This is a genomic window from Streptomyces sp. NBC_00344 (assembly GCF_036088315.1).
Taxonomy (GTDB): Bacteria; Actinomycetota; Actinomycetes; order Streptomycetales; family Streptomycetaceae; genus Streptomyces.
In genome coordinates this window covers 6175916-6233586 of record NZ_CP107996.1, presented here as the reverse complement: position 1 = coordinate 6233586, position 57671 = coordinate 6175916, and the positions used below count along the sequence as shown (strand labels likewise).

The 57671-nt window shown below is 69.8% G+C and carries 48 protein-coding genes (1 of these 48 cut by a window edge); 25 read left to right on the top strand and 23 right to left on the bottom strand.

Annotation, left to right across the window (positions count from 1 at the left end; genetic code table 11):
• Positions 1 to 90: 90 nt before the first annotated feature.
• Complete coding sequence (locus OHS16_RS28260; protein ID WP_328540065.1) at positions 91 to 2310, bottom strand: NADP-dependent isocitrate dehydrogenase; 2220 nt, start codon at positions 2308 to 2310, stop codon at positions 91 to 93.
• A 171-nt stretch (positions 2311 to 2481) separates the two neighbouring features.
• Positions 2482 to 4104, bottom strand: coding sequence for an FAD-dependent monooxygenase (locus OHS16_RS28255; RefSeq protein ID WP_328540064.1), 1623 nt, complete (start codon positions 4102 to 4104; stop codon positions 2482 to 2484).
• Between the two features lie 505 nt (positions 4105 to 4609).
• Between OHS16_RS28255 and OHS16_RS28250 the strand changes: the two genes are divergently transcribed.
• Genes OHS16_RS28250 through OHS16_RS28225 form a run of 6 tightly spaced genes read left to right on the top strand, consistent with a single transcriptional unit; the run spans position 4610 to position 9973 of the window.
• Positions 4610 to 6052, top strand: a complete 1443-nt coding sequence (locus tag OHS16_RS28250) for an ATP-binding protein (RefSeq protein ID WP_328540063.1) — start codon at positions 4610 to 4612, stop codon at positions 6050 to 6052.
• A complete protein-coding gene (locus OHS16_RS28245) occupies positions 6049 to 6477 on the top strand; it encodes a roadblock/LC7 domain-containing protein (RefSeq protein ID WP_328540062.1) in 429 nt (142 codons plus the stop codon). Before OHS16_RS28250 ends, OHS16_RS28245 begins: the two co-directional genes overlap by 4 nt.
• The gene (locus OHS16_RS28240; protein ID WP_328540061.1) at positions 6474 to 6833 is read left to right on the top strand and encodes a DUF742 domain-containing protein; all 360 of its coding nucleotides are present in this window, start codon (positions 6474 to 6476) and stop codon (positions 6831 to 6833) included. Before OHS16_RS28245 ends, OHS16_RS28240 begins: the two co-directional genes overlap by 4 nt.
• Entirely contained in the window at positions 6808 to 7416 is a 609-nt protein-coding gene (locus tag OHS16_RS28235) for a GTP-binding protein (protein WP_328540060.1), read from the top strand. Before OHS16_RS28240 ends, OHS16_RS28235 begins: the two co-directional genes overlap by 26 nt.
• Positions 7413 to 8825, top strand: a complete 1413-nt coding sequence (locus OHS16_RS28230; RefSeq protein ID WP_328540059.1) for a cytochrome P450 — start codon at positions 7413 to 7415, stop codon at positions 8823 to 8825. Before OHS16_RS28235 ends, OHS16_RS28230 begins: the two co-directional genes overlap by 4 nt.
• Positions 8750 to 9973, top strand: coding sequence for a cytochrome P450 family protein (locus tag OHS16_RS28225; protein ID WP_328540058.1), 1224 nt, complete (start codon positions 8750 to 8752; stop codon positions 9971 to 9973). The genes OHS16_RS28230 and OHS16_RS28225 overlap by 76 nt, the downstream gene beginning before the upstream one ends.
• A 310-nt stretch (positions 9974 to 10283) precedes the next feature.
• Here the strand turns inward: OHS16_RS28225 and OHS16_RS28220 are convergent, their stop codons facing one another.
• The 15 genes from OHS16_RS28220 to OHS16_RS28150 form a co-directional block, all read right to left on the bottom strand.
• Positions 10284 to 10604 (bottom strand): nuclear transport factor 2 family protein, encoded by a 321-nt coding sequence (locus OHS16_RS28220; protein WP_328540057.1) that lies wholly within the window; start codon positions 10602 to 10604, stop codon positions 10284 to 10286.
• A 352-nt stretch (positions 10605 to 10956) separates the two neighbouring features.
• Entirely contained in the window at positions 10957 to 12345 is a 1389-nt protein-coding gene (locus OHS16_RS28215) for a phosphomannomutase/phosphoglucomutase (RefSeq protein ID WP_328540056.1), read from the bottom strand.
• The gene (locus OHS16_RS28210; protein WP_328540055.1) at positions 12329 to 13951 is read right to left on the bottom strand and encodes a glycoside hydrolase family 13 protein; all 1623 of its coding nucleotides are present in this window, start codon (positions 13949 to 13951) and stop codon (positions 12329 to 12331) included. Before OHS16_RS28210 ends, OHS16_RS28215 begins: the two co-directional genes overlap by 17 nt.
• Positions 13948 to 15168, bottom strand: a complete 1221-nt coding sequence (locus OHS16_RS28205) for a Gfo/Idh/MocA family protein (RefSeq protein WP_328540054.1) — start codon at positions 15166 to 15168, stop codon at positions 13948 to 13950. The genes OHS16_RS28210 and OHS16_RS28205 overlap by 4 nt, the downstream gene beginning before the upstream one ends.
• The gene (locus OHS16_RS28200; protein WP_328540053.1) at positions 15165 to 16250 is read right to left on the bottom strand and encodes a glycoside hydrolase family 130 protein; all 1086 of its coding nucleotides are present in this window, start codon (positions 16248 to 16250) and stop codon (positions 15165 to 15167) included. The genes OHS16_RS28205 and OHS16_RS28200 overlap by 4 nt, the downstream gene beginning before the upstream one ends.
• Before the next feature lie 8 nt (positions 16251 to 16258).
• Positions 16259 to 17158 carry a carbohydrate ABC transporter permease gene (locus OHS16_RS28195; protein WP_328540052.1) on the bottom strand — a complete coding sequence of 300 codons (900 nt, stop codon included), beginning with the start codon at positions 17156 to 17158 and terminating at the stop codon, positions 16259 to 16261.
• A gap of 1 nt (position 17159) precedes the next feature.
• Positions 17160 to 18098, bottom strand: coding sequence for a carbohydrate ABC transporter permease (locus OHS16_RS28190; protein WP_328540051.1), 939 nt, complete (start codon positions 18096 to 18098; stop codon positions 17160 to 17162).
• Positions 18095 to 19393, bottom strand: coding sequence for an extracellular solute-binding protein (locus tag OHS16_RS28185; protein ID WP_328540050.1), 1299 nt, complete (start codon positions 19391 to 19393; stop codon positions 18095 to 18097). Before OHS16_RS28185 ends, OHS16_RS28190 begins: the two co-directional genes overlap by 4 nt.
• A gap of 83 nt (positions 19394 to 19476) precedes the next feature.
• On the bottom strand, positions 19477 to 20496 hold the full coding sequence (locus tag OHS16_RS28180; protein ID WP_328540049.1) for a LacI family DNA-binding transcriptional regulator: 1020 nt from the start codon (positions 20494 to 20496) through the stop codon (positions 19477 to 19479).
• Positions 20497 to 20820: 324 nt separating this feature from the next.
• Complete coding sequence (locus OHS16_RS28175) at positions 20821 to 23061, bottom strand: serine/threonine-protein kinase (RefSeq protein ID WP_328540048.1); 2241 nt, start codon at positions 23059 to 23061, stop codon at positions 20821 to 20823.
• Positions 23062 to 23321: 260 nt separating this feature from the next.
• Positions 23322 to 24290, bottom strand: a complete 969-nt coding sequence (locus tag OHS16_RS28170) for a formylglycine-generating enzyme family protein (RefSeq protein ID WP_328540047.1) — start codon at positions 24288 to 24290, stop codon at positions 23322 to 23324.
• A 76-nt stretch (positions 24291 to 24366) separates the two neighbouring features.
• Positions 24367 to 25350 carry an aliphatic sulfonate ABC transporter substrate-binding protein gene (locus tag OHS16_RS28165; protein ID WP_328540046.1) on the bottom strand — a complete coding sequence of 328 codons (984 nt, stop codon included), beginning with the start codon at positions 25348 to 25350 and terminating at the stop codon, positions 24367 to 24369.
• An 88-nt stretch (positions 25351 to 25438) separates the two neighbouring features.
• The gene (locus OHS16_RS28160) at positions 25439 to 26218 is read right to left on the bottom strand and encodes an ABC transporter ATP-binding protein (RefSeq protein WP_328540045.1); all 780 of its coding nucleotides are present in this window, start codon (positions 26216 to 26218) and stop codon (positions 25439 to 25441) included.
• Entirely contained in the window at positions 26215 to 27024 is an 810-nt protein-coding gene (locus tag OHS16_RS28155; RefSeq protein WP_328540044.1) for an ABC transporter permease, read from the bottom strand. Before OHS16_RS28155 ends, OHS16_RS28160 begins: the two co-directional genes overlap by 4 nt.
• A gap of 19 nt (positions 27025 to 27043) precedes the next feature.
• Entirely contained in the window at positions 27044 to 28237 is a 1194-nt protein-coding gene (locus OHS16_RS28150; RefSeq protein ID WP_328540043.1) for an ROK family transcriptional regulator, read from the bottom strand.
• 420 nt (positions 28238 to 28657) lie between these two features.
• On the opposite strand from OHS16_RS28150, the gene OHS16_RS28145 reads away from it, so the two are divergent.
• Positions 28658 to 30145 carry a sulfatase-like hydrolase/transferase gene (locus OHS16_RS28145; RefSeq protein ID WP_443042705.1) on the top strand — a complete coding sequence of 496 codons (1488 nt, stop codon included), beginning with the start codon at positions 28658 to 28660 and terminating at the stop codon, positions 30143 to 30145.
• Positions 30146 to 30197: 52 nt separating this feature from the next.
• The gene (locus tag OHS16_RS28140) at positions 30198 to 31568 is read left to right on the top strand and encodes a family 43 glycosylhydrolase (RefSeq protein WP_328540042.1); all 1371 of its coding nucleotides are present in this window, start codon (positions 30198 to 30200) and stop codon (positions 31566 to 31568) included.
• Between the two features lie 340 nt (positions 31569 to 31908).
• Here the strand turns inward: OHS16_RS28140 and OHS16_RS28135 are convergent, their stop codons facing one another.
• The gene (locus OHS16_RS28135; protein WP_328540041.1) at positions 31909 to 33237 is read right to left on the bottom strand and encodes an aminopeptidase C; all 1329 of its coding nucleotides are present in this window, start codon (positions 33235 to 33237) and stop codon (positions 31909 to 31911) included.
• Between the two features lie 439 nt (positions 33238 to 33676).
• Between OHS16_RS28135 and OHS16_RS28130 the strand changes: the two genes are divergently transcribed.
• Positions 33677 to 34510, top strand: a complete 834-nt coding sequence (locus OHS16_RS28130; RefSeq protein WP_328540040.1) for a PIG-L family deacetylase — start codon at positions 33677 to 33679, stop codon at positions 34508 to 34510.
• Between the two features lie 124 nt (positions 34511 to 34634).
• On the opposite strand, the gene OHS16_RS28125 is transcribed toward OHS16_RS28130, so the two are convergent.
• Positions 34635 to 35069 carry a YjbQ family protein gene (locus tag OHS16_RS28125; RefSeq protein ID WP_443042704.1) on the bottom strand — a complete coding sequence of 145 codons (435 nt, stop codon included), beginning with the start codon at positions 35067 to 35069 and terminating at the stop codon, positions 34635 to 34637.
• Between the two features lie 102 nt (positions 35070 to 35171).
• On the opposite strand from OHS16_RS28125, the gene OHS16_RS28120 reads away from it, so the two are divergent.
• Positions 35172 to 36254, top strand: a complete 1083-nt coding sequence (locus tag OHS16_RS28120; protein WP_328540038.1) for an NAD(P)-binding domain-containing protein — start codon at positions 35172 to 35174, stop codon at positions 36252 to 36254.
• A gap of 69 nt (positions 36255 to 36323) precedes the next feature.
• Here OHS16_RS28120 and OHS16_RS28115 read toward each other — a convergent pair whose 3' ends face one another.
• A complete protein-coding gene (locus OHS16_RS28115; protein WP_328541017.1) occupies positions 36324 to 38126 on the bottom strand; it encodes an ABC transporter ATP-binding protein in 1803 nt (600 codons plus the stop codon).
• A gap of 115 nt (positions 38127 to 38241) precedes the next feature.
• Between OHS16_RS28115 and OHS16_RS28110 the strand changes: the two genes are divergently transcribed.
• From OHS16_RS28110 to OHS16_RS28100, 3 genes are all read left to right on the top strand, one after another.
• Positions 38242 to 38703, top strand: coding sequence for a MarR family winged helix-turn-helix transcriptional regulator (locus OHS16_RS28110; protein WP_328540037.1), 462 nt, complete (start codon positions 38242 to 38244; stop codon positions 38701 to 38703).
• Between the two features lie 93 nt (positions 38704 to 38796).
• Entirely contained in the window at positions 38797 to 40629 is a 1833-nt protein-coding gene (locus tag OHS16_RS28105) for an ABC transporter ATP-binding protein (protein WP_328540036.1), read from the top strand.
• The gene (locus OHS16_RS28100) at positions 40626 to 42407 is read left to right on the top strand and encodes an ABC transporter ATP-binding protein (protein WP_328540035.1); all 1782 of its coding nucleotides are present in this window, start codon (positions 40626 to 40628) and stop codon (positions 42405 to 42407) included. Before OHS16_RS28105 ends, OHS16_RS28100 begins: the two co-directional genes overlap by 4 nt.
• Positions 42408 to 42477: 70 nt before the next feature.
• Here OHS16_RS28100 and OHS16_RS28095 read toward each other — a convergent pair whose 3' ends face one another.
• Positions 42478 to 43272 (bottom strand): metal-dependent hydrolase, encoded by a 795-nt coding sequence (locus tag OHS16_RS28095; RefSeq protein WP_328540034.1) that lies wholly within the window; start codon positions 43270 to 43272, stop codon positions 42478 to 42480.
• 132 nt (positions 43273 to 43404) lie between these two features.
• On the opposite strand from OHS16_RS28095, the gene OHS16_RS28090 reads away from it, so the two are divergent.
• The 4 genes from OHS16_RS28090 to OHS16_RS28075 all read left to right on the top strand — a co-directional run bounded on the left by OHS16_RS28090 (position 43405) and on the right by OHS16_RS28075 (position 49036).
• On the top strand, positions 43405 to 45918 hold the full coding sequence (locus OHS16_RS28090; RefSeq protein ID WP_328540033.1) for a DEAD/DEAH box helicase: 2514 nt from the start codon (positions 43405 to 43407) through the stop codon (positions 45916 to 45918).
• A gap of 55 nt (positions 45919 to 45973) precedes the next feature.
• Positions 45974 to 46846 carry an acyl-CoA thioesterase gene (locus OHS16_RS28085; RefSeq protein WP_328540032.1) on the top strand — a complete coding sequence of 291 codons (873 nt, stop codon included), beginning with the start codon at positions 45974 to 45976 and terminating at the stop codon, positions 46844 to 46846.
• A 223-nt stretch (positions 46847 to 47069) separates the two neighbouring features.
• A complete protein-coding gene (locus OHS16_RS28080; RefSeq protein WP_328540031.1) occupies positions 47070 to 48413 on the top strand; it encodes a chloride channel protein in 1344 nt (447 codons plus the stop codon).
• Between the two features lie 134 nt (positions 48414 to 48547).
• A complete protein-coding gene (locus OHS16_RS28075) occupies positions 48548 to 49036 on the top strand; it encodes a glutathione peroxidase (RefSeq protein WP_328540030.1) in 489 nt (162 codons plus the stop codon).
• 112 nt (positions 49037 to 49148) lie between these two features.
• Here OHS16_RS28075 and OHS16_RS28070 read toward each other — a convergent pair whose 3' ends face one another.
• Positions 49149 to 50378, bottom strand: a complete 1230-nt coding sequence (locus tag OHS16_RS28070; RefSeq protein WP_328540029.1) for an acyl-CoA dehydrogenase family protein — start codon at positions 50376 to 50378, stop codon at positions 49149 to 49151.
• 174 nt (positions 50379 to 50552) lie between these two features.
• On the opposite strand from OHS16_RS28070, the gene OHS16_RS28065 reads away from it, so the two are divergent.
• A complete protein-coding gene (locus tag OHS16_RS28065) occupies positions 50553 to 51197 on the top strand; it encodes a TetR family transcriptional regulator (protein ID WP_328540028.1) in 645 nt (214 codons plus the stop codon).
• Between the two features lie 17 nt (positions 51198 to 51214).
• Here the strand turns inward: OHS16_RS28065 and def are convergent, their stop codons facing one another.
• Positions 51215 to 51745, bottom strand: coding sequence for a peptide deformylase (gene def, locus OHS16_RS28060; RefSeq protein ID WP_328540027.1), 531 nt, complete (start codon positions 51743 to 51745; stop codon positions 51215 to 51217).
• Positions 51746 to 51860: 115 nt separating this feature from the next.
• Here def and OHS16_RS28055 point away from each other — a divergent pair, with 115 nt between their 5' ends.
• The 7 genes from OHS16_RS28055 to OHS16_RS28025 form a co-directional block, all read left to right on the top strand.
• Positions 51861 to 53099, top strand: a complete 1239-nt coding sequence (locus OHS16_RS28055) for a MurT ligase domain-containing protein (RefSeq protein ID WP_328540026.1) — start codon at positions 51861 to 51863, stop codon at positions 53097 to 53099.
• 17 nt (positions 53100 to 53116) lie between these two features.
• Positions 53117 to 53845 (top strand): type 1 glutamine amidotransferase, encoded by a 729-nt coding sequence (locus OHS16_RS28050; RefSeq protein WP_328540025.1) that lies wholly within the window; start codon positions 53117 to 53119, stop codon positions 53843 to 53845.
• Positions 53846 to 53985: 140 nt separating this feature from the next.
• Positions 53986 to 55011, top strand: coding sequence for a 6-phosphofructokinase (locus OHS16_RS28045; RefSeq protein WP_328540024.1), 1026 nt, complete (start codon positions 53986 to 53988; stop codon positions 55009 to 55011).
• Positions 55012 to 55132: 121 nt separating this feature from the next.
• The gene (locus OHS16_RS28040) at positions 55133 to 56086 is read left to right on the top strand and encodes a cytochrome c oxidase assembly protein (RefSeq protein ID WP_328540023.1); all 954 of its coding nucleotides are present in this window, start codon (positions 55133 to 55135) and stop codon (positions 56084 to 56086) included.
• A 54-nt stretch (positions 56087 to 56140) separates the two neighbouring features.
• Positions 56141 to 56302 (top strand): hypothetical protein, encoded by a 162-nt coding sequence (locus tag OHS16_RS28035; protein ID WP_328540022.1) that lies wholly within the window; start codon positions 56141 to 56143, stop codon positions 56300 to 56302.
• A gap of 339 nt (positions 56303 to 56641) precedes the next feature.
• Positions 56642 to 57343 carry a lysophospholipid acyltransferase family protein gene (locus OHS16_RS28030; protein ID WP_328540021.1) on the top strand — a complete coding sequence of 234 codons (702 nt, stop codon included), beginning with the start codon at positions 56642 to 56644 and terminating at the stop codon, positions 57341 to 57343.
• Between the two features lie 64 nt (positions 57344 to 57407).
• A protein-coding gene (locus OHS16_RS28025) for an NAD-dependent epimerase/dehydratase family protein (protein WP_328540020.1) crosses the window boundary here: on the top strand, positions 57408 to 57671 show its start. It continues 789 nt past the right edge of the window; only the first 264 of its 1053 coding nucleotides appear in the window; its start codon is at positions 57408 to 57410; the stop codon falls past the right edge of the window.

Sequence of the window (57671 nt, the reverse complement as noted above, 5' to 3'; positions counted from 1 at the left end):
CCCCGGCAGGAGGATGCCTGCCGGGGCGGGGCTGCGGCGGTCGGCGGGGATCAAGAACCTCGCCGGCACCGCCGCCCTGCGGCTCGCGGGTCAGCCGAGCGACGCGATGGCCTCGTTGAAGGTCACCGACGGGCGCATCACGGCTGTCGCCTTGGCGGCGTCGGGGCGGTAGTAGCTGCCGATGTCGGCCGCCGACCCCTGGACTGCGATCAGCTCGTCGACGATGGTCTGCTCCTGCTCGGTCAGCGCCTTGGCGAGAGCCGCGAACGCCTCGGCGAGCTTGGCGTCGTCGGTCTGCTTCGCCAGCTCCTGCGCCCAGTAGAGCGCCAGGTAGAAGTGGCTGCCGCGGTTGTCGATGCCGCCCAGCTTGCGACTGGGCGACTTGTCCTCGTTGAGGAAGGTGCCTGTCGCACGGTCCAGCGTGTCCGCCAGTACCTGGGCGCGGGCGTTGCCGGTGGTCTGCGCCAGGTGCTCGAAGCTGACCGCGAGCGCGAGGAACTCACCGAGGCTGTCCCAGCGCAGGTAGTTCTCCTTGACGAGCTGCTGCACGTGCTTGGGTGCGGAGCCGCCGGCGCCGGTCTCGAACAGCCCGCCGCCGTTCATCAGCGGGACCACCGAGAGCATCTTGGCGCTGGTGCCCAGCTCGAGGATCGGGAACAGGTCGGTCAGGTAGTCACGCAGCACATTGCCGGTGACCGAAATGGTGTCCTCGCCGCGGCGGATGCGCTCGAGCGAGAACGCGATCGCGTCCTGCGGCGTCATGATCTCGATCTGCAGCCCGTCGGTGTCGTGCTCGGGCAGGTAGGCCCTGACCTTGGCGATCAGGCCGGCGTCGTGCGCGCGACCCTCGTCGAGCCAGAAGACGGCGGGGTCGCCGGTCGCGCGGGCGCGCGTGACGGCGAGCTTGACCCAGTCCTGGATCGGCAGGTCCTTGGTCTGGCAGACCCGGAAGATGTCGCCGGCGCCCACGGTCTGCTCGAGCACGGCATTCCCGGCGCTGTCGACGACCCGCACCGTGCCGGTGGTGGGGATCTCGAAGGTCTTGTCGTGGCTGCCGTACTCCTCGGCCTTCTGCGCCATCAGACCGACGTTCGGCACGGAGCCCATCGTCGACGGGTCGTAGGCACCGTTCGCGCGGCAGTCATCGATGACGACCTGGTAGATGCCGGCGTAGCTGCTGTCGGGGATGACGGCGAGCGTGTCGTGCTCCTGGCCGTCCGGGCCCCACATGTGACCGGAAGTGCGGATCATGGCCGGCATGGAGGCGTCGACGATGACATCGCTCGGGACGTGCAGGTTGGTGATGCCCTTGTCGGAGTCGACCATCGCCAGCTCGGGGCCCTCGGCCAGCTCGGCCTCGAAGGACTCCTGGATCTTCGCGCCGTCGGGGAGCGATTCCAGGCCCTTGAGGATGCCGCCGAGTCCGTCATTGGGGGTCAGGCCGGCTGCGGCGAGCGCCGCACCGTGCTCCGCGAACGTCTTCGGGAAGAAGGCACGCACCACGTGGCCGAAGATGATCGGGTCGGAGACCTTCATCATCGTGGCCTTCAGGTGCACCGAGAACAGCACGCCCTCGGCCTTGGCGCGCGCGACCTGCGCGGTGAAGAACTCACGCAGCGCCGTCACCCGCATCACCGAGGCGTCGACGATCTCGCCGGCCAGTACCGGTACGGACTCGCGCAGCACGGTGGTGCTGCCGTCGTCCCCGACGAGCTCGATGCGCAGGGTGCCGTCCTCCGCGACGACCGCGGACTTCTCGGTGGAGCGGAAGTCGTCCCCGCCCATCGTGGCGACGTTCGTCTTCGAGTCAGCCTTCCAGGCGCCCATACGGTGCGGGTGCGCCTTGGCGTAGTTCTTGACGGACGCGGGAGCGCGGCGGTCGGAGTTGCCCTCACGCAGGACGGGGTTGACGGCGCTGCCCTTGACCTTGTCGTAGCGCGCGCGGACGTCCCTGTCCTCATCGGTCTTCGGGTCGTCCGGGTAGTCGGGCAGCGCGTAGCCCATCTGCTGCAGCTCGGCGATCGCGGACTTCAGCTGCGGAATCGACGCCGAGATGTTCGGAAGCTTGATGATGTTCGCGCCGGGAGTCCTGGCCAGCTCGCCGAGCTCGGCGAGTGCGTCATCCACACGCCGGCTCTCCTCGAGACGCTCGGGGAAGCTGGCGATGATCCGTCCCGACAGGGAGATGTCACGGCTCTCCACCGTCACCCCGGCGGTCGAGGCATAGGCCTCGATCACGGGCAGGAACGAATACGTCGCCAGGGCAGGGGCCTCGTCGGTGTGCGTATAGATGATGGTCGAGTCAGTCACCGGGTGCTCCGCTCCACGTCTGCAACATTGCTTGACATCAAGATATCTCGTGACCGGCCCCGGCTCGACAGGGCCCTGCCACCGCCGGGGGCTGCGGCGGACCGGCACCCGGCGGCGCCGTCCGCGACGGGCGGTCACGGAACCGCGGCCTGCCCGCGCGGTGCGGGACTCTCATGGCCTGAAGATCGCGTTCAGGTGGGCGGTCAGTTCCGGACCACCCACCGGGTCGCCCCGAAATCCCAGATAGCCGTCCGGGCGGATCAGAAAACCCTCTCCGCCGCGTGCACCGTACATCTGCCGGAACTCCCCGAGACTGTCGGTGACCGCGGGAACGGGAGCCGTTTCCGGCGCCACCCCGGGGGCCAGGACAGCCCGGAGAGCGAGCTGTCCGCGGGCCCGCTGCCGCGCGGAACTGGTCAGCTCGTCGCACCGTGCCAGCTGGTCATCCGCGTCCGCGTAGAGCAGCAGAATGTGCTCCCGCCCGCGCAGCAGGTCGAACAGCCGGCCGGGGAACGCCGCCGGCTCACGGACGAGCCCGCCGCAGTCCGGAGCCCGGTCACCCGGGGCGGGGCCCGCGTGCCGGCTGCCTGCGGGCGCCACGATCGGACTGCCGCGGTAGCCGACCAGCAGCTGCGCCTCACGCCGGATCGTCGTCGACGGGTCCTCCGGATCGGCCTGTGGACCGTCTGCCGCGTGCCGGACCGTCCGCTGCACCACTTCCTCGCCCACCGGACGGCGTTCCGCGTGGTAGCTCGCGAGAAGTCCCTCACTCGCATCGCCCTGCACGGCCAGAGCGAGCTTCCACGCCAGGTTGTACGCGTCCTGGATGCCGGTGTTCATCCCCTGGGCACCGGTGGGCGGGTGGATGTGCGCGGCATCTCCCGCCACGAAGACCCGGCCCTCTGCGTAGCGGTTCACCAGACGGTGGCTGATCCGGAAGACCGATGACCACCGGAGGGACGAGGCGGCCGTGGGCCGGGGGGACAGCCGGTCGAGAACGGCCTGAATGTGTTCAAGAGCCGGTACGGGGCCCTCCCCCTCCGCCGGACCGTGCTGCACACCCTCCCCCTCCGGCTGCGGCGACCGGGAGAGTTCCGGCGGGGTGAGCATCGACATCCGGTAGCGGTTGTGGCCGGGCAGCGGGATGCACACCAGAAGATCGTCGACGCGCCCGGCGGTGCGGTGCACGGCCCGGACCCCGTAGCACGGCGGCAGGTCCCAGTCGACCTCCACATCACCCAGCATGTACTCCTCGGGCAGTGCCGCGCCCTCGAAGGCCAGCCCGAGGCCCCTGCGTACGATGCTGTGGGCTCCGTCGCAGCCCAGGAGGTACGCGGCCGACAGGTCCTCCTCCACTCCGGACGGCCCGACGACGCGGACCCTGACCCCGGCCGCGTCCTGCTCGAAGGCCACCAGCTCCGAACCGCGCTCGACCTGCCCTCCCCAGCTCGTCAGCAGTTCTTCGAGGAGCCGTTCCGTCTCGTACTGCGGCAGGGCCGCGAAACCGTACGGCACATCCGGGGGCAGCCTCAGTTCGATCCTGGGCTGTTCCTCACCGTTGACGAAGAGCAGTTGCCCCTTCATCGGGATGGCCGTTTCGAGTGCCTCACGCACCATTCCCATCCGGTCCCAGATCTCCAGCGTCCTGGGTTGGACACCCACCGCTCCGGCGAACGGGCGACGCGCGTGGAGCCTGTCGACGACACGGCACCGGACGCCGCGCCGCTGCAGTTCGCAGGCTGCCGTCAGACCTACCGGGCCCGCTCCCGCAACCAGTACGTCCACGTCGCTCACTGCGGCCTCCCGGAGGAAGTGCGTTCCCTCCAATGCAGCACACCTCGGATCGTCTGTCATGTCGGATCCGGCCGGACCACCGGCAGGAACGGGGGCGTCGAGCCCGCAGCATTGACGTCACTCACCCCCTCCCCCGGCCCTGGGACGCCCGCCGGGGGGCAGCCCTGCGCTGGATACGCGATCCTGCGCTCTCCTTCCGTACGGAATGCCTCTCCTCCTCCGCGCAGCTGGCCCTGCGGCGTACGGGATTCACAACTCTGCTGAACGCAGGGTTTTCTGACTCTTCGTCACTACATATCCCGCTCCACCGCCCCCGCCTCGCACCGGCAACGGGACCGTCATGCCCCTCTCCGGGCCGCCCGGGGCCGAAAGTAGCCCACAGCTTTCACAGTCACCGCACGACAGGCAGCTCACGCCATGTCAACTCGCAGGTAGCATCGCGTGATGATCGGCTGCCACGCCGGCGTGGCAGCCGACCGAAACCTTCCCCCACCCGAGGATTTCGATGACATCCATACCCGAGGCGCTGTTGTGGTGCCTCTGCGCAGGTACGGCCGCCGCCGTGGTTCTGGCGGCGATTGTGGTCCGCGCCCGGATGCGAAGCGCCGAACTGAGACAGCGCCTCACCGCTGCCGAAGGGCAGAACACTGCCTCACTGCACAGCAACACCGAACTGACGGCCCGTCTGCGGGCCACCGAGTCCGAAATCCGGCACCTGGCAGCCGCGCGCCTCCCCGACATGACCCTTGCCCTCGCGCATTCGCACGTACCCGTGCGCGGTCTGCTGGACGCACGGTTCACCGGCAGTGACACGGACTACGCGCTCACCGCCGTGCTGGACCAGGTCGGCGACGCGGTCACCGCGGAGCGGGAACGGGTCGACGCCGCGGCCCAGTCCACACTGCGCGGTGCGACCACCACCATCCAGGCGCTGCTCTACCGGCTGCAGACCTCGCTCCAGCAGATGCAGCACCGTTACGATGCCCCCGACATCGCACAGGATCTGCTGGCTGCCGACTTCCTCAACGAGCAGGCGCTGCGACGTATTCAGGCCACCGGTGTGGTGTGCGGCGCCTGGCCGGGGCTGACCCGCGAGGACTCCTACCTCGCCGAACTCGTGGTCGGAGCCGCCTCACGACTGCGCGGCTACGAGCGGGTCCAGGTCAGCAACCAGCTGCGCGACCCGATCGCCGTCGTCGCCCGCGCCGTCGAGCCGGTCGCGATCACGGTCACCGAGCTGCTGGCCAACGCGCTGCACCACTCGCACCACGAACTGCCGGTCGTCGTCACACTCCAGCAGGGCAACCGCGGCGCCTCGGTCATCATCGACGACTACGGCGTCGGCATGCATCCGGACGAGCTCCGGCACGCGACGGAACTGCTCTCCGGTGACGACCAGTTGCTCTTCACCCAGCTCGGTGACCCGCCCCGCACCGGTTTCGCCGCCGCGGGCCGGCTGGTCCGGCAGTACGGCTACGGCGTCCATGTCGAGCCGTCCCCGTACGGAGGGGTACGCGCGGTGGTGTACATACCCGGCGATCCCCTGCTCACCATTCTCGACGAGAGCCGGCAGCCCATGTCCGTGATGGCTCCGCTGCCGCACCGCTCCGCTGCGCCTGACCGGTCGCCCTCCCCTCTGCCGTCCCGTGTCGCACCGGTCGCAGCGTCCGCCGTGACCGCGCCTGCCGCCGCAGCGCCGGCGCCGAGCGCCCCGAGTTCGCCTGACACCCCGTCCGACAACGCCGGCGAGGGTGAACTCCCGCGCAGGCGCCGCCGCAGGGCAGCGTCGGAACTCGATCAGGACGTCTCGCGTGCCGAACCGGCCCCCGCACGGTCTCCGGAGGAGAACGCCTCGCGCTGGGCCGCGCTCCAGCAGGGCACCGAATCCGGCCGGGCAGCCGTCCAGCCACAGCACCCTCGCGGTCCCGAAGGGAATGCCCATTCATGAACAGCACTACTCGCCGCCGTGTCGCCGAGGACAAGTCCTGGGTGCTGGCACCTCTCCTGGAACTGCCCCATGTCACCCACGCCGCCGTGATCTCCGGTGATGGCTTCATCGAGGGATCCTCACCGGGCCTCCGGCGGGAGTCCGCCGAGGGCGTCGCCGCGATGATGTCCGCGCTGCAGGGTGCCGGGCGTGCGGTCACCGCGGCCTTCACCGGCCAGGACGACGCCACACTGCGGCAGACCGTCATCGAGTCGGACGAGGGCTGGGTGTTCGCGATCCCCGCGGGCCGTAACACCTGCCTCGCCGTGTTCGCGGAACCGGAGGTCAACATGGGAGTCGTCGCGCACCATATGCAGGTCCAGGTGACGACCCTGGGCAACAAGGTCATGAACAGCCCGGCTCGGGATCTCGGCAGCCCGGCATGACCCCGCGCCAGAGCAACAGGCGCCTCGTACCGGCCTATCTGGCGACCGGCGGACGTGCCCGGCCCAGCCGCAACACCTTGGACAGGCTCTCCCTGCTGCACAGCAGCGGCATGCCGATCCCCAGTGATGCACGCCCGGAAGAGCACCGGATCCTGGAGCTTCTCCAGCCCGGGGCGTTGTCTCTGGCCGAGGTCGCGGCCCATCTTCAGCTGCCCGTCAGCGTGCTGAAGGTGCTGGTGGCCGACCTCGTCGATGCCGGGCGGCTGCACGCCCGTGTCCCCATTCCCGAAGCCGAGATATTCGACCGGCAGATCCTGGAGAGGGTTCTCGATGGACTCCGCTCTCTCAAGTCCTAGCGCCGGCGCCATGTACCTCTCCGGCGCTGATCAGACGCTAGTCAAACTCCTCGTCGCCGGACCGTTCGGCGTCGGCAAGACGACGCTCATCCGTACGCTGTCCGAAACCCCGCCGCTGCACACCGAAGAGGTCATGACGCAGAGCGGCGCGAATGTCGACGACCTCGCCGGTGTCCGGGACAAGACCACCACCACGGTCGCCATCGACTTCGGACGTCTGACCCTCCCCGGGGACCTGGTGCTGTATCTGTTCGGCACACCCGGACAGAAGCGTTTCCGGCCCCTGTGGCAGGACATCGCCCGTGGGGCGCTGGGCGCCCTCGTCCTCGCCGACACCCGACGGCTTGCCGACTCCTTCGAGGTGATGGACATCGTCGAGGAGGCCGGGCTGCGCTACGCGGTGGCGGTCAACACCTTCCCCGACGCGCCGCACTACGACGTCGAACAGCTGCGCGACGCCCTCGATCTGCACCCCGACACACCGCTCGTACTGTGCGACGCCCGCGAACGGAATCAATCCGTCGACGCACTGATAGCGCTCGTCGGGCACGTACTGGCCCACACGCCCCTGGAGAATCAGTGACTTCCCCGCACCAGCCGGGTGCCACACCCCCGCCGGGCTGCCCGGCGCACGCCCATGACGGGCCCGACGCGTTCGCCGCGCCGGCGGACGCAGCCGCGCCGGCCGGCCACCCGCTCGACCGGGCCGACCGCGATTCGCTCATCAGGCTCTACGACCCGGAGTTCGCGGCCGACCCGCACCGCTACTACGCACATCTGCGCCAGTACGGAGCCCTCGCGCCCGTAGAGATCGCCCCTGATGTGACGGCCATGCTGGTCACCGACTACCGGGCCGCGCTGGACCTGCTGAACGACGACACCACCTGGTCCAAGGACTCCCGCGACTGGATGCGGACCGTGCCGGCCGACTCGCAGGTCATGCCGATGCTGGGCTGGCGGCCCAACGCCCTCTTCAACGACGGCGAGGTGCACAAGCGCTACCGCCAAGTGATCACCGACAGCTTCCAGCTCGTCGAACCGCACGAACTGCGTGCCCGCGTCCGGCACGCGGCCGACACCCTCATCCAGAACTTCGGGGCCTCGGGGACCGTCGACCTCGTGTCGGAATACGCGCAGCTCCTGCCGGTCCTGATGTTCAACAACCTCTTCGGCATGCCGGACGCCTACGGCCCCCAGCTCATCGCGGCCATCTCCGGGCTGATGGACGGTGCGTCGCCCGAGGAGGCCAACGCGGCCAACGCCGCCTTCGAGGCGTACATCATGGAGATGGTCGGCTCGAAGAAGGCGCAGCGCGGACCGGACCTGACGTCCTGGTTCCTGGACCACCCCAACGGACTGTCGGACGAGGAAGTCATCCCTCAGATCGTCCTGACGATGGCGGCGGGAAACGAACCGCTCGGCAACCTCATCGGCAACGCGCTCTCCCGGATGCTCTCCGACGACCGTTACTACAGCACTCTGTCGGGCGGTGCGCTGACGGCGCAGGACGCCATCAACGAGGTGCTGTGGAACGACCCTCCGATGGCCAACTACTCCGCCCACTACCCGCGCCGTGACGTGTTCTTCCACGGCACCTGGGTGCGCGCCGGACAGCTGGTACTGGTCTCCTACGCGGCGGCCAACACCCAATACGGCAACGTCTCGCTGGAACAGTCCCGCTCCGGCAGCGGCGCCCATCTGTCCTGGGCGTCGGGTCCCCATGCCTGCCCGGTGCAGCGACATGCCCTGGTGATCGTCACCACCGCGATCGAGCGGCTCACCGCCTGGCTCTCCGACATCGAACTCGCGGTGCCGAGCGATGAGCTGACATGGCGCCCGGGTGGTTTCCAAAGGGCTCTCGCAGCCCTTCCGGCCCGCTTCACCCCCATCACCCCCGATCAGGCAGGAGCCACCCCATGGAACAGCAGCCCGTCGCCCTCGACCCGGCCGGAGCAGACGTCCACGCAGAAGCAGCCCGCCTCCGCGAACTAGGCCCTGCCACGCTCGTTCAGCTCCCCGACGGTCCGCAGGCCTGGGCGATCACCACCCACGGTCTGCTCAAGGAGCTGCTGACCGACCCGCGGGTGTCCAAGGACGCGCGTCAGCACTGGCCTGCCTGGCAGCGGGGCGAGTATCAGGAGTCCTGGCTGGCGACCTGGGTCGGCGTCACGAACATGTTCACCGCCTACGGGAGCGACCACCGGCGGCTTCGCAAGCTGATCGCCCCGGCGTTCACCTCCCGCAGGACCGAGGCGATGCTCCCGTCGGTCGAGCGCATCACGGCCAAGCTGCTCGACGAACTGGCCGCCGTTCCGGCAGGCTCCGTCGTCGACCTGCGCGCGGGCTTCACGCATCCGCTCCCGATGCAGGTCATCGGTGAGCTGTTCGGAATTCCCGAGGGCGAGACCCGCAGCGAGCTGGCCCGGCACTCCGAGATCATCATGACCTCGTCCGACCCGGAGGAGGCGGGCGCCACCTTCGTGGCCATCCAGGCGCTGCTGCGCGGCCTGGCCGAGCTCAAGCGGAAGGACCCCGCCGAGGATCTGACCAGTCTCCTGGTCACCTCCCATGACGAGGACGGCGAGAAGATGAGCGAACAGGAGCTGATCGACACGCTCCTCCTCGTTCTCGTCGCCGGCCATGAGACCACCGTCAACCTCATCGGCAACGCCGTCCACGCCCTGCTCACGCATCCCGATCAGCTCAGTGCGGTGCTCGCGGGTGAGGTCTCCTGGAACGACGTCATCGAGGAAACCCTCCGCTGGGCCCCCAGCGTGGCCAACCTGCCGCTCCGCTTCGCGGTCGAGGACATCAGCCTTCCCGGCGGCCCCACCATCCGCAAGGGCGATGCGATCCTGCCGTCGTTCGCGGCCACCGGCCGTGACCCGCAGCAGCACGGCGGCACGGCATCCGACTACGACGTCCGCCGTCCCAGCCCTGAACACCTCAGCTTCGGCCACGGGGTGCACCACTGCGTGGGCGCCCCACTGGCCCGTATGGAGGCCCGGATCGCGCTTCCGGCCCTCTTCGCCCGCTTCCCCGACCTCGAACTGGGCGTCCCGGACGAATCCCTTGAACCCGCGGGCGGGTTCATCGTCGGCGGGCTGCGCAGCCTCCCGATGCGCCTGACCAAGGCCTGATCGGACGGGGCCCATCCGAGCGCCCCTTCCCACGGCCCGCAGGACCCCGGGAATGCGGCCCCGCCACCCACTGCTGGTGGCGGGGCCGTTCGCCGTGGTGCCCGGCCTGCCGTGCGCATCCGGGCGGAACCCGGCGACGGAAGCGCCACGGACGACCGGACGAGCGTCACGGACGGGGCCAGGGCCGGCCGCCGAGCCGCTCGGTGTTGGTGCCGGGGCGTCCGGGTTCCGCCGGTACGGCGCGGCGCTGGGTGCCCGATGACCTGAATGGTTCGGCGGGTCAGGACCGGGCCGGCCTGAGGGGTGTTGCTCAGGCCTGGCCGGTCTCGAAACGGCTGATCTTTCCGCCCTCGACGGTGAAGCGCCAGACGGTGCGCATCTCGCCCCACGTGTCATTGCGGTAGTCGACGATCAGGAAGAGACCGCGGTCGGACTCGGTCCTGACGACCATGTGGCCTCCGGAGGAGAAGATCTCCTTCTCGGCCCACTGTGTGACGTCGCGGTCCGAGCCGTCGTCGGACATGGTCACGTGAGGGGTGAGAACTTCCTGGAAGGCGGCCCGGTCACCCGCGTTGACGGCTCCGACGAAGGCGCGGACGGCGGGGTCGGACAGCTCACTCGGGGCGATCACGGGGCCTCCTGGGCCGGCGTACGGGTGCTGTTGCGTGTCCAGGAAACACCGCGGGCGGGGCCGGGACGCCAACCCTCACCCGTTCGCCGCAGGACCGCGTGTCCTGAGGGCGGCACCGACGCGCCGGGTCTGCCGGCGTTCATGCGGCTCACCGTCTGCTCCGGAAGGTGCGGCGAGACAGTCCGGGATCCCGCCCCACCTCATCGACGGCGGGAACCCGTTCGGCGTCGCGGGCGGCCGCATCAAGGGCATCCGCTCGTACGCGACCCCGGGAAACTCCGTCGCTGGACGACGGGCTGACGCGCGTCTGCGGACCACCCCGGTCCACACACCGCCGTCGCCGTCCCCCACCTCAGGCGCGGACGAGGTCCAGGACTTCGTCGCGCAGCTCTCGCATGGTGTGCGGCTCACGGGCCTCGGCGTTGAGCCGCAGAAGGGGTTCGGTGTTGGACGGGCGGAGGTTGAACCACCATTCCGGGCCGTTCACGGTAAGGCCGTCGAGTTCGTCGATCGTGACGCCGGGCAGGTCGTTCCAGGCCGCGCGGACGGCGGCGAGGCGGCCGGCCGCGTCATCGACCGTTGAGTTGATCTCTCCTGAGGAGGCGTACCGCTCGAAGCGGCGTGTGAGTGACGACAGCGGACCGGCCTGTCGGCCGAGCGCGGCCAGGACGTGGAGCGCTGCGAGCATTCCGGTGTCGGCATTCCAGAAGTCGGCGAAGTAGTAATGCGCGGAGTGCTCGCCGCCGAACACGGCGCCGGTACGGGCCATTTCGGCCTTGATGAAGGAGTGGCCGACGCGGGTGCGCACAGGGGTGCCGCCCGCTTCGCGGATGACCTCCGGCACGGCGCGTGAGGTGATCAGGTTGTGCAGGACTGTGGCACCGGGCCTGCGGCCGAGCTCGCGGGAGGCGACGAGCGCGGTGATCGCGGAGGGCGACACGGGTTCACCGCGCTCGTCGACCACGAAGCAGCGGTCGGCGTCCCCGTCGAAGGCGAGGCCGATATCGGCGTGCTCTGCTCGGACACGGGCCCGGAGGTCCACGATGTTCGACGGGTCGAGCGGATTGGCCTCGTGGTTCGGGAAGTTGCCGTCCAGCTCGAAGTACATCGGTACGACGTCGAGCGGGAGGCCGGCGAAGACCGTGGGCACGGTGTGGCCGCCCATGCCGTTGCCTGCGTCCACGACGACCTTGAGCCTGCGGACTCCGGTCAGGTCGACGAGCGTGCGCAGGTGGCCCGCGTACTCCCGCAGGGTGTCCCGGTGGGTGGCCGTCCCGGTGCGATGGGCGGGCGGCGGCGGTCCGCCCGCGTCGGTCCACCGCTCCACGAGCGTGCGGATCTCCGCGAGTCCGCTGTCCTGGCCGACGGGTGCGGCGCCGGCCCGGCACAGTTTGATGCCGTTGTAGCGGGCCGGATTGTGCGAGGCGGTGAACATGGCGCCGGGCAGGTCGAATGCGCCGGAGGCGTAGTACAGCTGGTCCGTCGAGCACAGGCCGGTCTCGGTGACGTCCGCGCCCTGCGCGACGGCTCCTCGCGCGAAGGCCCGTGCGAGGCCCGGCGACGACGCCCGCATGTCGTGTCCGGTCAGGAGCGCACGCGCCCCCGTGACCTGTACGAACGCGGTGCCGAACAGGGCGGCCGTCCGCTCGTCCCACTGATCGGGTACGACGCCGCGCACGTCGTATGCCTTGACGAGTGCGGACAGACCGGTGCGCGGCGCGGGGTCAGCGGGCACAGCCATGGCCGTCTCCTTCACGGGGGTGCGGAACGTCGGTGTCGAGGAGCCACAGGGCGGTGTCGGGTGACAGCGTCTCGCCTTCGATGGGGCCGCTGGCCAGTACCGGGCGGCCCGGTACACCGAGCGCGGCCCAGGACAGCGACCGGGTACCGAGGTTGACGACGCAGGCCAGTGTGCCGCGCCGGAAAGCGAGGTACGGATCGCCCGGTGCCGAGTACCAGTGGGGCGGGGCCGCCGGGTCGGGGGCCGGATGAGCGCGGCGCAGCCGCAGGGCGGTGCGGTAGAGGGCGAGCGTCGAGGCGGGGTCCTGTTCCTGGGCGGCCACGGTGTACCGGGCCCAGTCGTCCGGCTGCGGCAGCCAGGTGTGTCCGGGGCCGGCGGCGGTGAAGCCGTACGGGGCCCGGTCGCCGGACCAGGGCAGCGGTACGCGGGAGCCGTCGCGGCCCCGGTCCGTGTGTCCGGAGCGTTCCCACAGCGGGTCGCGGATGCGGTCGTCGGGGACGACCGCCTGCGGCAGGCCGAGTTCCTCGCCCTGGTAGAGATAGGCGGAGCCGGGCAGCGCCAGCATGAGCAGGGCCGCCGCTCGGGCGCGGTCGGCGGAACCGAAACGGGTCACCGGGCGGACCGCGTCATGGCTGGAGAGCAGCCAGGTGACCGATCCGCCACCAGGGGCGGACAGCGAGGCGTCGATGACGCGGCGCAGCTGCACAGGGTCCCAGTCGGCTTCCAGGAAGGCGAAGTTGAAGGCCTGGTGCATCTCGCCGGGCCTGATGTAGCGGGCCAGCCTGGACGGATCGAACACGGCGGACTCGGCGACCATCACCCGGTGGTGCGGCGGTACCGCGCCCGGCGGCGCCGGGTGGGTGTCCAGCAGGGCACGCCACTCGCGGTACAGCGGGTGCAGTTCCTCCTGGTCGTAGTACGGCAGGAGGTGGTTGCGCCGTGGGTCCTGATGCTGTCCGGGCCCGGCGTCAGGAAGGCCCTCGGCCTTGAACAAGGCGTGCGCGACGTCGACGCGGAAGCCGTCCACACCTCGGTCCAGCCAGTACCTCAGGATGTCGGCGAAGGCGGAACGCACCACCGGATCGCGCCAATTGAGGTCGGGCTGTTCGGGGGCGTGCAGGTGGCAGTACCACTCGCCGTCGGCCACCCTGGTCCACGCGGGGCCGCCGAAGGCCGACTGCCAGTCGTTGGGCGGGAGCGCGCCGCACGGGCCGCGTCCGGCGCGGAACAGGTAGCGTCCGCGTGCGGCGGAACCAGGTCCTGCTGCCAGCGCCTCCTGGAACCAGGAGTGCTGGTCGGAGGTGTGGTTCGGTACGAGGTCGACGATGAGCTTCAGGCCCAGTTCGTGGGCGCGGGCGATGAGGCGGCCGAAGTCGTCGGATGTGCCGAGGTCCGCGGCGACGCCGGTGTGGTCGGCGATGTCGTATCCGCCGTCGGCGAGCGGCGACGGGTAGAACGGCGTGATCCACACAGCGTCCGCCCCCAGTTCGGCGATGTGGCCCAGCCGGGCGGCCGCCCCGGCGAGATCGCCGATCCCGTCGTCGTCCGAGTCGGCGAAGGCGCGCGGGTACACCTCGTAGCAGACGGTGTCCTGCCACCAGCTCATGAGCGCTCCTGGATGTGCGGCGCGGGACCGGGCACGTGTTGTTCGGTGCCGGTGTCGGCGGCCAGCGTCGCGCTCTCCGCGACGAGGACGGCGCTGAGACCGGCGAGCGCGTCGGCGACCGGGGTGCCGCCGCCGTGGGCGACGCGGACCAGATCGGCGACGGCGGCGCGAACGCTTTCGCTGTAGACGTGCGGCTTTCGTGCCTCGCCGCCGAGGTCGAGCACGGCGCGGACATGGTGCGGTACGACGCGTTGCTCTCCGCGCCCGCGCGCGGGCGCACCGGCGCCCGCATCGCGTTCGACCGCGACGGATACCCGCTCGCCGCCGTGCGGGCGGAACCCCTCCACGTGCAGCAGCGCGGCTGCCCGCGCGGGCAGCCGCTCCCAGGCCCTGGCCCCCTCCTCGTCGGTCCACGCAGAGATCTCGGCGCGCACCGGGATCCATCCGTCGATCCTGGTTTCGGCGAACCCGTGGTCCAGACGCATGAGCTGGCGCTCGCAGCGGTGTGCGTGAGTGAAGGAGTGCAGGTGGGAGGCGAGGACGCCGCCCGGGTGGAGGACGTCGGCGCTGACCATGTCGACGGGTCCGCCGGGCCGCCGTACGGCGGTCGCGCGCACGCTGAGCGGCTCGGAGCCCAGCAGGGCACGTGCGGCGTCAAAGAAGTGCACGCCGTGCTCGACGAAGATGCCGCCGCTGTGCGAGCGGTCCCAGAACCAGTGATCGGGGCCGAGGTCCTGGTCGGATGCGTCGTTCTCGAACAGGAACCGGCGCGGGGGCGCGAGCAGTCCCTGGTCGGTGAGCCGTTCCACGGCCCGCAGCAGCGGGTTGTAGCGCAGCACGTGGTCGACGACGAGGGCCAGCCCCGAACGCTCGGCCTCGCGCGCGACAGCTCCGGCGTCCCGCCCCGTGGTGGCGAGTGGTTTTTCGCAGAACACGTGCCGGCCGGCACGCAGCGCGGCCGTGGCCATGGCTGCGTGTGCGGCCGGCGGTGTGGCGATGGCGACGGCCGCCACGTCCTCGCGCTCCAGCAGTTCCTCCAGGGAGGCGAGCGCGGGCACGCCGTGGCGTTCGCCGAGGGAACTCGCCCGTACGGAGTCGGGGTCCGCGACGGCGACCGGGACCAGCCCGGCCAGGTCGGCCACGGCGTCCAGGACGTACGCCCCGAAGCCGCCGCAGCCGACCAGTCCGAGGCCCAGCGGGGCCGGAGCGGAGGTCATGCGGTGCGCTCCAGCAGGGCGACGCCGATGTGCGCGTCGGCCATGCCGTAGAACACGTAACTCTTCCCGTCGATCTCCTCGATGGCGGTCGGGAAGACGACGTTGGGGACCGTGCCGGCCCGCTCCTCTTCGGTCTCGGGTGCCATGAGCGGCTCCTCGGAGCGGGCGAGGACCCTCGCGGGGTCGGCCGGGTCGAGGATCATGGCGCCGGCCGCATAGGAAACACTCTGGTTCTGCGCGAAGGGGTCCTCGATGTGGCCGGAGACGCCGTGGTGGATGAGCAGCCACCCCTCGGGCACCCGGACAGGGGCGGGGCCGCCACCGATCTTCAGGTCCTCCCAGGGATATGCGGACAGCGCGACGAGGCGGTGGTCGCGCGGGCGGGCCAGGGCACGGATGTCGGCTTCGACCTCGGCGACGGGCACGTACGAGATCCAGATGCCGGGCCGTTCGTCGGTGATCCCGGCAGGCAGATGGACACCCTCCCCGGGCCGGAACCAGCCGAGGTCCCACATCGGACGGTGCAGCATCGCGTAGGCGGGTTCCCCGTCGGGGCCGGGCACCGGCTCCGGGAAGTGGACGACGTCCTTGTTCGGGAAGAGGTTCAGGTCGGTGTCGAGGTCCGGCTGGTAGGCGAACTGGACCGGGCCGAGCCGGGTCCATTCGGTCAGGTCGTCGGACACGGCGATGGCCGGCTTCGGCCCGAGCGGACCGTAGGCGACGTAGGACATGACGTGCTTGCCGAGCGAGGGTATCCAGGTGACACGCGGGTCCTCGACACCGGCGTTGTGCTTTCCGCGCTCCCAGCCCTCGTCGGGCGCGAGGACGACGCCGCGCCGTTCGACGCCGCTGGGAACGCCGTCGGTGAACGTGACCTCGGCGAGGCCGACGCGGGAGACGTTGCCCTCGGCGACGAGGCGCGGCAGCAGATGCAGGCGCCCGTCGGGAGTGCGTCCGGACGCCGGATTGAGGACTCCTTCGGCCTCATCGGCCTCGCCTGGCAGCGGCGACATGACCAGGCCCTTGCGTACCAGGCGATAGGGAATGCGTGAAGTGGTGCTGGTGGTGCTGGTGGTGCTCATGGAGGGAATCAGCCCTTTACTCCGGAGTCGATGTCGGTCGAGGTGAAGTGGCGCTGGAACAGCAGGAACAGGGCCACTGCGGGAGCGGCCAGCACACAGGCGCCGGCCAGCAGGGCTCCGGTCGGGTTGGCGACCGTGCCCTGGAGGTTGGAGAGGAAACTGGCAAGCGAGACGGCCAGCGGCTGCTTGTCGGCGTCCTTGGTGACAAGGAACGGCCAGAGGAACTCGTTCCACGGGCCGATGAAGGTCAGCAGCATGGCGGTGAGCACGGCGGGCCGGGCCATCGGCAGCGCGATCTTCCACAGGATGCGCAGTTCACCCGCTCCGTCGATGCGGGCGGCCTCGAAGAGGGACTGCGGCATCTGGAGGAAGAACTGCCGGAACAGGAAGACGGCCGTCGAGTTGATCGCGAACGGCAGAATCATCCCGATGTAGTTGTCCCCCAGCCCGTAGTCGCGGACCACGAGAACGTAGAGCGGAAGTGTCAGCAGCTGGAAGGGCACCATCTGCACGAGCAGCAGTGAGGCGAACACGCTGCCGCGGCCGCGGAACTGCAGCCGGGCCAGCGCGTATCCGGCGAGCACTCCGAAGACGAGTGTGCACAGCAGGACACCGACGGTCATGATCCCGGAGTTGAGCAGCGAACGGCCCAGCGAGATGGCGCCGTTGACCGCTGTGTAGTTGCCGGCGGTGAGCCCGCTGGGCACGGCGGATGACACGTCACCGGTCGTCGTGTTCCGCAGGGAGCCGACGATCATGTAGTAGAAGGGGAAGAGGAACGCGACCGCGCCGAGCGCGAGAAGGAGGTACCTGGCGGCAGTTCCCCAGGAACGGCGGATGCCGGCGGGCCGGGTCTGCTCCGCGGTGTCCGTGATCGCGTCGTCCGCGGCCGGAGTGGAGGCGATCATGTCAGTTGCCCTTCTCGGTGAGCTTGCGGGCGGCCAGCGAGATGACGAGGACGAAGCACACCAGCACCACACCGAGCGCTGCCGCGAAGTCCGGGTGGCCCTGCTCGATGCCCTTCTGGTACATGAGCAGGACGGGCGAGGTGGAGGCGTGGTCGGGTCCGCCGCCGCCGGTCAGCAGATAGGGCTCGCTGAACAGGTTGGCGCCGGTGATGATCGCGTAGATGACGACGAGAGTCGTCGCGGGCCGCACCCCGGGCACGGTGACCGACAGGAACTGCCGTACGCGGCCGGCTCCGTCGACGGAGGCCGCCTCGTACAGCTCCTTGCCGACGTTCTGGAGCGCGGCAAGGTAGAGCATCACGAAGAAGCCGAGCTGCTTCCAGGTGACGAAGAAGGCGATCATCGGCATCGCGAGGTGCGAGTTGACCAGCCACGAGGGGTCCGGCGCGTGCGAGCCGAGGAGGTTGTTGACGAACCCGTCCGCACCGAACAGGAACTGCCACACCGCGACCAGGGCGACGCTCGCCGTGATGTACGGCAGGTAGTAGGCGGCGCGGAAGAAGGCGCGGAAACGTATCTTCGCGTTGAGCACGGAGGCCAGGACGAGCGCGAGTACCACCGTGAGAGGCACGTTGATCACGAGGAAGACCGCGATGTTCAAAAAGGCGCGGCCCACCACCGGGTCGGTGAACACGTCCTTGTAGTTGGACAGCCCCACCCACGGCGAGTCGGCGTGCGTGCCGGGGGCGGTGAAGTAGAAGCGGTGGACGGAGATCCACAGCGTGTACACCAGCGGAACCGCGAACACGACCAGGAGGAACAGCACGTACGGGGTCACGAACAGCGCACCGGTCCGTGAGCGGGCGCGTCCGTGGCGGGAGGCCGCGTCCTTGCGAGGCGGGTGACTTCCGGTGGTGGCGGTGATACCGGGGTGGGTCATGACGGGTCTCCGTACTCGTCGAGCAGCCTGCTGATCTTGTCGGAGGCCCTGCGCAGCGCGGCATCGGTGGATCCGTCTCCGAAGACGACGGACTTGGTCCACTCGTCGCGGAAGGCCTGCCAGATATCCACGGAGCCCGGTACGTTGGGGACCTCGACGACATGCTCGGCCTGCCGGGCGAACACCTTGTACAAGGGCTTCTTCGCGAAGAAGGCCGGATAGCGCGCGGTCAGGTCCTCGCGCATCGGCATCTGTCCGGTGGCGTCGAGGAACTTCCCGTCCTGCTGGGCCGAGGTGGCGAACTTCAGCAGGTCCCAGGCCGTGGCCCTGTTGTGGCAGGCGCTGAACATCGCGGCGGACTTCTCGTCGCTGAAGGAGTACGTGTCCTTCGGCGACTTCCCGGCGGCGGTGGGTACCGGGGCCACCCCGATGTCGACACTGTCCTTGTAGGCGGAGACCGCCCATGGGCCGACGGTGGCCATGGCGGCCTTCCCGTCGTTCACGGCGTCCCCGGGGTAGGCCTCCTGCGGAGCGAGCTTCTCGGCGTACAGCGTGCGCCAGAACGCGGCGGCCCGGCGGCCGGCCGGTGAGTCGAACTGCGGTTTGCCGTGCTGGATGAGCTGCTCACCACTGCTCTCCGCGGCGAACGCGGGGTAGAAGTCGTACCAGGACTGGAAGAACTCGCTGCTGGGCGCCGGCCAGATCGCGGCCTTGGCGGCGCCGCTGTGCACGAGGGTGCGGGAGGTCTTCAGAAACTGGCTGTAGGTCGCCAGCCGGGGGTGCTCCGGGTCGAGCCCGGCCTTCTTGAAGATCTTCTTGTTGTAGAGGATCATCACCGGGTTGCTCTTCCACGGCAGTTGATAGAACTTGCCGTCCTGCGACTTGTACTGCTCGGTGAGGGCGCCGCCTCGCTTCTGGACGTACGCGTCACCGTCCGGGAAGTCACTGAGCGGCACGAGACCGTTCTGCTTCTCGAAGGTCGGCACCGAGGCAGGCGCGGTGTTGAAGACCAGACAGGCGCTGGTGCCCGCGATGATCGAGGCGCTGATGGCCTCTTCGGATGTCTTGCCCGCCGGGATCTGCTGGGCCGTGGCGTGCTGGCCCGGATGACTCCTGTTCCAGGCGGCGATCATGTTCTTGCCCCAGGCCACTTCCTGGGCGTTGTTCGACAGCCAGACCTTGACGGGACCGCGGGCGTTCTCCGCGTCCTCCGGGTCGGGGGCCGGCCGGCCACAGGCGGTCGCGGCACCCGCGAGAGCGAGCACCAGCAGCGCGTACGCCGTTCTCCTCAGCATGAAGACTCTCCGAACTGTTCACGCCCGGCCTCGTCGCCGGACGGGAATTTTTTGCCGCGCCTCGATGGCCCGGCGACCCGTCGTCAGGGACGGGGAGCCGGCCCTATCGAGGCGCGGGGGATGAACTCGGCGGGCGGCAGCACGACGTGTGCCACCTGCTCACCCGCGAGCACCCGGTCCAGGGCCCGGGCCGCCGCCTCCCCCCAGCCACGCGCATCAGCACGGGCGGAGGACAACGGGGGGTGGGTGTATCGGGTGAGCGGCGTGTCGTCGTAGCCGACCACCGAGAGGCGTTCCGGTACCGGAACGCCGAGTTCCTGGGCCACGGACAGCCCGGCCGTCGCGGCCAGGTCGTTCCCGTAGACGATCGCGGTGGGCGGCTCGGCCAGCAACAGCAGTTCGCGCGTGGCCCGCGCGCCGCCCTCCGCCGTGAAACCGCCCGGCAGCACAGGGCTTTCGGGCAGTCCGAGGTCACGCAGTGTCTCCTCCCAGGCCGACCTGCGCCGGTGCGCGTGGCGGAACTCCTGCGGGCCCTCGACGTGCGCGATACGGCGGTGGCCGAGCTCGGCGAGGCGCCGAACCGCGTCGACGTAAGCGGGTCGGTCGTCGAGGCTCACCGAGGCCAGTCCGTCGCTCCACTCGCTCTGGCCGACCACCACGGCAGGCAGGCCGAGCCGGTGGGTCAGAGCGGGACGCGGGTCGTCGTGCCGCAGGTCGGTGAGGAGCACACCGTCCACCCGGCGGTCGGCAGCGAGCCGCTCGTACACGGACCGCTCCCGCTCCGGAGTGGTGAGGTGCACCATCAGCCCGTCGCCCCGCTCGCCGAGGACCACTTCGACACCCGCTATGAACGCGGGGAAGAACAGGTCGGCTCCGATCAGCTCGGGTTCGCGGGCGAGCACCAGTCCGAAGGCGCCGGCCTTGCCGAGGGACAGGGCCCGGGCCGGGCGGCTCGGGGTCCAGCCGAGTTCCGCCGCGGCGGTCAGGATGCGCTCCTTGGTCTCCTCGGCGATCCCCGGCCGGTCGTTCAGGGCGAACGAGACGGAGGTGCGTGAGACACCCGCACGTCGTGCGACGTCGGCGATGGTGGGCCTGTGAGCCATGGCGCCTTCCGCTCTCTGCGTTTGTTTCCTGGAAAACCGGTCAACCAGCGTTCAAACCGGTTCAGCGGCCGATCGGCGTCCACTAAACCGGTTTGCCACGGGGGGCGTCAATGGGTCGGAGCGTGTATTGCGGATCACGTCCGCCGGGAGGTGCGCCGTGTACGGATGTCAGGAGCTCCCGGGGCGGGGCGGGTGCCGTCCCGGGCGCGGCGTCACGCTGCGCGGGGGCCCGGCCCGTCTCCGGAGAGGTCTCGCACGTCTGGGTGCCGGGCCCCCTGCACCGGAGCTGAGCACGGCGGGGAAGGGTGGCCGGCCACGCGGGGGTCAGCCCGCCTTCGGCGGCTTCTGCGCGTCGAAGGCGAAGAGAGTGTTCTTGGCCGCGGCCACGATCACCGCACGCCCCGCAACGGTCACGCGCGGACTTGCGCCCTGCTCGCCCGTCAGACCGTCGGCCTGCGGGTTCGTCGTCCACAGGGGTTTGCCGTTGTACGGCGACAGCGCGACCACCCGGCCGGTGGCCGAGCTGAGATACAGCGCGCCGGCCCCCGCAACGGGACCCGACGCGCCCTCCACGTCCGTCTGCCGCGACCACTTCTTCCGGCCGGTCGCGGGGTCGAGCGCTGTGACGAGACCGGTCTGCCCGCTCACGTAGACGGTGCCGTCCGCCATGCCGGGCGTCCCCGCGTACGTGGTGGCCAGGCCGGAGTACGTGACCTTCCGCGAGGCCGGGTCGACCCGCGCCACCCCGTCGTAGCCGGCCAGCGCCGTTCCCTCCATGCGTCCCTGCAAAAGTACGAGTCTGCCGTTGGCGACACCCATCGGCACGGCGGGGCCGTTGACCGCGATGGGCCTGCCCAGTGTCCCCGATGCGCGATCGACCGCGTACAGGGTGGAGTGGCGCACCTCTGAGGAATCCACCTCCGCATCCGTCGCGCACATCGCGAAGAGCCGTGGGCCAACCGGGACGGGTGCGCACTGCGTACCCGCCGGGAACGGCGTCGTCCAGGTGATGTCACCGCTGTGCGCCTCGCGGGCCTCGAAGCGGGAGTTGGAAGCGTTGACCGTCACGACGGCGGAGCCGACCACAAGGGCGTCCTGAGTCCGGCCCGTGACGGCCATCGACTGGGCGCCGGACGGCACGGACCACAACTCCCGGCCGGTGTTCGCGTCGATGGCCACCACCTCGCTGGGAGGGTTCTGCGGGGCGTTCTGGGCTGCGAAGCGGTAACCGAGCACCGTGTCGTCGGTGGCGCCCACCATGTGCATGCCCTGGACGGGGACGCCCGGGCTCTTCGCCGTCCACACCCGCGAGCCGTCCCGGGCCCTGATGCGGGTCGCGACAACACCGCCGCCCCCGCAGAACAGCGCGTCGCCGTGGGCGACGCATCGCAGCTCGTCGGGAATGTCCTGGCGGCCGCCCTGCACGGTCTTGCGCCATGGGTGGAAGCCGTCCGGAAGTGCGGCACCCGACGCCGCAACGCCGTTGCCCTTGTCGCCGCCGCTGTTCCCCCCGAAGTCGCCTGCCTGCAGTGCGGTGACTCCCCCGCCGATCGCTGCCACCGCGACCCCGGCCGCGAGCACAGGACGCCATCGGCGACGCAGACGGCCGATGGGAGTGCCGGTGCTCCCTGGATCGGGACCGGCCGGGAAGGTGGTCGGAGCAGCCGGCGCCGGGGTGGCCCGCGTCGGGAAGTGATGCTGGGTGATCATGTCGCGGGTGCGGCTCGCGCCCGCCCCGTTCGCCTCGGTCCCACCGAGGTCGGCCGGCAGGTCCCGCAGCAGCACGAGGAGTTCGTCCGCCGAGGGGCGCGCCTCGGGCTCCTTGTCCAGGCACGACTCGACGACGGCGCGCAAGGCCACCGGTACGGCACCCAGCAACGGCTCCTCGTGCACCACCTGATACGCCGTCATGTAGGGGCTGTCCGCGTCGAAGGGCCCGTGGCCCGTCGCTGAGTACACCAGCAGCGTCCCCAGCGAGAAGACATCGGACCGCGGACCCACACCACGCGGAGCCTGCAACTGCTCCGGCGACATGAAGGGCGGCGTACCGATGACCCGCCCTGTCATCGTCAGCGTCTGCTGGTCCGCGGCGCGCGAGATGCCGAAGTCGATGACGCGCGGGCCCTCGGGCGAGAGCACGACGTTCGAGGGCTTCAGGTCACGGTGGACGACCCCCACCCGGTGGATGTCGCGCAGCGCCTCCGTCAGCCCGATGGCGAGCCTCTTGAGCTCCGCTCCGTTCAGCGGGCCCTTCGCGGCGACGTGCTGGGCGAGCGTGTGCCCCTCGATATAGGTCGTCGCCATCCACGGCTGCTCGGCCTCAGGGGCAGCGTCGACCACGGCGGCGGTGAACGCGCCGCTCACCCGCCTCGCCGCCGCCACCTCCTGCCGGAAACGGATGCGGAACTCGTCGTCCGCCGCGAACTGCTGGTGGATCAGTTTGATCGCGACAGGTCGCCCCGAGCTCGTACGGGCCAGAAAGACGGTGCCCATGCCACCCGAGCCGAGCCGCGCCTCAAGCGGATAGCCGCCGATCTCGGCTGGATCACCTTCGCGCAGCGACACTCTTCCCGACCTCCCGTCCCCCGTGCACCTCTGCCACCACGGGCCTGCGTACCTGTCCTGCACACAAACTAGCCGCAGGGCAGTACGGCAGAGCGAAGCGGGTGACGAACAGGCAGCCCAGGGCTGCTCTGCTCCCCGTGCCGCACACGACGAAGCCCCGCCACGAACGGTGGGCGACCGCTCGGCAGTCTCCTGCCCCGAGACTGACACGACGCGCGGGCACGGCCGTTGATCCTGGGAGCCGTGTCGCTCGCTCGGTGTCAGCCGGCGTCCCAGGCCATACGGAACCCGAGGTTGCCCGCCGAGCTGTCGACGGTGTTCGCGGTCCGGGCGGCGACGCGATACCGGTTGCAGTACGAGTCGTGGCAGAGGTAGGAGCCGCCCCGCATGGCGCGGCGTTCGGGATCTTCGTCTTGCCAGGGGTCGGCGGACCACTCCCAGACATTTCCCGCAACGTTGTAGAGGCCGAACCCGTTGGGGGCGAAGGCGTGCACGGGAGCGGTACCGGCGAAGCCATCGGCTTGGGTATTGCGGAAAGGGAAGGTGCCCTGCCAGATGTTGCAGCGATGCTCCCCGTCCGGCGTGAGTTCGTCGCCCCAGGGGTATCGCGCCTGTTCCAGGCCCCCGCGTGCGGCGTACTCCCATTCCCCCTCGGTGGGCAGCCGCCCCCCGGCCCACCGGCAGAAGGCGGTCGCGTCCCGCCACGTCACGTGGATCACGGGGTGGTCCCAGCGGCCGTCCAGTCGGCTGTCCGGCCCTTCCGGCCTGTTCCAGGCGGCGCCTTGGACACCGCACCACCAGGGGGTTGCCGGAGGGCGTGGTGACGTCTTGCGCAGGGAACCCGGCAGGAACTTCGCGAAGACGTAGCTCCAGCCGAACCCCTCCGCTTCGGTGCGGTAGCCGGTCTCCTCGACGAAGGCGGCGAAGCGGGCGTTCGTGACCGCGTAGGCGTCCATGGCGAAGGGCGCGACCGATACGCCGCGTACGGGCCCTTCGCCATCACCGGGGTTTGCGTCCGCGTCCTCGCCGCCCATGCGGAAGGTTCCCCCGGGAAGGGTCAACCGGTCGGCGTATTCGGCGGGAGGGCGCAGCGCAGCCGTGGCGGAACGATCCCCATTTCGGGGTGGGTCCGGGATATCGCGTGCCTGCGGCTTCGGCCCGGAGGGGGCGCAGCAGCTCATCTTGCCCGGCTGCGTGCCGCGCCCCGCGGTGTCGGCGGTGCTGCTCATGGCTGTCCTGCGGATGTCGTCAATTGCTGGGGGGAGGCTTGTGTCACGCAAGGGAAGATCGTTTCGTCATCAAAGGCTACTTACCGTAGGCCTGCCCGTAGAGATCGCCGTCGTAGTAGTCACTGGGGTCCGGGTTGTGGTCCAGCTGCTTGTTGCGGACGAAGAACTCGCCCAACTTCTTCAGCCATTCGTTCACCTCGCCGCCCTTGGTCTTCGCGGCCAGGTCTGCGGTGGACAGTGTCTCGACATGAGAGGCGTCGGCCTTGGCCTGGGCTTCGGTGACCTGGAGCATCCTGGCGGTGAGTGCGATGGTCTCTTCGGGGTGTTGCTTGCGCCAGTCGTTGGCCTGCTGCAGCACCTTGATCACTTTGCTGTTCTTCGCGCCGGGCACCTTGTTGCCCGCGACGAACGCGGTGGGGAAGGCGTCCCCGGTGTCCTTGGTACTGGCTATCTCCTCAAGGCCCGGAACCTTCTTCTTGATGGTGTCGATGGCGGGGTAGAAGAAGCCGGCGCCGTCGATCTTTCCGGAGGAGAAGGCGGAGACGATGGTGGACGGGTCCATGTTGACCTTGTCGATGTCGTTCACGGTCATCCCGGCCTTCTCCAGAGCGATGTTGAGGACCATGTCGCCGGAGGTGCCCTCGGGTACGCCGACCCGCTTGCCCTTGAGGTCCTTCATGGATGTCATGCCGGGCCGGCCGATGACCCGGTCCGCGTACGTGAGCGTGTCGATGGCGATGATCTTGGCCTTGCCCGAGGCGGGCAGCCACATCGCGCCGGGACCGATGTAGCCGTAGTCGAGGTCACCGGCGCTGAGGGCCTGGACCTGCACGGGACCGTTGTTGAACGCCTTCACCTGTGCGGTCAGTCCCGCCTTCTTCCACAGCCCCTGTTTGTCGGCGATCGCCAGCAGGCCGGCCCCGTTGTAGTCGCCGATATAGCCGAACCGGACCGTGCTGTCGTCCTCGGAAGCGCTGCCGGAGCAGGCGCTGAGGGACAGCGAAAGCAGGAACGCGAGGGGCAGCGCCGTGACGGCGTGCCTGATCGACTTTCTGGGCATGCTGGAATTTCCTCTCGCGGTTGTGCGCGGGTTGATGCTGCGAAGTTCTTGTACGAGGCCCAGTGCGAGGGCCCCGGGAGATGACGGGTCAGGCCGCCCGGGGCGGGGCTTCCTGGTGGTACACGGAGGTCCACACTTTGTTGCGGACGTGGAGGAACTCGGGCGAGAGCCGGATTTCCTCGGTCCGGGGGTAGGGCAGATCCACGTCGATGACGCGGTGGATGCGGCCGGGCCGGGCGGCCATGACGACGACCCGGCTGGCGAGGTAGACGGCTTCGTCCACGTCGTGGGTGATGAACAGCACGGTGCGCTTCTCCTGGCTCCAGGTCTGCAGCAGCTGATCCTGCAGCTGCACCCGGGTCAGGGCGTCAAGCGCCCCGAAGGGCTCGTCCATCAGCAGCACTTGGGGATCGACCGCGTACGCACGGGCGATGGCGCAACGCTGTTTCATTCCTCCCGAGAGGGTCTTGGGCAGGGCCTCGGCGAACTCGTTCAGGCCGACGAGGCTGATGGCCTGCTCGGTGCGCCGGTGTCGCTCGGCGGCTGGTACGGAGGCGATCCTGAGCCCGAACTCCACGTTCTGCCGCACGGTCAGCCAGGGGAAGAGGGCGTACTGCTGGAAGATCACCCCCCGGTCGGGGCCGGGTCCTGACACCGGTGTTCCGTCGACCAGGACACTGCCCGAGTCGGGTGCCTGCAGCCCTGCGGCCATGCTCATGAGGGTGGACTTGCCGCAGCCGGACGGACCCACAACGGTGACGAACTCCTGGTCCGCGATGTCCAGGCTCACCCCGCCGAGCGCGGTGAAGGACGAGCCCTTCAGCGGGAACGTCTTTACCACGTCACGGAAAGTGATCTTGCTGTTCATCGTCGCTCCTGCCAGCCGGTGAGGCGTCGTTCGGCCAGCAGCAGCAGCCGGTCCATGACGAGCCCGAGCACGCCGATGGTTATCAGGGACACGAAGATCGCGTCCATGTCGAACCAGGTGGACGCCTTCTGCATCCGATAGCCCAACCCCTCCTGTGCGCCGATGAGTTCGGCGGCGACCACGGTGGCCCAGGACGCACCGAGGCCGATCCGCATGCCGACGAGGATGAACGGCGTGGAGGCCGGGACGACCACCTTGGCAAAGATGGTGCGGTCCGAGGCGCCGAGCACCCGGGCCGCGTTGATGAGTGTCCTGTCGACGTCGATGACGCCCTGGAAGGAGGAGAGGACACAGGACATGAACGAGGCCAGGAAGATCACGGCGATCTTCGGTACCTCGCCGATCCCCAGCAGTACGACCGCAAGTGGAATGAGCGCGAGCGGCGGGATGGTGCGGAAGAACTGGATGTACGGCTCGATCAGGGCGCGCACGGTGGGGTACCAGCCCATGAGGAAGCCGACCGGGACGGCCGCAACCACGCCGAGGGCGTAGCCGAGGAAGACCCGGCGCAGGCTGGCGAACGTATCGGACGCCAGGGTGCCGTCGGAGATCATGTCCCCGGCCCTCTTCGCCACCGCCGTCGGCGCGGGCAGGTTCTCGACCAGATGCAGGGCGGCCACGACGCCCCAGACGGCGATGCCTGCCGCCACTGCGACAGCGTTGAGAAGCAGGGGCCGGTGCCGGGAACGGCGCGGTTGCCGCTGCCCTTCGGCGGCGGTTTTCTCGGCAGGAGCGATCACAGCCATGGATTCCTCGCTGGTGGCTTCACGCGTTCTCCTCGGGGACGGGCTGCGGGTAGTGGGAGAGCAGAGGGGATTCATGGAGAACGAGGGCGATGCCGCCCAGCGCGCTTCCGGCATCGCCGAGCGTCGCGCGCCGTACGTCCACGTGTGGGCGGGCCATCGGCATCAGGTGCTGCCGCAGGGCCCGTTCGACCGGCTCGAGCAGCGCCGGGCCGGCTTCCGCCAGCTCACCGCCGATGACGATGACGCCCGGGCCGACGGCATGACAGACCGCGGCAAGCACCCCGCCGACGTCGTTGCCGACGCGCTCCAGCACCTTCAGGGCGGTCGGTTCGCCGGCGTCGGCCGCGTCGAGGAATCCGGCGAGGCCATCGGCCCTGCCGCCGGTTTCGCGGTAGCGGTGCAACACCGCGTCGAGCGAGGCACGGGTCTCCAGACAGCCGGTCCCGCCGCAGTCGCACGGCCTGCCGGCCGGGTCCACGGTGATGTGCCCGAACTCGCCGGACAGGCCGTTGCGGCCGCGGTGCAGCGCGCCGCCCACGACCAGGCCGCCACCGACGCCGTGCGACAGCCGCAGGTAGAGCACGTCGCTGCTGTCCGCCGCCGCACCCCACACCGCCTCGGCGAGCGCGGCGAGCCGGGTGTTGTTGTCCAGGAGTACCGGCACACCGAACTGCTTGCGCAGCAGGTCCGGCAGGCCCTCGATGCCCTGCGCACGGGCGTTCTCGCCGCCGGGGTCGGTGATCGGTCCGACCACACCGACGCCGATCGCGCTGAGCGCGTCGAGTTGGACGGTGGCCGACGAGGCGAGAAGACGTCCGGCGATGTCGATCCGCTCGGGCCAGGACAGGTCCGCGGCATGTGCCTCGCTCGCCGAACCGATCACCTCATGGGCGAAGTTGACGGCTGCGACATGCACGGCGCGGCGCGCGAAGTCGATGCCGACCGCCTCGCCGGCGGCAGGGTTGAGGCTGAGCTTCTCCACCGGCCGGCCGCGCTTGCGTACCTCGACATGCGGTGTGCCGGGGACCACGGAGCCATTGCCCACCAGCCCGGCGACGATGTCGTGGAGCGTGGTGCGGGACAGCCCGCTGCGGTCGCCCAACTCGCCGCGGCTCAGCGGGCCGTGCCTGCGGAGCAGTTCAAGAACCGCTTGCTCATGGCTGCGGCGGAGGCGCGTCAGCGGACCGTCGTGTTCATGCATGCAGGACAGCATGTGAGCGCCGAGTATTTTCGTCAATGACTCGAAACAAATTATTCATATGAACGCCGCGTGTCACTGGCTCTTGCATCGGCACCGCCCTGACCTGCTGACGTGTACGGCGCAGGCGCGCCTGGCACCCCGCCCCGCGACTCTTCAGCACCGAGGAACGGTGGCTGCGCGCCTTGGTGGAGTACCTCCGCACGATTTGAGTCCACACTCTTGACTTAAATCATCGCCGGGCCGGAGCATGCGTCGCACGGCACCGTCGAGCACGCACCAGAAGCCGCACCGGCCCTGCCGAAGCGGCTCCTGTCGAGGCGTCATGACGGCGTGCCCGAAATACCGACGTCCGGTGCGTCCGCCCGCCCCGGCCCGACGTGCGAGCCGGACCGACCCGAAAGGCCCTCCGTGCGCCGCAACATGCTCTTCCTGATGACCGACCAGCACCGGGTGGACACCCTGGGCGCGTACGGCAATCCGCACACGCACACCCCGAACCTCGACCGGCTCGCGGACGAGGGAACCAGGTTCGACAGCTTCTACACCCCTACCGCGATCTGCACCCCGGCGCGCGCCAGCCTGCTCACCGGGGCGGCTCCGTTCCGGCACAGGCTGCTTGCCAACTACGAGCGCAACGTCGGCTATCTCGAGGACCTCTCCGACGGCCAGTTCACCTTCTCCGAGCAACTGCGCTCCGAGGGCTACAACCTGGGCCTGCTCGGCAAGTGGCACGGCGGGGTACGGCGCACCGCCGCCGACTACGGCTTCGAGGGCCCCGACCTGGTCGGCTGGCACAACCCCGTGGACCACCCCGACTACCTCGCCTACCTGGCGGAGAACAGCCTGCCCCCGTACCGCATCACGGATCCGGTGCGGGGCACCACGCCCAACGGCAGCCCAGGGAACCTGCTTGCCGCCCGCCTCCACCAGCCGGTCGAAGCCACCTTCGAGTACTACCTCGCCACGCGCACCATCGAGATGCTCCATCGCTTCGCCGCGCAGGAGGACCACGGTGACGGGGCGCCGTTCTTCCTGGCCACCCACTTCTTCGGTCCGCACCTGCCGTACATCCTCCCGGACGCGTACTACGACATGTACGACCCCGGGCTGGTCGAACTGCCCGCCTCCGTGAGCGAGACCTTCGCGGCGAAACCGACCGTCCAGCAGAACTACAGCAAGCTATGGGCCTTCGACACCATGGAGCTGGAGGAGTCGCGGAAGCTGATCGCCGTCTACTGGGGCTACGTCACGCTCGTCGACGAGCAGATCGGCCGCATCCTCGGCGCCATGCGTGAACTGGGGCTCGATGACCGGACGGCGGTCTTCTTCACCGCCGATCACGGCGAGTTCACCGGTGCCCACCGGCTGCACGACAAGGGGCCGGCGATGTACGAGGACATCTACCGCATCCCTGGGCTGCTGAAGGTCCCGGGCGCCCCGCAGGGCCAGGTGCGTGAGGAGTTCGTCTCCCTCACCGACTGCACCGCCACCATCCTCGATCTGGCGGGCAGCGAGACGGAGCCGGCCGTGGACAGCCGCAGCCTGCTGCCCCTCGTACGCGGTGAGCACCCGCAGTGGGACGAGCACCATCTCGCCGAGTTCCATGGTCACCACTTCCCGTACCCGCAGCGGATGCTGCGCACCAGAACCCACAAGCTGGTGATCAACCCCGAGTCCTGCAACGAGCTGTACGACCTCGATGCCGATCCCGACGAGCTGCACAACCGCTACGGCCACCCGGAACTGCTCGGCGTACGCACGGCACTGACCCGGCGGCTGTACGACCTGCTCCGCGAGCGTGGCGACAACTTCTACCACTGGATGACGCCGATGTACGACGTGGAGACGGACTACGACACCACACTCTCCGCCTTCGAGTCCGACGGGCCCGAAGCGCCCTCCGAGGCCGGACGACCATGAACCGCATGCCGACAGCACGCCACATCCCCTTGACCACGAAGGAGACAGACGGATGACGAGATCCGAGAACGGAACGCACCTCGGCCGCCGGTCCATGCTGGCCGGCATAGCCGGATCCATGGGAGTGGCCGCCCTGCCCACGGCCACTGCCACTGCCACTGCCCAGGCGCTGCCCGCGCACGCGCAGCCGCACCCGACGGCTCACCCGACCACGCACTACCCGTCGAACTGGTCCGAGCCCGAGTCTTACGGACTCGCGGACGCCCGCCGGGACTTGTGGCCGCGCGAGGACAACTCCTTCGTCCTCCCCCTCGAACTCCGTTCCCGGGACAAGGAGTCGGGCCGCGTCTGGATGCGCGACACCTACGTCAACTGCTTCGTCGTCGACGGCCGCCCGCTCTACGTCGCCACCGGCACCACCCGCGTGCCCGGCCTCGCAGTGGCCGGCCCCTGGAACGACGGCATCTTCGTGTGGACGGCACGGTCTCTGCACGGCCCTTGGCAACTGGCCGACACCACCGGCATCCGGCCAGGCGCCGAGCACGGAAAGGTGTGGTCACCCGAGTTCGTCGGGGAGAACCGCCCCGGCCGCACGGTCGTCGCCCCGTGGCAGGAGTACTGGTACGACGACCAGTTCGGCAAGCGCGGCGAGGCGTGGGCCCCCGAACTGCACTACTTCCGCGGCACGTGGTACATCGTCGCGTGCATGGGCGACCACTCCCAGAAGGTCGGCTCGTTCCTGCTGGTGAGCGAGGGCGGGGTCGCGGGCCCGTACCGCCTCGCCGAGGGAAACCTCGAAAAGCCCTTCGGTGACTCGTTCATCGGCGGACCCTCGTTCATCAAGCCCGGCGCGTACCACCACATCGACGGCGGCCTCTTCTCGGAGGGAGCCGACGCGTGGCTGGTGCTGCACAACAACCTCTACGCCAAGTTCCGCGACGACATGGAGGACATCGTCCCGACGACCGGCCTGCCGGCGTTCCAGCAGACGCCGTACACGCCGGAGCCGTACCTCGAGGGGGCGTACGTCTTCAAGCACGGCGGCAAGTACTACCTGGTGCACGCCGCGTGGGACCGTACTTCGATCGATGCCTACGGCAGCCCGCGCTACGCCTACGAAGCGGCGGGCACTGGCCGGACGCAGTACCAGTACGACGCGGTCGTCGCCGTCGCGGACCATTTCGAAGGGCCGTACTCCGCGCGCTGGACCGCGGGCGTGGGCGCCGGGCACAACAACTTCTTCACGGACCGCGACGGAGCCCTGTGGGCGACCTTCTTCCGCAACCCGGCCTCCGGTTACTGGGCCGACCCGTCCCGCACAGGTGACGCCGCGGTGGCCGGCGTCGTACGCCTGGAGTGGACTGGCCCGAAGGGCAACCGTCTGTACGTGCGGCGCCAGAGCCAGAGACGACGGACGCAGTGAGGAGCGTGGTCGGCCACCATGCAGGTCAGTGGGGCCGGCCCCGCATGGTGGCCGACCCCGTCGGCGTTGACGTGTGGAATGACCGGGTTGCTCATGGGGTCACCCGGTCGCCTGCGTCGGTGCCTCCGCCCCCCTGGCCACGGCAGGATTGACTCTTCGCGCCAGGAGTGGAGGACGCGTCGTCATGCAGAACCTGGTCCGCCGCACCCACCCCCGACTGCGCCAGCCGTGGCAGGCCATCAGTGAGCGGCTGGCCCAGCGCGTGGACTGAACCCTGCCCACCACCCCGCTGGACCCCATGGGCCACGAGTCGGTCGGCCACCCGCGCGCAGGCGAGGTCTCACCGTGCGAGCGCACCCATGGGGTCCCAGGCCGGCAGGACGATCGGCGGCTCGCCGAGGACGGCTGCCAGCTCCGGCGGCAGCGCCGAACGCCGCACCGCGACCTCGAAGACATGCTCGCCGAACCACGAGTCGTTCATCGTCCAGAAGCCCTTGTCGGCCTTCTCGTCACCCCAGCTGTTCTCGACCCGCCAGCGGCGCGGAGCGCCGTCCACCACGTCCACGCCGGTGAACAGCATGGCGTGCGTCATCTGGGTCTCGTGGTGGACGAGCCGGGCCGCCTTGTCCATCTCGAACGACGCGTCGTACACCGCCTCGTAGTCGTAGAGGGCGGCGTCCCAGAGCCCGACGTCCGCACGCATCATCCGGCCGACGTCGCAGCCGAACCAGACGGCCTCGCCGCCCACGAGGGAGTCCATGCTGAGACGCTTGAGCAGGTCCATCTCCACATTGAGGTAGACCACCGGCGGAGCCTCGACGACATTGCCCAAATACTCGACGGTGAAGGTCCGGCCGGCCGGACTCGACTCCCTCGGGTCGTGGACGAGACACACGTACTCGTCGAGGGGTATCTGCACGTACGAGGCGGCGAACTCGGTAGGCGTCATCCAGCCGTCGCGGTGGAACTCCTGGTCCTTGTCACGCCACTGCCACAGGAACCGCTGCGGCGGGGTGCCGAGGTGAATGCTGAGCACCCGGTGAACGGCGGCCAGCACCTCCCCCTTGTGCACGCGCTGTGCCTCGACGCCCTCGGACGCCATGCGGCGCAGGTCGCGGGCGCCCCGGCGAAGCAGACTCTTCAGGGCGCGGTTCATCGGCCCCGTCGCCGACGAGCTGTCCGTCTCCGGCATCGCCGACTTCGGCACGAGGCCGTGTTTGGCGACCAGCGCCACGAACATGTTCCACTGGCCGCCGTCGCTGATGGGGTCCCCGAGCAGGTGCGCCACCGTCCGGTCGTCGACGTCACGGCCGGAGGTCTCGACGATGCTCTCCAGGAAGTGGTTCGCCCGCTCGAACTTGTCCCACCAGAGCACATAGTTCTGCGAGAACTCGAAATCCTTGACACCGAGCTTCCGTGCGGCACCGGCGCGCAGCAGGTTCAGTCCGGCGAACATCCAACAGCGGCCGCTCTTCTTCTGGTTGGTGACCTTCCAGGCGTCCAGGTGATGGGAGACCGAGTGGTCGGCAGCGGTCACGATCCGCCGGTCCAGGGCGATGTCGTCCACGGGCGTCTGGGTCACGGCGTTCTGCATCAGCCGGTTCGCCGGCCGGGAGGCGAACTCCTTGTCGAATACGTCGAGTTGCGCGGAGGTGAGACTGCGGTCCATGGACTGAGGCGAGTGAGCGTTTCCGAGCGTCACAGTGATCCGGTTCCAGTTCTCGAGGCGGGCCGTGATCGCGCGGGCCCGGGGCAGGCAGGAGGGGCAACGCGGTCTCACCGTCGCACGGCCGCTCAGCCGCGGTCAACGGAGCCGGCGACGCGGACGACGCAGTGACCTCCCACTTCCGGGCCGCCGCGCTGCCCGCGCGTTTACGGCAGCTCGGACCACCCGCTCCACTCGGTCCCCCAGCCGGGCGCTCCCTCGCTCAGTACGCACACGGCTACCCTCGGCGAGCAGCCGCGGGAACAGCTGTCGGACCGAAGATGTTGCACCGGCCGAGGGACCGGGACCGGCGCTGCGCGGGCGCGGCGTGATCCGGGCCCCGGGTTCGCGCTACGCCCGCTGCGGACTCGTATCCAGGCCTTTTCCCACAGGAGGACGTTTCATGAAGGACGGGACCTTGACGCTCATGGCGGTCCACGCCCACCCCGACGATGAGGCAACGGGAACGGGAGGCGTCCTCGCGCGGTACGCGGCGGAGGGCATCCGCACAGTCCTTGTGACGTGTACGGACGGCAGCTGCGGCGACGGCCCGGGGGGCGTCAAACCAGGCCATCCCGGGCACGACCCGGCAGCCGTCGCCGCGATGCGGCGTCGAGAACTCGAGGCGAGCTGCGACGTCCTGAAGGTCAGCGATCTGGAGACGCTGGACTACGCCGACTCCGGGATGATGGGCTGGCCGAGCAACGACGCCCCCGGGGCGTTCTGGCAGACCCCGGTGAAGGAAGGCGCTGCACGGCTCGCGGAACTCATGCGGCGCTACCGACCCGATGTGGTCGTGACATACGACGAGAACGGCTTCTACGGCCACCCCGACCACATCCAGGCCAACCGCATCACCATGGCAGCGCTGGAGATGACCACGCTGACGCCGAAGGTGTACTGGACCACGGCGCCCCGCTCGATGATGCAGCGGTTCGGGGAGGTCCTGCGCGAGTTCGGGGAGGACTTCCCGGAGCCGGATCCTGCCGAGGCCGAAGCGATGGCCGAGATCGGACTCCCCGATGAGGAGATCACCACCTGGGTGGACACCGCCACGTTCGGCGGCCAGAAGTTCGATGCGCTGGCCGCACACGCCAGCCAGGGCGAGAACATCTTCTTCCTCAAGATGGGCCAGGAGAGGTTCACCGACTTGATGGGCGTCGAGACCTTCGTGCGGGTCCAGGACACCACCGGCGCGGCCGTACCCGAGAACGATCTCTTCGCCGGCCTGCGCTGACCCCCGCACGCCACCACCCGACGGCCGCGTCGAGGCGCGCTCGGCGACCACAGCATGATGTGGGCGCCGAGCAGCCGCGGGAACCGGCCGGCATGGTCGAACAGGTGCAAGCGCCGGCCCAGGCTCACCCCAGGAAGCTCAACCGCACCTGACGGTTGGCGTTGTCGATGTTGGTGTCCACCAGGCACACCGACTGCCAGGTACCCAGTTCGAGCCTGCCGCCGATCACCGGCAGCGTGGCGTGCGGCGCCACGAAGGCGGGCAGGACGTGGTCCCTGCCGTGCCCGGGGCTGCCGTGCCGGTGCTGCCAGCGGTCGTCGGCGGGCAGCAGCCCGTGGAGTGCGGCCAGCAGATCTTCGTCGCTGCCGGCGCCGGTCTCGATGATGGCGATACCGGCTGTGGCGTGCGGGACGAAGATATTGAGCAGCCCGTCGCCGCCTGCTGCCGCCTCCCGGAGAAACTGTTCGCAGTCGCCGGTCAGGTCCCTCACGCTTTCGGCGGAGCCGGTCTCGATGTGAAGGATGCGGGTGGTGAAGCTGTCATCGGGCATGCGTCCCATCCTCTCTCCCGTTCGGTGGTTCTGCCTGCCCGCCCGCCTGCCCATCGTTCCGCGGGGTACCGGCCCGGGAAGACCCGGACCGGCGCAGCTGTTGGGTGAATCGTGAACGATTTCGGGCAGCGGGAAGTGGACGTGGTGGTCATCGGCGCCGGGCAGGCGGGACTGTCGGGTGCCTACCATCTGCGGCGAGCAGGGCTGGTGCCCGACCAGGACTTCGTCGTGCTCGACCACGCACCGCGGCCGGGCGGCGCCTGGCAGTTCCGCTGGCCGTCGCTGACCTACGGCAAGGTCCACGGGATGCACTCGCTGCCGGGCCGTGAGCTCACCGGTACCGACGGCACCCGTCCGTCGTCGGAGGTGATCTCCGAGTATTTCGCGGCCTACGAGGAGGCCTTCGGCTTGCGGGTGCGCCGGCCGGTCGGGGTGACCGAGGTGCGTGACGGGGGTGACCGGCGACTGCTGGTGACGACCACGGACGGGGTGCTGTCCACCCGCGCGCTGATCAATGCGACCGGCACCTGGGACCGGCCGTTCTGGCCCCGCTATCCGGGGCAGGAGACCTTCGCCGGGCGGCAGTTGCACACCGCGGACTATCCAGGTCCTGAGGCGTTCGCCGGACGGCACGTCGTGGTGGTGGGCGGCGGGGCTTCGGGCACCCAGCACCTGCTGGAGATCGCCGAAGTGGCCGCCGGTACGACGTGGGTGACGCGACGCCCCCCGGTGTTCAGGGACGAGCCGTTCAACGAGGAGTGGGGGCGGGCCGCTGTCGCCGCGGTGGAGGAGCGGGTGAGCCGGGGGCTGCCTCCGCAGAGCGTGGTCTCGGTGACGGGGCTCCCGGTGAACGATGCGATCCGGGCCGCCCGGGCGAACGGCACCCTCGACCGGCTGCCGATGTTCGACCGGATCACACCGGGCGGAGTGGCGTGGGACGACGGGCGCACCGCAGCGGCGGACATCATTCTCTGGGCGACCGGTTTCCGAGCGGCCATCGACCACCTCTCACCGCTCAGGCTCCGCGAAACGGGCGGCGGCATCCGGATGGACGGCACCCGTGCCGTGCGGGACGAGCGGGTCCACCTGGTCGGTTACGGCCCATCGGCCTCGACCATCGGCGCCAACCGGGCGGGACGGAGCGCAGTCCGCGACATCGAGCAGCTGCTCGCACGCACCCCGGTGACCGTCTGACGCCCGGACATCGCCGCGGCCGGCTTTCCGGCAGCACGGAGCTGCCGCGGCGCGGCACGCCGTGCGCACTCACGCGGTCGGTGTCAGCTCACCGTCACGGCGCACGAGCGCGGCGTACCGTCCGTCCAGGGCGAGCAGCTCCTCGTGTGTGCCCCGCTCCGCGACCTCTCCGGCGTCCAGCACGACGATCTGATCGGCATCCCTGACCGTGGAGAGCCGGTGCGCGATCGTGATGGTGGTCCGGCCGGCAGAAAGGCCGTCGATGGCCTGCTGGACCGCGTGTTCGGTACGGGTGTCCAGGGCACTCGTCGCCTCGTCCAGAATCAGGACCGGCGGGTCGCGCAGGATCGTACGTGCGATGGCCAGCCGCTGCTTCTCACCGCCGGAGAAGCGGTAACCGCGCTCACCGACCAGGGTGTCGTATCCGTCGGGCAGCGAGGCGATGTGGTCATGGATCTGTGCCGCCCTCGTGGCCTGTTCCAGCTCCGCGTCCGTGGCCTCCGGCCTGGCGAAGCGAAGATTTTCGGCGACCGATGCGTGGAAGAGGTAGGTCTCCTGCGATACGACCCCCACGGCGCTCGCCAGCGTGGCGAAGTCGAGGTCGCGCACATCGACCCCGTCGAGGGTGACCCGGCCGCCCGTCACGTCGTAGAGCCGGGGCACCAGACAGCTGAGTGTGGACTTGCCCGAGCCGGTGGGGCCGACGACCGCCAGGCTGCCGCCGGCTGGCACCGTGACGTCGATGCCCCGGAGGGTGCGGCCGGCCTTCTCGTCGTAGGCGAACTCGACTCCCTCGAAGCGCACTTCACCGCGGACCTTCGGGAGAGGCACCGGCTGCCCGGGCTCGGTGATGTCCACCGGAAGGTCCAGGTACTCGAAGATCCGCTGGAACAGGGCCAGCGACGTCTGCATCTGCACACCGGTCGACAGCAGACTGACCGCCGGTCTGAAGAGGCTCTGCTGGAGCGAGACGAACGCGACGAGGGTGCCGATCGAGACGGCGGGACCGCCCGCTCGGAGGGACAGACCCGCCGCCCAGTAGATGACGGCCGGCATGGCCGCCATGACGATCCCGATGGTCGACATGCGCCAGCGTCCGGCCATGCTGGAGCGGACTTCGAGATCGACCAGCTGTTCGGACTCCTCGGCGAAGCTCCGGGTGAGCGAGTCGGCGCGGCCCATGGTGCGGCCGAGCAGGATGCCGCTGACGGACAGTGATTCGGTGACGGTGGCCGCCATCGCCGCCATCTGCTTCTGACGCTGTGTCGTGATCTTCTTGCGTTCGCGGCCGACCCTGCGGCTGATCCAGACGAAGACCGGGAGCAGCAGCAGCGAGACGACGGTGAGCCGCCAGTCGAGGGCGAGCATCGCGACGATCGTGGCGACCACCGCGGTGAGGTTGGAGACCAGGGACGTCGCGGTGGAGGTGACCGTCGCCTGCATACCGCCGATGTCGTTCGCGATCCGGGACTGGACCTCACCGGTGCGTGTCTTGGTGAAGAACGCCAGCGGCATCCGCTGGAGCTGGCGGTAGACGGCCGTGCGCAGGTCATGCATGACGCGCTGGCCGACCGTGGTCGAGATGAGAGTCTGCAGGACACCGAAGACACTGTTGACGACCGCGGTGGCGATCATGCCCAGGGCGAGCAGACTCAGCAGGCCGGTGCGCCCCTGCGGAATGGCGGTGTCGAGGATCGCCCGCAACAGGAAGGGTGAGGCGACCGAGACCAGCGACGATGCGCCGACGAGCAGCCCGACGACTGCCAGGCGGGCGCGGTAGGGGTGGAAGAGCCGGACGATGCGCCGCAGCTCGGCGGGCGGCTGACCGGCTTCACGGGGCGGGGGTGTCCAGCTGATGCGTTCGGGGTTCATGAGCTCCTTCGACGGGGATTCGGCGGACTTTGTCCTGGTGCTGAGCCAAGTCTGGTGGAGCATAGCTCACTGTTACCTTGACTCACAATGAACTAGGTCCTGATATTGTTCCGGCATGCCCCCCCGTTCCGGAGCGTCCGACGCCGACGGCCTGCTCGCCGAGCAGCTCTTCCGGCTGACCCGGCGGCTCTTCCGTATCCACAAGCAGCATCTGGTACCGGTCGGCATCACCCCCGCCCAGTCCCGTCTGCTGCGCACCGTGTCCCACTGCGCGGAGCCGCCCCGGATGGCCGACCTCGCCGAGCGCCTGGAAGTGGTGCCGCGCGCCGTGACCAGCCTGGTGGACGCCCTCGAGGAGAGCGACAGCGTCCGCAGGGTCCCTGATCCGACCAACCGCCGGGTGGTACGGATCGAGCTCACCGACAACGGCCGGGCCACTCTCAGGGCGCTTCGCGACGCACGCCGAGTGGCCGCCGAGGAGATCCTGGCCCCGCTCTCCGCCGACCAGCGCGAGGTGCTCGGCGAACTGCTGGCCACCCTGATGGACGGCGCGCCGCGGCGGTGCGCAGACGGCTGAATGGCGGCGCCCGGCACATAAATCGATTGCCCCGGGGAGTGGCGAAGCGCGAACCTTGCACGGATTTCGCCAACCACCGATTCCTGGGACGCCATGCAGATCCGCGATCTTCCCTACCCAGATCCAGGCGAGCCCGACGTCCGGTCAGGTCCGCGTTTCCTCTTCTGGCTCGGCCGCAATCAGCTCCCCGGGCAGCTCAAGTCCCTTGCCTGGGGGCTGCTGCACCAGTGCGGAATCGCCGGGCTCCCCCTGGCCGTCGGCTTCGCCGTGCAGGCCGTCATCGACCGCTCCGGCAGCCGGCTCGCGCTCTCCGGCGCTCTGATGGTGCTGCTCGGCGCGGTCATCGCGGCCGGCGACACGATGCTGCACCGCACCGCCGTCACCAACTGGATCACCGCTGCGGCACGCGTCCAGCAGCTGCTGGCGCGCAAGACCGCCGAGCTGGGCTCGGCGCTGACCCGTCAGGTCGCGGCGGGCGAGGTGGTCGCGGTATCCACCGGCGATGTCGAGAAGATCGGCTGGTTCGTCGAGGCGGTCTCCCGCTTCACCGCCGCAGCGACCGCGCTGCTCATCATCTGCACCGGCCTGGTGCTGTATCTGCCCTCGCTGGGCATGGTGGTGGCCCTCGCCATGCCCGTACTGGCCCTGTCCGTACTGCCGCTGCTCTCCCGGGCCACCGCACGCGCCGACATCCAGCGTGAAAAGGCCGGCCGGGCCACCGAGCTGGCATCGGACACCGTCGCGGGGCTGCGGGTCCTGCGCGGTATCGGGGGCGAGGAGCTCTTCCTCGGACGCTATCGGCGCGCCTCCCAGGAGGTCCGTGAGGCAGCTGTGCGCAGCGCCCGGATGTGGTCCCTGATCTCGGGGATTCAGGTGCTGTTGCCGGGACTGCTGCTGATCGGCGTGGTCTGTTACGGCGCGAGGCTGGCGGCCGACGGCCGTATCGGGGTCGGTCAGCTGGTCACCGTCTACAGCGCGGTAGCGATGCTGCTCTACCCGCTGCGGCACTTCGAGGAGATCGCGATGGCGTACTCCTTCTCCCGGCCCTCCGCGAAGCGGGCGGCCCGCGTGCTGGCGCTCGAGCGGACCTCGTACGAGATCACGGCGGGCGGCACACCGAGCGGTGACCTCTTCGACCCGGCCAGCGGACTGCTGGCCCCCGCGGGCCTTCTCACCGCTGTGGTGTGCGGGGACCCGGACGCGGCGGGCAGGCTGGCCGAGCGGCTGGGCGGGCATCCCGCGACCGAGGACAGGACACCGTCGGTCCTGCTCGGCGGAGTGGCGCTCGACGAGCTTCCGCTGGACACCGCCCGGACCGCGGTGCTCGTCCAGGACAAGGACCCGGTGCTGCTCTCGGGCACCCTGCGCCAGTTGCTGGACGTGCCGTCCTCCGGCACGGTGTCCGCCGGAGCCGCGCTGGCCGCCGCCGAGTGTGCCGACGTGCTGCAGGCACTGGCCCAGGCGTCCGTCGAGACGGGTGCGGACCCGATGGACACGCGGATCACCGAACGCGGGCGTTCGCTGTCCGGCGGGCAGCGTCAGCGCCTGGCGCTGGCCCGCTCGCTGGTGACCGACCCGGAGGCGCTGGTCCTCGACGAGCCGACGTCGGCCGTGGACTCGCACACCGAGGCCAGCATCGCGCAGGGCGTCAAGCGGCTGCGTGAGGGCCGCACGACGGTGGTTCTCACCTCGTCGCCGCTGCTGCTCGACCATGCGGACCGCGTGGTGTTCGTGCACGAGGGAGCGGTGGCGGCCGTCGGACCGCACCGGGAACTTCTGCATCACGACCCGCTCTACCGCGCCGTCGTCACCCGTGAGACCGAGGACGCACCGGCCCTCGTGCAGCCCTCCGGGGCACCACCCGCCGGCGCGGAACCCACCGAGGATGCCCGGCGGGCATTCGCAGAGATCGAGGAGTCAGCATGATCGGCGTCGCGCCGCCGGCGTACGACCCGGCGGCACCGCAAACGGCGGCCACTCTGCCCGTCGGCACACCCACGACCGTACGGTCCTACGTCCGCCGGCTGCTGAAGCGGCACCGCCGCGCGTTCGCCGCGCTCGTCGGGGCCAACGCGATCGCGGTCATCGCGTCCCTGGTCGGCCCGTATCTGCTGGGCGGCCTGGTGGAGGACCTCTCCGGCGGCGCCCGGCAGCTCCATCTGGAGAGCACCGCCGTGCTGTTCGGCGTCGCGCTGATCATCCAGACGGTGTTCGTGCGGATCATGGGCCTGCGCGGCGCCATGCTCGGTGAGCAGATGCTCGCCGATCTGCGCGAGGACTTCCTCGTGCGGTCGGTCGCGCTGCCGCCCGGCGTACTGGAGCGGGCAGGCACCGGCGATCTGCTCTCCCGCATCACCACGGACGTCGACCGGCTGGCCAACGCGATGCGGGAGGCCGTGCCCCAGCTGGCGATCGGTGTCGTGTGGACCGGGCTGCTGATCGGTGCGCTCACCGTCACCGCTCCTCCGCTGGCACTCGCCGTGCTGGTGGCACTGCCGGTCCTGGTCACTGGCTGCCGCTGGTACTTCCGGCGGGCACCGTCCGCCTACCGCTCGGAGGCCGCCGGTTACGCGGCGGTCGCCGCGATGCTCACCGAGACGGTGGACGCCGGACGGACCATCGAGGCGCACCGTCTCGGCCCGCGCCGGGTGGCGCTGTCCGACCGCCGGGTGAAGGAGTGGACCTCGTGGGAGCGGTACACGCTCTGGCTGCGTTCGGTCCTCTTCCCCGTCATCAATGTCACGTATGTGACGATTCTGGGCGCGGTGCTGATGCTCGGCGGGACGTTCGTTCTGCAGGGGTGGATCAGCGTCGGCCAGCTCACCACGGGGGCGCTGCTGGCCCAGATGATGGTCGATCCCGTCGGGCTGATCCTGCGGTGGTACGACGAACTCCAGGTCGCTCAGGTGTCGCTGGCCAGGCTCGTCGGCGTACGGGAGATCGAGCCCGGAGCGGGCGACGACCGGGTGAGGCCCGAAGGGCGCGACGTACGCACCGAGGACGTGCACTTCGGCTACCGCGACGGTGTCGACGTACTGCACCGGGTGACCCTCGAGGTCCCGCCCGGCACCCGGATGGCGCTGGTCGGCCCCTCCGGTGCGGGCAAATCGACGCTGGGCCGGCTGCTCGCCGGGATCTACGCGCCGCGGACGGGCCAGGTCACGCTCGGCGGCGCCGAGCTGTCCAGGATGCCCGCCGAGCAGGTGCGGAAGCATGTCGCGCTGGTCAACCAGGAACACCATGTCTTCGTGGGCTCGCTGCGTGACAACCTGCTGCTGGCCCGGACGGACGCGGACGACGCCCAGTTGTGGGCGGCGCTCGGCGCGGTCGACGCGGTCGGCTGGGCGCGGGCCCTCGACGGGGCGCTGGACACCGAGGTGGGTTCCGGCGGTCTCGCGCTCACCCCGGCTCAGGCGCAGCAGGTGGCACTGGCCCGTCTGGTGCTCGCCGACCCGCACACTCTGGTGCTCGACGAAGCGACATCGCTGCTCGATCCGCGCGCGGCCCGGCACCTGGAGAGGTCACTGGCGCGGGTGCTCGACGGGCGGACGGTCGTGGCGATCGCCCATCGTCTGCACACGGCGCACGACGCGGATGTGATCGCGGTGGTGGAGGAGGGCCGGATCAGCGAGCTGGGCAGCCATGACGAGCTGGTGGCGGCGGGCGGAGCCTATGCGGCGCTGTGGAGGTCGTGGCACGGGTAGCCCTGAGCGCCGCTCTTCCGCCTGCCACGGGCCGCGGCCCGGGGCAGGCGGACGGATGCCCCCGTGGGTCCTAGATGACCCCCATCGCGGCCGCCGCCCCCAGGCCGCCCGCCACCATGAACAGCGGCATCAGAACCTTGATCTCCACCCAGCTGCCCGCCCTGAAGCGCATGAACTTCGGCGGGCCCACGGGGTACCAGTGCTTGCGCCCCAGCGGGATCGGCCAGAGGATCGGGCAGCCCGACACCGTCAGCGCGTCCCCGATGTCGTGGACCAGCGCGCCGAGCACGATCGGCAGGCCCAGCCACACGTACGCCTGGCCGGGGTCGGTGAAGAGCCAGTCCGATCCGTTGCCGGGCTTGTCCAGGATGCCTGCCAGGATCCATGCGCCTGCCGCGCCCAGCAGCCACACCAGCACATCACTGCTGGTGCCGCGAGCGGCGCGCCACAGCAGCCCCTCGATCGCGAGCACCAGGTGCACGAAGAGAATGGCGAGCACCGCCCACCGGCCGCCGAAGACTGCCGCTGCCGAGGCGCCGGCACCGAGCAGGACCGCCCACAGCCAGGTGTGCGTCAGCGTGCGGTGTCCGCCCGTCCTGCGCGGGTCTCCCTTACCGCGGGTCGCCTTGTATACGGCGCCGGCGATCGTGTCGACGATCGCGCACATCCCGTGCGACAGCGGGCCGAACGCCGTAGAGATCGTCGCGGCCTTGTGATCGAGGTCCGGCGCAAGTGCCGCACCGGCGCTTATCAGCGCGCCGACGACAAGAACCGGCCAGGGCATGGGGTGCCCGTACGCCGCGGCCGCCGCCCCCACCCCCAGCCAGGCTGCTGCCCCTGACAGTGAGTGTGCCGGTCCCATCATGGTCGTTCCCGCCCCGTTTGCCGTTGTGCCGAAGCCCAGTTGAGGCCCGGTCGCGTGGGCAGCGTATCTCCCGTGATCTTCGTACGGGCAGCCGGTTCCCCTCCGGGGGCGGAAGGCAGGCAAGATGGGGGCGTGACCCTTATCGATCAGCTCCCGACGACCGCCGACCCCGATGCCCTCTTCGAAGCCTTCTCGTCGTGGGCCGAGGACCAGGGCATCACGCTCTACCCGGCTCAGGAGGAAGCGCTGATCGAGGTGGTCTCCGGCGCGAACGTGATCCTCTCGACCCCCACCGGATCGGGAAAGAGTCTGGTCGCCGCGGGCGCGCACTTCACCGCGCTCGCCCAGGACAAGGTCACCTTCTACACCGCTCCGATCAAGGCACTGGTCTCGGAGAAGTTCTTCGACCTGTGCAAACTCTTCGGCACCGAGAACGTCGGCATGCTCACCGGCGACGCCTCGGTGAACGCCGACGCCCCGGTGATCTGCTGCACCGCCGAAGTGCTGGCGTCCATCGCGCTGCGCGACGGGAAGTACGCGGACATCGGCCAGGTCGTGATGGACGAGTTCCATTTCTACGCCGAGCCCGACCGAGGATGGGCCTGGCAGATCCCGATCCTCGAGCTGCCCCAGGCGCAGTTCGTCCTGATGTCCGCGACCCTCGGCGACGTGTCCCGCTTCGAGGAGGACCTGACCCGGCGCACGGGGGTGCCCACCTCCGTGGTCAGGTCGGCCACCCGGCCCGTGCCGCTCTCGTACGAGTACCGCCGGACCCCGATCACCGAGACGCTGACCGAGCTGCTGGAGACCAAGCAGTCCCCCGTCTACATCGTGCACTTCACCCAGGCCGCGGCAGTGGAACGGGCGCAGTCGCTGATGAGCATCAACATGTGCACCCGTGAGGAGAAGGACAGGATCGCCGATCTCATCGGCAACTTCCGCTTCACCACGAAGTTCGGTCAGAATCTCTCGCGTTACGTGCGCCACGGCATCGGGGTGCACCACGCCGGCATGCTTCCCAAGTACCGCCGGCTGGTCGAGAAACTGGCGCAGGCGGGCCTGTTGAAGGTGATCTGCGGTACGGACACACTCGGCGTCGGGGTCAACGTACCCATCCGCACCGTGCTGTTCACCGCGCTGACCAAGTACGACGGGACCCGGGTCCGGACGCTCCGGGCCAGGGAGTTCCACCAGATCGCCGGGCGTGCGGGGCGAGCGGGCTTCGACACCGCGGGCTTCGTCGTCGCGCAGGCGCCCGAGCATGTGGTGGAGAACGAGAAGGCACTCGCCAAGGCGGGCGACGACCCGAAGAAGCGCAGGAAAGTGGTCCGCAAGAAGGCCCCCGAAGGCTTCATCGCCTGGAGCGACACCACCTTCGAGAAGCTGATCGGCTCCGATCCCGAGCCGCTGACCTCGCGTTTCAGGGTCACGCACACCATGCTGCTGTCGGTGATCGCCCGTCCTGGCAACGCGTTCAACGCGATGCGCCACCTGCTCGAGGACAATCACGAACCGCGCAAGGCACAGCTGCGCCACATCAGGCGCGCCATCGCGATCTACCGCTCGCTGCTCGACGGCGGGGTGGTGGAGCAGCTGGACACCCCGGACGCGGAGGGCCGGATCATCCGGCTCACCGTCGACCTCCAGCAGGATTTCGCACTGAACCAGCCGCTGTCGACCTTCGCCCTGGCCTCGTTCGACCTGCTGGACGCCGAATCGCCTTCGTACGCACTGGACATGGTCTCCGTCGTGGAGTCGACGCTGGACGACCCGCGGCAGATCCTGGCCGCACAGCAGAACAAGGCGCGCGGCGAGGCGATCGGCCGGATGAAGGCCGACGGCGTGGAGTACGAGGAGCGGATGGAACTGCTCCAGGAGGTCACCTACCCCAAGCCCATGGAGGAGCTGCTGGTGCACGCGTACAACGTGTACCGCACCAGCCATCCGTGGGTTGGCGACCATCCCGTCTCGCCGAAGTCCGTCATCCGTGACATGTACGAACGCGCCATGACCTTCACCGAGTTCACCTCGCACTATGAGCTCGCGCGCACGGAAGGCATCGTGCTCCGCTATCTCGCCGGCGCCTACAAGGCGCTCGATCACACCATCCCCGACGATCTGAAGTCGGAGGACCTCCAGGATCTGATCGCCTGGCTCGGCGAGCTGGTGCGCCAGGTCGACTCCAGTCTGCTCGACGAGTGGGAACAGCTCGCCAACCCCGAGGTGGAGACCGCGGAGCAGGCCGCCGAGCGCGCCGACCAGGTCAAGCCGGTGACCGCCAACGCCCGTGCCTTCCGGGTCCTGGTGCGCAACGCGATGTTCCGCCGCGTCGAGCTGGCCGCCCTCGACAATGTCGCCGCGCTGGGCGAACTGGACGGCGAAGCCGGCTGGGACGAGGACGCCTGGGGCGACGCCATGGACGCGTACTGGGACGAGTACGACAGCCTCGGCACCGGACCCGACGCCCGCGGCCCCAAACTGCTGATCATCGAAGAGGACACCGAGCACGGGCTGTGGCGCGTCCGGCAGATCTTCGCCGACCCCAACGGCGACCACGACTGGGGCATCAGCGCCGAGGTGGATCTCGCGGCATCCGACGAAGAGGGCCGTGCGGTCCTCCGCACGACCGCGGTCGGTCAGTTGTGAGCACCGTGACCGCCGAGAACCGCGACAACCCCGCCGTGAACCGGGAGAGCACCGCATGACGAACCCTGCCGAACGGCTCATCGATCTGCTCGATCTGGAGCAGATCGAGGTCGATATCTTCCGCGGCCGCAGCCCCCAGGAGTCCCTGCAGAGGGTCTTCGGCGGGCAGGTCGCCGGCCAGGCCCTGGTCGCCGCCGGCCGTACGACCGACAGGGAGCGGCCGGTCCACTCGCTGCATGCGTACTTCCTGCGCCCCGGACGGCCCGGTGTGCCGATCGTCTACCAGGTCGAGCGGGTCAGGGACGGACGCTCCTTCACCACCCGGCGGGTCTCCGCGGTCCAGCAGGGCCGCACCATCTTCAATCTCACGGCGTCCTTCCACCTGCCGGAGGAGGCCAGCTTCGAGCACCAGCTGGCGCCGTCCCGCGACGTGCCGGATCCGGAGACGCTGCCGACGGTGACCGAGGAGATCCGCGAGCACCTGGGCACCATGCCGGAGGCGCTGCAGCGGATGGCCCGGCGGCAGCCCTTCGACATCCGTTACGTGGACCGGCTGCGCTGGACCACCGAAGAGGTCAAGGGAGCGGACCCGCGCAGCGCGGTGTGGATGCGGGCGGTCGGGCCGCTCGGCGACGACCCGCTCATCCATACCTGCGCGCTCACCTACGCCAGCGACATGACACTCCTGGACGCCGTCCGGATCCCTGTCGAGCCGCTCTGGGGGCCGCGCGGATTCGACATGGCTTCACTGGATCACGCCATGTGGTTCCACCGCCCGTTCCGCACGGACGAATGGTTCCTCTACGACCAGGAGTCCCCCGTCGCGACGGGCGGCCGCGGCCTGGCACGCGGCCGGATCTACGATCGCGCGGGGCAGTTGCTGGTGTCCGTGGTGCAGGAGGGGCTCTTCCGCCGCCTCGGCGGCTGACACACCCGCGGGTTCGGCGGTGTCCTGCGGCGAGTCCCCACCCGGCGCGCGGCGCCGGGACGCCTGCCTGCGCCGGCGGTAGCCGGGGTGGCCGGTCCCGCTCCTTGCGAGCCGTCCCGGCAGCGGGTGTATCAGGGCTGTGGTGCGGCATCGTGGTATGACCGTGAGAACCCGGCGAAGTGGGACATTCCGGCCGGGTCCCGACGGCGAGGGGACCACGAACATGACGGCCGAGCAGGTCGGAGTATCCACAGAGCCGCCGGACCCCGTCGCCGTGGTGCGCACCCGTGGCTACACGGCGCTCCTGATCATGGTGGCGATCCTCGGAGTTCCCATCTCGGCGACGGCGTTCGGCTTCCTGGCCCTCGTGCACGAACTCCAGTCGCTGACGTACAAGGATCTGCCCGCGGCACTCGGCTTCGACGGCACACCGACATGGTGGCCGGTGCCGTTGCTCGCCGTGGCCGGCCTGCTGACGGGGCTGGCCATCCGTCGCTTACCTGGAGAGGGCGGCCACCGGCCGGCCGAGGGAATGGCGCTCACCGGCCCGCCGCCGGCATCGGACCTCCCCGGTATCGCGATCGCCGCGCTGGCCTGCCTCGGCCTCGGCGCGGTCCTGGGTCCCGAGGCGCCGCTCATCGCACTCGGCGGCGGTCTCGCCGTGTGCGCGGCGCGGCTGGTCAAGCCGGACATCGAGCCGCGCGCGACCGCTCTGGTCGCAGCCGCGGGAAGCTTCGCCGCCGTCAGCGCCCTGCTGGGGTCCCCGCTGCTCGGCGCGTTCCTGCTGATGGAGGCCTCCGGCCTCGCCGGGATGACGCTCGGTCTGGTCCTGGTGCCGGGGCTGCTCGCCGCCGGCATCGGGGCACTGCTCTTCACCGGCCTGGGCTCCTGGAGCGGACTGGGTACGTACTCCCTGACGCTTCACCAGGTGCCGCACGCCGGCCGGCCCACCGTCGCCGAGTTCGGCTGGGCGGTCGCCCTCGGCCTGGCGGCGGCCCTGGCGGGCTCGGGAATCAACCGGCTGTCCCTGTTCCTCCAGGCGCGGACCGATCGCCGGACGGTGCTGCCCACCGTGCTGATGGGTCTCATCGTCGGGGTCCTCGCGCTGGTGTACGCCGAGAGTACGGGCAAGGGCGCGTCCCAGGTGCTCTACTCGGGGCAGGACGCGCTGGGGCCGCTGCTCGCCGGCAGCACCGGGAACTCGACCGGCACCCTTCTGGCGCTCCTGGCCTGCAAAACACTCGCGTACTGCGCGTCGTTGAGCAGTTTCCGGGGCGGTCCCATCTTTCCGGCGATGTTCGTGGGAGCGGCGGGCGGCATGGCACTGTCCCAGCTGCCCGGGCTCGATCTGCCGGCGGGTTTCGCCATGGGCATCGGGGCCATGTGCGTGGCCATGCTGAAACTCCCGATGACCTCGGTGCTGCTGGCCACCCTGCTGCTGGGGTCCGTGGGCCTCACCGTCATGCCGCTGGTGATCGTCTCGGTCGTGGTCTCCTACGCCGTCACTCTCCGGCTGGCTCCCGCACCGGGCGCCGTGGCGGCTTCGCCCGCAGCTCCCGCACCGTGACCGGCGCCGCCGGGCCGTCCGCCGAGGGGCGACCGCCGCTCCGGGACGACCGGGCGCGGCGGGCCCCGTCCGGGGCCGGCGCACCAGCGGGCGTCACAATGAACAGCGACGCCACGCTATCGAGGAGACTTCCGATGACACTGCACGACATCTCGCTCCGCACCCTCACCGGAGAGCCGACCACGCTGGGGGCCTTCGCCGGGAAATCGGTCCTGCTGGTGAACGTCGCCTCCAAGTGCGGACTCACTCCGCAGTACGCGGGCCTGGAGCGGCTGCAGAAGGAATACGGGGACCGGGGCTTCACGGTCCTCGGGGTGCCCTGCAACCAGTTCGCGGGTCAGGAGCCGGGCAGCGCGGAAGAAATCCAAACCTTCTGCTCGACGACGTACGGGGTCAGCTTCCCGCTCCTGGAGAAGCTTGATGTGAACGGCGACGACCGCCACCCGCTCTACACCGAGCTCACCAAGCTCGCGGACGCCGAGGGCGCTGCCGGTGACGTCCAGTGGAACTTCGAGAAGTTCCTCATCTCCCCGGCCGGTGAGCCGGTTGCCCGGATCCGTCCCCGTACCGAGCCGGAGGACCCGGAGGTCGTCGCGGCGATCGAGGCCCAGCTTCCCGCCTGAGGCCGACCGGAACCGGGACCCCGGCCAGGCCGAGAGCCCGCCCGGCGGCCCCGGGGCGGTGCCTGTGCCGTGGCGGGCAGTGTTCGCCGGGCGAACACTGCCCGTAACGGCCCTAGCGGATAGGCATGCCCGACAGCGTCCGGGCGATCACCAGGCGCTGGATCTCGCTGGTGCCCTCGAAGATGGTGTAGATCGCGGCATCGCGGTGCATGCGCTCCACCGGGTACTCGCGGGTGTAGCCATTGCCGCCGAGGATCTGGATGGCCTGGGCCGTGACCTTCTTGGCCGTCTCACTCGCGTACAGCTTGGACATCGAGCCCTCGGCCGACGTGAACTGCTTGCCCGTGGTCGCCATCCAGGATGCGCGCCAGACCAGCAGCCGCGCGGCGTCGATTTGGGTACGCATATCGGCGAGCTGGAAGGCCACCCCCTGGTTGTCGATGATCGGGCGGCCGAACTGGCTGCGGGTCTTCGCGTAGTCGAGAGCGACTTCGTAGGCCGCACGTGCGGTGCCCACCGCCATGGCACCGACCGCCGGGCGCGAGGCCTCGAAGGTGGCCATGGCGGCGTTCTTCACCCGCTCGCCGCCACCCTGAGCGGCTCGCTCGCGCGCACGGGCCAGCCGTTCGTCGAGCTTCTCCTTGCCGCCGAGCAGACAGGCGCCCGGAATCCGGACGTCCTCGAGGACCACCTCGGCCGTGTGCGAGGCGCGGATGCCGTGCTTCTTGAACTTCTGGCCCTGCGTGAGGCCGGCCGTGTGCGGCGGGACGATGAAGGACGCGTGCCCCTTCGACCCCAGCTCCGGGTCGACCACGGCCACCACGACGTGGACGTTGGCGATGCCGCCGTTGGTCGCCCAGGTCTTGGTGCCGTTGAGCACCCACTCGTCCTTGGCCCCGTCGTACACGGCGCGGGTGCGCATCGCGGCGACATCGGATCCGGCGTCGGGCTCCGACGAGCAGAAGGCGGCGAGCTTGACGTCGTCCGGGTCGCCGTACATCTGCGGGATCCAGGTGCCGATCTGCTCCTCGGTGCCGTTGGAGAGCACACCGACCGCGGCAAGCCCGGTGCCCACGATCGACAGGGCGATACCGGCGTCGCCCCAGAACAGCTCCTCCATGGCCATCGGAATGCCGAGACCCGTCGGGTCGAAGAACTGCTGGGCGTAGAAGTCGAGTGAGTAGATGCCGACCTTGGCTGCCTCCTGGATCACCGGCCAGGGCGTCTCCTCACGCTCGTCCCATTCGGCGGCGGCGGGGCGGATGACATCCGCTGCGAACCCGTGGATCCAGTCGCGGACCTGCTTCTGGTCGTCGTTGAGCTCGAGCGTGAACTCGGCCATGTCCCCTCCAGCACTGCGTTCATTCGTTCCATGGGCATGTTACTTGCGGTAACTTCAGTCTGTTACTCGCAAGTAGCCCTGTCAACCACACGAACCTCCGACAGCACCGGTATCGAACAGGGTGTTACGTTTCGCGGAGGGGGGTAACGAATCGTACGGGCGGGGAGAGGCACCATGGGGACCACACAAGCCACAGATCAGCAGTCGGCGGCACGACGACGACGCAGAGAACTGCTGGAGGCCGCCGACCGTGTCGTGCTCCGGGACGGACCGCAGGCCTCGATGAACGCCATCGCCGCCGAGGCCGGCATCACCAAGCCCATCCTCTACCGGCACTTCGGCGACAAGGGCGGTCTCTACCGGGCCCTCGCCAAGCGCCACACCGACGCGCTGCTCGACGCGCTGCGGGCAGCCCTGGACGCCCCCGCCGACCGGCGTGAGCGGGTCGAGGCGACCCTCGACACCTATCTCGCGGCCATCGAGGCCCGCCCCCAGGTCTACCGGTTCCTGATGCACCCGGCCGACGACGCCCAGCAGCCCGAGCAGCCCTTCGACGTGGGGCTGCACTCGGCACCACTGCTGCGCAGGCTCGGCGAGGAGCTCGCCAAGGTGATCGCCGAACGGGTCGACCTCGGGCCGGACAGCGATCAGCTCGCCCGGGTCTGGGGCCATGGGATCGTCGGCATGATGCACGCGGCCGGTGACTGGTGGCTGGGCGAACGCCCCTGCTCCCGCGCCCAGTTGGTCAGCAGCCTCGCCGATCTGCTGTGGGGCAGGCTGGCCGGGTCGGCCGACCGCGCGGGCGGCCCGGGCTTCTGAGCGCGCCCCGAGTCTGCCTACGACCCCTGTCCGGCCTTGCGCAGCGCCCTGCGCCGGCGGCGGGCGGAGAGCCGGTCCGTGTATACCAGGCCCTCCAGGTGGTCGCACTCGTGCTGCAGACAACGGGCGAAGAAACCGGTGCCGGCGACTCTGACCGGCTCGCCGGTCACCGAGACACCCTCCACGACCGCATGGTCGAATCGCGGGGTGCCCGCCTCGACACCCGGCAGCGAGAGGCACCCCTCCGCCCCGCGCACGACGACCCCGTCAGCTTCGACCAGGCGCGGATTGACCAGATGGCCCACATGACGGACCTCTTCGTCGTCCGGGCAGTCGTACACGAACACCCGCAGGCCTGCGCCGACCTGGTTGGCGGCGAGACCGACGCCGTCGGCCGCGTACATCGTCGCGAACATGTCCTCGACGAGCCGCGCGAGCGGGGCGCCGAATTCGGCCACGTCCGCGCAACGGGCGTGCAGGACCGGGTCGCCGAACCGGCTCATCGGCCGCACACGTCCGGAACTGCCGGGGATCAGGCGGTTTCGCATGGCCGCAAGCGTACGTTCCACCGGTTCCGTACCGTCCCCGGTGGTGCCGAGGTCGGGCACGCAGCCGGATCTCGATAGGCTGAGCCCCGCGCCGATGCAAGGAGGATCCAGAACGATGGCAGGCAACACGGAGCCGCTGTCGCCGCGGGCCAAACTGGCCGTGACGGCAGGCAAGGCCGCAGCAGCGGTATCGCGCGCCGCGGGGCGCGGCAGCGGGTCGGTGATCGGCGGCAAGGTCGCGCTGAGGCTCGACCCCGACCTGCTGGGGCGGCTGGCCCAGCACCTGGACGTGATCCTGGTGTCGGCCACGAACGGCAAGACCACCACGACCCGTCTGATCGCCGAGGCACTGCGGGCCAGCGGACCGGTCGTCTCGAACGCCCTGGGCGCCAACATGCCGGCGGGGATCACCTCCGCGCTGGCGGGCGGATCCGACGCGCGCTACGGCGTGATCGAGGTCGACGAGAAGTATCTGGCCGGAGTGGCGCGCGACACCACGCCCAAGGCGATCGCCCTGCTGAATCTCTCCCGGGACCAGCTCGACCGGGCGGGCGAGACCCGCATGCTGGCCGAGAAATGGCGTGAGGGCCTGGCCGGCACCAAGGCCGTGGTGATCGCCAACGCCGACGACCCGCTGGTCGTCTGGGCCGCTTCCTCGTCCCCCACCGTGGTGTGGGTGGCCGCGGGACAGGAATGGCGGGACGACGCCTGGTCGTGCCCCTCCTGCGGCGGGGTGCTCCAGTGGCCGAACGACGAATGGTTCTGCGCCGACTGCGGTTTCCGCCGCCCCGCGCCCAGCTGGGCGCTGTCCGGCGACCATGTGCTGGATCCGCACGGCTCCGCCTGGCCGATCCATCTCCAGCTGCCCGGCCGGGCGAACAAGGCCAACGCGACCACGTCCGCGGCCGTCGCCGCCACCTTCGGGGTCCCCCCGCAGGTCGCTCTCGAGCGGATGTACTCGGTGCAGGCCGTCGCCGGCCGGTACGACGTGGTGTCGTACCTGGGACGCGAGCTGCGTCTGCTGCTCGCCAAGAACCCGGCGGGCTGGCTCGAGACGTTCTCCCTGATCGACCCGCCGCCCACCCCGGTCATCCTGGCCGTCAACGCCCGCGGCGCCGACGGCACGGACACCTCCTGGCTGTGGGACGTCGACTACACCCGTCTCGCCGGGCACCCGATTTTCGTGATCGGCGACCGGAAGCTGGACCTCGCGGTCCGTCTCGAAGTGGCCAATCAGCAGTTCCGGGTGTGCGAGACCGTGGACGAAGCGATCCAGTACGCACCGCAGGGCCGGATCGAACTGATCGGCAACTACACGGCGTTCCAGGACGTGCGCCGGCGCGTCGGCAACTGACCTCAGAGGAAACCATGATGAGCGACAACAGCCTGCGCCTGGTGTGGGTCTACCCGGACCTGCTGAGCACGTACGGCGACCAGGGCAATGCCCTGGTCGTGGAGCGCCGGGCCCGTCAGCGCGGCCTCGACGTGTCACGTATCGACGTACGCAGCGACCAGCCGGTACCGACATCCGGCGACATCTACCTGATCGGCGGCGGTGAGGACCGCCCGCAGCGGCTCGCATCCGAGCGGCTGCGCCGCGACGGCGGTCTCAGCCGTGCGGCCTCCAACGGCGCGATCATCTTCTCGGTCTGCGCCGGCTACCAGATCCTCGGCCACGAGTTCATCAACGACCTCGGTGAACGCGAGCCAGGGCTCGGTCTGCTCGACGTGGTCTCCACGCGCGGCGAGGGCGCCCGGTGCGTCGGCGACGTGTACGGCGACATCGACCAGCGCCTCGGTCTGCCGCCGCTGACCGGCTTCGAGAACCACCAGGGCATCACCCATCTCGGACCCACCGCGCGCCCGTTCGCGCGGGTGTCGCTCGGACGGGGCAACGGCACCGGGGACGGCACCGAGGGCGCGTACAACGACACCGTCTTCGGCACGTACATGCACGGACCGGTGCTGGCCCGCAACCCGCAGATCGCTGACCTGCTGCTGAAGCTGGCGCTTGATGTCAACGCGCTGCCCCCGACCGACGACCGGTGGTACGAGGCACTGCGTGCCGAACGCGTCGCCGCAGCTACGCAGCCCGCATGAGGCCCTCTGCGTACATGTGAGCGGTGTCCAGCAGTCGGACGCCAGATGCGGTCCGGCCGCTCCGCGCCGGTATGGTGACGGGGATCCAACCGGACGACGTGGTCCGGTCCTCGGCCCACGTTGCAAAGGTTTTTCGGGCAATGCGAATTGGTGTGCTCACCTCCGGCGGGGACTGCCCCGGCCTGAACGCCGTCATCCGCTCGGTAGTTCACCGTGCCGTCGTCGATCACGGTGACGAGGTGATCGGCTTCCACGACGGGTGGAAGGGGCTGCTCGAGTGCGACTACCGCAAGCTCGACCTCGACGCGGTGGGTGGCATCCTGGCCCGCGGCGGGACGATCCTCGGCTCCTCCCGGGTACAGCCCGCCCACCTGCGTGACGGCGTGGAGCGCGCCAAGGGCCATGTCGCCGACCTCGGCCTCGACGCGATCATCCCGATCGGCGGCGAGGGCACCCTCAAGGCGGCCAGCCTGCTCTCCGACGCGGGACTGCCGATCGTCGGCGTACCGAAGACCATCGACAACGACATCGCGTCGACGGACGTGACGTTCGGTTTCGACACGGCCGTCGGCGTCGCGACCGACGCCCTCGACCGCCTCAAGACCACAGCCGAATCGCACCAGCGGGTGCTGATCGTCGAGGTCATGGGGCGCCACACCGGCTGGATCGCACTGCACTCGGGCATGGCCGCCGGTGCGCACGCCATCGTGGTCCCCGAGCGCCCCTTCGACATCGACGAGCTCACCGAGCTGGTCGGCAGGCGTTTCTCGGCCGGCAAGAAGTTCGCCATCGTGGTGGTCGCGGAGGGCGCCAAGCCCCGCGAGGGCTCGATGAGCTTCGATGTGGGTGCCAAGGACATGTACGGCCATGAGCGCTTCGCCGGTGTGGCCAGGCAGCTCTCCGTCGAGCTCGAGCAGCGACTGGGCAAGGAGGCCCGCCCGGTGATACTCGGCCATGTCCAGCGCGGCGGCACCCCCACGGCCTATGACCGCGTCCTGGCGACCCGGTTCGGCTGGCACGCGGTGGAAGCCGCGCACCGCGGGGCTTTCGGGATGCTCACGGCGCTGCGTGGCACGGAGATCGTCATGGTGCCGCTGGCCGAGGCGGTGGAGACCCTGAAGACCGTCCCGGCCGAACGCTACGCCGAAGCCGAGTGCGTCCTCTGACGGCTCCTCCTCCGAGGACAGCGCATTCGTCCGATACGGCACGAACTGCCCCCGGTCGCGATTGCGGCCGGGGGCAGTTCTAGTCTGGTGCGGACATCAGGCACGGATCAGGAGTGAGTGGATGGATCACGGCGGGCACGGCATGACCATGGATCTGCCGCCGTTCACGCTGGGCCGGGGGCTGGCTTTCTCCGCGGACCCGTTTTTCCTGATCGGCTGCCTGCTGGGGCTGGCACTCTACGGCTGGGGCGCATTGCGGCTGCGCCGGCGCGGCGACAGCTGGCCGGTGCACCGGATCGTGTTCTTCACCATTGGTGTGCTGACCGTGGCCCTGACCATGTGCACCAAGCTCAACGACTACGGCATGGTCATGTTCAGTGTGCACATGGTGCAGCACATGATCATCTCCATGCTCTCGCCCATTCTCCTGCTGCTCGGCGCACCGGTCACGCTGGCGCTGCGCGCCCTGCCGGTGTCCGGCCGGGACAGCCGCAAGGGTCCGCGGGAACTTCTGCTCGCGCTGCTGCAGAGCCGCTACATGCGGATCATCACGCACCCCGCGTTCACGATTCCGCTGTTCATCGCAAGCCTCTACGGGCTGTACTTCACTCCGCTCTTCGACACGCTCATGGGGTCGAAGACCGGACACATCGCGATGATGGTGCACTTCCTCTTCGTCGGTCTGGTCTTCTTCTGGCCGATCATGGGTGTGGACCCGGGGCCGCACCGGCCCGGTTACCTCATGCGCATGCTGGAGCTCTTCGCCGGCATGCCGTTCCACGCCTTCTTCGGCATCGCGCTGATGATGGCGACCGAGCCGATGGTGCAGGCGTACACGCACCCGCCGCTTTCGCTGGGCATCGACGCGCTCTCCGACCAGGAGGCCGCGGGCGGGATCGCCTGGGCGTTCAGCGAGGTCCCGTCGGTGCTGGTGCTGATCGCGCTGGTCTTCCAGTGGTACCGGTCTGAACAGCGGGTCGCCCGGCGCTCCGACCGGGCCGCCGACCGTGACGGTGACAAGGAGCTGGCCGCGTACAACGCCTATCTCGCGTCACTGCAGACACGCGGCCAGTAGCGGGGATGCCCCCTCTCGGGCGACGATGGTGCTCCAGCCCGGAGGAGGAGCGGCATGCCCGGTTCCACGAAAGCGATGGGTGTCACGACCATCGGTGCTCTGGTCACGGTCACGGGGTACACGGCGGTGCTCGGCAGTAACGGCTGGCTGTGGTTCGGCTGGGTTGTCCTGGGGCTGGTGACCCTCGGGATGATCGCCTCGCGCGGCAGCGACTGAGCCGGGGCGCGGACCCGACGCCCCGCCGGACGGCATCGGTGCGCTCCGCCGCCCTGCCGGCCCGGTCGCGGTGCCGTTCCGGCCAGACCGTGACCGGGAGCGACAGCCCGCGCCGGACCGGCGCATCCGCTCCGGCCGGCCTCCGGGCGCCCCGGCACGCCGCCACACCCGGACGGCGAGGGTGAAAGGCGCCCACCGGGCCGGTCGCGGTGATCGCCGCTGTTGGCGACGCGGTGGTTACACGAAGCAACCCCTGCATTTAGACTGACCGCCCCGGGACAAGCAGTGACCTGGCCGGACACACCACTGGGGCGCGTCCGGCGGAGCGAAAGGATCCGGGTGTTCTACTACATCCTGAAATACGCCATTCTGGGACCTCTGCTCCGACTGTTGTTCCGGCCCACGACCGTGGGGCTCAAGCACATCCCGGAAGATGGCGCGGCGATCGTCGCGGGGAACCATCTGTCATTCTCCGATCATTTCCTGATGCCGACTGTCCTCCGGCGGCGTATCACCTTCCTCGCCAAGCAGGAGTACTTCACCGGCCCCGGGCTCAAGGGACGTCTGACCGCGGCGTTCTTCCGGAGCGCCGGGCAGATCCCGGTCGACAGATCGGGCAAGGAGGCGGGAAAGGCCGCGGTTCGCGAGGGCCTGGGTGTGCTGGGCAGAGGTGAGCTGCTCGGGATCTATCCGGAGGGCACCCGCTCGCACGACGGGAAGCTGTACAAGGGCAAGGTGGGTGTCGCGGTGATGGCCATCAGGGGCCAGGTCCCCGTGGTGCCATGCGCCATGGTCGGCACCTTCGAGATCCAGCCGCCGGGGCAGAAGGTGCCGAAGATCAAGCGGGTGACGATCCGCTTCGGCGAACCCCTCGACTTCTCCCGCTATGCCGGCATGGAGAACCAGAAGGCGGCGCTGCGCGCGGTGACCGACGAGATCATGTACGCGATCCTCGGCCTCTCGGGTCAGGAGTACGTCGACCAGTACGCCGCGGACGTGAAGGCCGCACACGCCAAGAAGTTCCCCAGAAAGCTGCGTTGAGGGCGCATTAGCCCTGAGCAGAAGACCCTGGCCCGGGTGGCACAGCGGTACCTAGCGTGGAGACATGACAACGGGAAGCGCTTTCGTACTGGGAGCAACAGGACAGATGGGCCGCGCCGTTGTGCGCACTCTCGCGGCGGACGGCTGGGAGGTACGGGCGGGCTCCCGGGGAGCCGGCCGTGACGACCACTGGCCGGACGGCGTCCGCAGTGTGCGGCTCGACCGGGACGATGAGGGGGCGCTCGCCTCGGCTCTCGGGGACGGCTGCGATGTGCTGGTCGACATGGTCGCCTACGACCGGTCCCACGCAGGGCAACTGACCGGCCTG

Coding starts and splice junctions, on each gene's coding strand:
- OHS16_RS28065 (WP_328540028.1), top strand. CDS start 50,553: ATGGGGACCACACAAGCCACAGATCAGCAGTCGGCGGCACGACGACGA.
- OHS16_RS28240 (WP_328540061.1), top strand. CDS start 6,474: ATGACCCCGCGCCAGAGCAACAGGCGCCTCGTACCGGCCTATCTGGCG.
- OHS16_RS28150 (WP_328540043.1), bottom strand. CDS start 28,237: ATGCTGTCCTGCATGCATGAACACGACGGTCCGCTGACGCGCCTCCGC.
- OHS16_RS28040 (WP_328540023.1), top strand. CDS start 55,133: ATGGATCACGGCGGGCACGGCATGACCATGGATCTGCCGCCGTTCACG.
- OHS16_RS28165 (WP_328540046.1), bottom strand. CDS start 25,350: ATGCCCAGAAAGTCGATCAGGCACGCCGTCACGGCGCTGCCCCTCGCG.
- def (WP_328540027.1), bottom strand. CDS start 51,745: ATGCGAAACCGCCTGATCCCCGGCAGTTCCGGACGTGTGCGGCCGATG.
- OHS16_RS28180 (WP_328540049.1), bottom strand. CDS start 20,496: ATGGCTCACAGGCCCACCATCGCCGACGTCGCACGACGTGCGGGTGTC.
- OHS16_RS28195 (WP_328540052.1), bottom strand. CDS start 17,158: ATGATCGCCTCCACTCCGGCCGCGGACGACGCGATCACGGACACCGCG.
- OHS16_RS28075 (WP_328540030.1), top strand. CDS start 48,548: ATGACACTGCACGACATCTCGCTCCGCACCCTCACCGGAGAGCCGACC.
- OHS16_RS28125 (WP_443042704.1), bottom strand. CDS start 35,069: ATGGGACGCATGCCCGATGACAGCTTCACCACCCGCATCCTTCACATC.
- OHS16_RS28105 (WP_328540036.1), top strand. CDS start 38,797: ATGCAGATCCGCGATCTTCCCTACCCAGATCCAGGCGAGCCCGACGTC.
- OHS16_RS28250 (WP_328540063.1), top strand. CDS start 4,610: ATGACATCCATACCCGAGGCGCTGTTGTGGTGCCTCTGCGCAGGTACG.
- OHS16_RS28185 (WP_328540050.1), bottom strand. CDS start 19,393: ATGCTGAGGAGAACGGCGTACGCGCTGCTGGTGCTCGCTCTCGCGGGT.
- OHS16_RS28080 (WP_328540031.1), top strand. CDS start 47,070: ATGACGGCCGAGCAGGTCGGAGTATCCACAGAGCCGCCGGACCCCGTC.
- OHS16_RS28245 (WP_328540062.1), top strand. CDS start 6,049: ATGAACAGCACTACTCGCCGCCGTGTCGCCGAGGACAAGTCCTGGGTG.
- OHS16_RS28130 (WP_328540040.1), top strand. CDS start 33,677: ATGAAGGACGGGACCTTGACGCTCATGGCGGTCCACGCCCACCCCGAC.
- OHS16_RS28210 (WP_328540055.1), bottom strand. CDS start 13,951: ATGAGCTGGTGGCAGGACACCGTCTGCTACGAGGTGTACCCGCGCGCC.
- OHS16_RS28035 (WP_328540022.1), top strand. CDS start 56,141: ATGCCCGGTTCCACGAAAGCGATGGGTGTCACGACCATCGGTGCTCTG.
- OHS16_RS28110 (WP_328540037.1), top strand. CDS start 38,242: ATGCCCCCCCGTTCCGGAGCGTCCGACGCCGACGGCCTGCTCGCCGAG.
- OHS16_RS28135 (WP_328540041.1), bottom strand. CDS start 33,237: ATGGACCGCAGTCTCACCTCCGCGCAACTCGACGTATTCGACAAGGAG.
- OHS16_RS28155 (WP_328540044.1), bottom strand. CDS start 27,024: ATGGCTGTGATCGCTCCTGCCGAGAAAACCGCCGCCGAAGGGCAGCGG.
- OHS16_RS28170 (WP_328540047.1), bottom strand. CDS start 24,290: ATGAGCAGCACCGCCGACACCGCGGGGCGCGGCACGCAGCCGGGCAAG.
- OHS16_RS28100 (WP_328540035.1), top strand. CDS start 40,626: ATGATCGGCGTCGCGCCGCCGGCGTACGACCCGGCGGCACCGCAAACG.
- OHS16_RS28140 (WP_328540042.1), top strand. CDS start 30,198: ATGACGAGATCCGAGAACGGAACGCACCTCGGCCGCCGGTCCATGCTG.
- OHS16_RS28085 (WP_328540032.1), top strand. CDS start 45,974: ATGACGAACCCTGCCGAACGGCTCATCGATCTGCTCGATCTGGAGCAG.
- OHS16_RS28115 (WP_328541017.1), bottom strand. CDS start 38,126: ATGAACCCCGAACGCATCAGCTGGACACCCCCGCCCCGTGAAGCCGGT.
- OHS16_RS28200 (WP_328540053.1), bottom strand. CDS start 16,250: ATGAGCACCACCAGCACCACCAGCACCACTTCACGCATTCCCTATCGC.
- OHS16_RS28205 (WP_328540054.1), bottom strand. CDS start 15,168: ATGACCTCCGCTCCGGCCCCGCTGGGCCTCGGACTGGTCGGCTGCGGC.
- OHS16_RS28225 (WP_328540058.1), top strand. CDS start 8,750: ATGGAACAGCAGCCCGTCGCCCTCGACCCGGCCGGAGCAGACGTCCAC.
- OHS16_RS28070 (WP_328540029.1), bottom strand. CDS start 50,378: ATGGCCGAGTTCACGCTCGAGCTCAACGACGACCAGAAGCAGGTCCGC.
- OHS16_RS28215 (WP_328540056.1), bottom strand. CDS start 12,345: ATGGCTGTGCCCGCTGACCCCGCGCCGCGCACCGGTCTGTCCGCACTC.
- OHS16_RS28235 (WP_328540060.1), top strand. CDS start 6,808: ATGGACTCCGCTCTCTCAAGTCCTAGCGCCGGCGCCATGTACCTCTCC.
- OHS16_RS28145 (WP_443042705.1), top strand. CDS start 28,658: ATGACCGACCAGCACCGGGTGGACACCCTGGGCGCGTACGGCAATCCG.
- OHS16_RS28050 (WP_328540025.1), top strand. CDS start 53,117: ATGAGCGACAACAGCCTGCGCCTGGTGTGGGTCTACCCGGACCTGCTG.
- OHS16_RS28055 (WP_328540026.1), top strand. CDS start 51,861: ATGGCAGGCAACACGGAGCCGCTGTCGCCGCGGGCCAAACTGGCCGTG.
- OHS16_RS28190 (WP_328540051.1), bottom strand. CDS start 18,098: ATGACCCACCCCGGTATCACCGCCACCACCGGAAGTCACCCGCCTCGC.
- OHS16_RS28045 (WP_328540024.1), top strand. CDS start 53,986: ATGCGAATTGGTGTGCTCACCTCCGGCGGGGACTGCCCCGGCCTGAAC.
- OHS16_RS28160 (WP_328540045.1), bottom strand. CDS start 26,218: ATGAACAGCAAGATCACTTTCCGTGACGTGGTAAAGACGTTCCCGCTG.
- OHS16_RS28095 (WP_328540034.1), bottom strand. CDS start 43,272: ATGATGGGACCGGCACACTCACTGTCAGGGGCAGCAGCCTGGCTGGGG.